At 51.6% G+C, this 41190-nt stretch carries 36 protein-coding genes, 1 tRNA gene and 1 pseudogene (1 of these 38 cut by a window edge); 14 read left to right on the top strand and 24 right to left on the bottom strand.

The window, feature by feature from the left end:
• The first annotated feature begins 73 nt into the window (after positions 1-73).
• The 3 genes from ACFL9S_RS08235 (at position 74) to ACFL9S_RS08225 (ending at position 3427) form a co-directional block, all read left to right on the top strand.
• Positions 74-1351 carry a PAAR domain-containing protein gene (locus ACFL9S_RS08235; RefSeq protein ID WP_405261345.1) on the top strand — a complete coding sequence of 426 codons (1278 nt, stop codon included), beginning with the start codon at positions 74-76 and terminating at the stop codon, positions 1349-1351.
• On the top strand, positions 1348-1782 hold the full coding sequence (locus ACFL9S_RS08230; RefSeq protein ID WP_405261344.1) for a DUF1240 domain-containing protein: 435 nt from the start codon (positions 1348-1350) through the stop codon (positions 1780-1782). The genes ACFL9S_RS08235 and ACFL9S_RS08230 overlap by 4 nt, the downstream gene beginning before the upstream one ends.
• Before the next feature lie 346 nt (positions 1783-2128).
• The gene (locus ACFL9S_RS08225) at positions 2129-3427 is read left to right on the top strand and encodes an NtaA/DmoA family FMN-dependent monooxygenase (protein ID WP_405261343.1); all 1299 of its coding nucleotides are present in this window, start codon (positions 2129-2131) and stop codon (positions 3425-3427) included.
• 27 nt (positions 3428-3454) lie between these two features.
• Here the strand turns inward: ACFL9S_RS08225 and ACFL9S_RS08220 are convergent, their stop codons facing one another.
• The 7 genes from ACFL9S_RS08220 to ACFL9S_RS08190 all read right to left on the bottom strand — a co-directional run bounded on the left by ACFL9S_RS08220 (position 3455) and on the right by ACFL9S_RS08190 (position 8934).
• Positions 3455-4054, bottom strand: coding sequence for a hypothetical protein (locus ACFL9S_RS08220; protein ID WP_405261341.1), 600 nt, complete (start codon positions 4052-4054; stop codon positions 3455-3457).
• A gap of 16 nt (positions 4055-4070) precedes the next feature.
• On the bottom strand, positions 4071-4367 hold the full coding sequence (locus ACFL9S_RS08215; RefSeq protein ID WP_405261340.1) for a hypothetical protein: 297 nt from the start codon (positions 4365-4367) through the stop codon (positions 4071-4073).
• Between the two features lie 375 nt (positions 4368-4742).
• On the bottom strand, positions 4743-6185 hold the full coding sequence (gene pyk / locus ACFL9S_RS08210) for a pyruvate kinase (RefSeq protein WP_405261339.1): 1443 nt from the start codon (positions 6183-6185) through the stop codon (positions 4743-4745).
• Between the two features lie 65 nt (positions 6186-6250).
• Positions 6251-7402, bottom strand: coding sequence for a glycerate kinase (locus tag ACFL9S_RS08205; protein WP_405261361.1), 1152 nt, complete (start codon positions 7400-7402; stop codon positions 6251-6253).
• Between the two features lie 119 nt (positions 7403-7521).
• Positions 7522-8223, bottom strand: a complete 702-nt coding sequence (locus ACFL9S_RS08200; RefSeq protein WP_405261338.1) for an ArsR/SmtB family transcription factor — start codon at positions 8221-8223, stop codon at positions 7522-7524.
• A 2-nt stretch (positions 8224-8225) separates the two neighbouring features.
• Entirely contained in the window at positions 8226-8618 is a 393-nt protein-coding gene (locus tag ACFL9S_RS08195) for an amino acid-binding protein (protein WP_405261337.1), read from the bottom strand.
• Positions 8611-8934 carry an antibiotic biosynthesis monooxygenase family protein gene (locus ACFL9S_RS08190; protein WP_405261336.1) on the bottom strand — a complete coding sequence of 108 codons (324 nt, stop codon included), beginning with the start codon at positions 8932-8934 and terminating at the stop codon, positions 8611-8613. The genes ACFL9S_RS08195 and ACFL9S_RS08190 overlap by 8 nt, the downstream gene beginning before the upstream one ends.
• Before the next feature lie 579 nt (positions 8935-9513).
• Between ACFL9S_RS08190 and ACFL9S_RS08185 the strand changes: the two genes are divergently transcribed.
• Entirely contained in the window at positions 9514-9897 is a 384-nt protein-coding gene (locus tag ACFL9S_RS08185) for a hypothetical protein (RefSeq protein ID WP_405261335.1), read from the top strand.
• On the opposite strand, the gene ACFL9S_RS08180 is transcribed toward ACFL9S_RS08185, so the two are convergent.
• The 5 genes from ACFL9S_RS08180 to ACFL9S_RS08160 all read right to left on the bottom strand — a co-directional run bounded on the left by ACFL9S_RS08180 (position 9887) and on the right by ACFL9S_RS08160 (position 15767).
• A complete protein-coding gene (locus tag ACFL9S_RS08180) occupies positions 9887-10063 on the bottom strand; it encodes a DUF6402 family protein (RefSeq protein ID WP_405261334.1) in 177 nt (58 codons plus the stop codon). The two genes, ACFL9S_RS08185 and ACFL9S_RS08180, sit on opposite strands and share 11 nt — an antisense overlap.
• 513 nt (positions 10064-10576) lie before the next feature.
• On the bottom strand, positions 10577-11365 hold the full coding sequence (locus ACFL9S_RS08175) for an inositol monophosphatase family protein (protein ID WP_405261333.1): 789 nt from the start codon (positions 11363-11365) through the stop codon (positions 10577-10579).
• Positions 11366-11387: 22 nt separating this feature from the next.
• A complete protein-coding gene (locus ACFL9S_RS08170) occupies positions 11388-12449 on the bottom strand; it encodes an ABC transporter ATP-binding protein (RefSeq protein ID WP_405261332.1) in 1062 nt (353 codons plus the stop codon).
• The gene (locus tag ACFL9S_RS08165; RefSeq protein ID WP_405261360.1) at positions 12446-14677 is read right to left on the bottom strand and encodes an ABC transporter permease; all 2232 of its coding nucleotides are present in this window, start codon (positions 14675-14677) and stop codon (positions 12446-12448) included. The genes ACFL9S_RS08170 and ACFL9S_RS08165 overlap by 4 nt, the downstream gene beginning before the upstream one ends.
• Before the next feature lie 61 nt (positions 14678-14738).
• Positions 14739-15767 carry an ABC transporter substrate-binding protein gene (locus ACFL9S_RS08160; protein ID WP_405261331.1) on the bottom strand — a complete coding sequence of 343 codons (1029 nt, stop codon included), beginning with the start codon at positions 15765-15767 and terminating at the stop codon, positions 14739-14741.
• Positions 15768-15999: 232 nt separating this feature from the next.
• Between ACFL9S_RS08160 and ACFL9S_RS08155 the strand changes: the two genes are divergently transcribed.
• Both ACFL9S_RS08155 and ACFL9S_RS08150 read left to right on the top strand, forming a co-directional pair.
• The gene (locus ACFL9S_RS08155; RefSeq protein ID WP_405261359.1) at positions 16000-17040 is read left to right on the top strand and encodes a LacI family DNA-binding transcriptional regulator; all 1041 of its coding nucleotides are present in this window, start codon (positions 16000-16002) and stop codon (positions 17038-17040) included.
• A gap of 108 nt (positions 17041-17148) precedes the next feature.
• Positions 17149-18162, top strand: a complete 1014-nt coding sequence (locus tag ACFL9S_RS08150; RefSeq protein WP_405261358.1) for an NAD(P)-dependent alcohol dehydrogenase — start codon at positions 17149-17151, stop codon at positions 18160-18162.
• 69 nt (positions 18163-18231) lie between these two features.
• On the opposite strand, the gene ACFL9S_RS08145 is transcribed toward ACFL9S_RS08150, so the two are convergent.
• The gene (locus ACFL9S_RS08145; RefSeq protein ID WP_405261330.1) at positions 18232-18903 is read right to left on the bottom strand and encodes a DsbA family protein; all 672 of its coding nucleotides are present in this window, start codon (positions 18901-18903) and stop codon (positions 18232-18234) included.
• A gap of 183 nt (positions 18904-19086) precedes the next feature.
• On the opposite strand from ACFL9S_RS08145, the pseudogene ACFL9S_RS08140 reads away from it, so the two are divergent.
• Positions 19087-19353 (top strand): annotated as a pseudogene (locus ACFL9S_RS08140) (IS1 family transposase); the annotation flags it as partial.
• Positions 19354-19497: 144 nt separating this feature from the next.
• Here ACFL9S_RS08140 and ACFL9S_RS08135 read toward each other — a convergent pair.
• From ACFL9S_RS08135 to ACFL9S_RS08115, 5 genes are read right to left on the bottom strand one after another with little or no spacing between them, the layout of a single operon-like run.
• Complete coding sequence (locus ACFL9S_RS08135) at positions 19498-20703, bottom strand: MFS transporter (protein WP_405261329.1); 1206 nt, start codon at positions 20701-20703, stop codon at positions 19498-19500.
• On the bottom strand, positions 20700-21389 hold the full coding sequence (locus ACFL9S_RS08130; RefSeq protein WP_405261328.1) for a DJ-1/PfpI family protein: 690 nt from the start codon (positions 21387-21389) through the stop codon (positions 20700-20702). Before ACFL9S_RS08130 ends, ACFL9S_RS08135 begins: the two co-directional genes overlap by 4 nt.
• Before the next feature lie 12 nt (positions 21390-21401).
• The gene (locus ACFL9S_RS08125; RefSeq protein ID WP_405261327.1) at positions 21402-22151 is read right to left on the bottom strand and encodes a class I SAM-dependent methyltransferase; all 750 of its coding nucleotides are present in this window, start codon (positions 22149-22151) and stop codon (positions 21402-21404) included.
• Between the two features lie 16 nt (positions 22152-22167).
• Complete coding sequence (locus tag ACFL9S_RS08120) at positions 22168-23499, bottom strand: hypothetical protein (protein WP_405261326.1); 1332 nt, start codon at positions 23497-23499, stop codon at positions 22168-22170.
• On the bottom strand, positions 23492-24943 hold the full coding sequence (locus tag ACFL9S_RS08115) for an L-tyrosine/L-tryptophan isonitrile synthase family protein (protein WP_405261325.1): 1452 nt from the start codon (positions 24941-24943) through the stop codon (positions 23492-23494). Before ACFL9S_RS08115 ends, ACFL9S_RS08120 begins: the two co-directional genes overlap by 8 nt.
• Before the next feature lie 167 nt (positions 24944-25110).
• Between ACFL9S_RS08115 and ACFL9S_RS08110 the strand changes: the two genes are divergently transcribed.
• The gene (locus ACFL9S_RS08110) at positions 25111-26103 is read left to right on the top strand and encodes a GlxA family transcriptional regulator (RefSeq protein WP_405261324.1); all 993 of its coding nucleotides are present in this window, start codon (positions 25111-25113) and stop codon (positions 26101-26103) included.
• Positions 26104-26251: 148 nt separating this feature from the next.
• Here ACFL9S_RS08110 and metC read toward each other — a convergent pair whose 3' ends face one another.
• From metC to ACFL9S_RS08080, 6 genes are all read right to left on the bottom strand, one after another.
• Positions 26252-27430 carry a cystathionine beta-lyase gene (gene metC / locus ACFL9S_RS08105; protein WP_405261323.1) on the bottom strand — a complete coding sequence of 393 codons (1179 nt, stop codon included), beginning with the start codon at positions 27428-27430 and terminating at the stop codon, positions 26252-26254.
• A gap of 41 nt (positions 27431-27471) precedes the next feature.
• Positions 27472-28674, bottom strand: a complete 1203-nt coding sequence (locus ACFL9S_RS08100; RefSeq protein WP_405261322.1) for a Bcr/CflA family efflux MFS transporter — start codon at positions 28672-28674, stop codon at positions 27472-27474.
• Positions 28671-30191 (bottom strand): hypothetical protein, encoded by a 1521-nt coding sequence (locus ACFL9S_RS08095; protein WP_405261321.1) that lies wholly within the window; start codon positions 30189-30191, stop codon positions 28671-28673. The genes ACFL9S_RS08100 and ACFL9S_RS08095 overlap by 4 nt, the downstream gene beginning before the upstream one ends.
• Before the next feature lie 37 nt (positions 30192-30228).
• Positions 30229-31932 carry a carbamoyltransferase C-terminal domain-containing protein gene (locus tag ACFL9S_RS08090; protein ID WP_405261320.1) on the bottom strand — a complete coding sequence of 568 codons (1704 nt, stop codon included), beginning with the start codon at positions 31930-31932 and terminating at the stop codon, positions 30229-30231.
• Between the two features lie 17 nt (positions 31933-31949).
• Positions 31950-32768 (bottom strand): class I SAM-dependent methyltransferase, encoded by an 819-nt coding sequence (locus ACFL9S_RS08085; RefSeq protein WP_405261319.1) that lies wholly within the window; start codon positions 32766-32768, stop codon positions 31950-31952.
• Between the two features lie 679 nt (positions 32769-33447).
• Positions 33448-33523: transfer RNA gene (locus ACFL9S_RS08080), tRNA-Asn, on the bottom strand.
• 511 nt (positions 33524-34034) lie between these two features.
• Here ACFL9S_RS08080 and ACFL9S_RS08075 point away from each other — a divergent pair.
• From ACFL9S_RS08075 to ACFL9S_RS08050, 6 genes are all read left to right on the top strand, one after another.
• Complete coding sequence (locus tag ACFL9S_RS08075) at positions 34035-34958, top strand: sugar ABC transporter substrate-binding protein (RefSeq protein ID WP_405261318.1); 924 nt, start codon at positions 34035-34037, stop codon at positions 34956-34958.
• A 33-nt stretch (positions 34959-34991) separates the two neighbouring features.
• The gene (locus ACFL9S_RS08070) at positions 34992-36476 is read left to right on the top strand and encodes a sugar ABC transporter ATP-binding protein (protein ID WP_405261317.1); all 1485 of its coding nucleotides are present in this window, start codon (positions 34992-34994) and stop codon (positions 36474-36476) included.
• Positions 36477-36495: 19 nt separating this feature from the next.
• A complete protein-coding gene (locus tag ACFL9S_RS08065; RefSeq protein WP_405261316.1) occupies positions 36496-37527 on the top strand; it encodes an ABC transporter permease in 1032 nt (343 codons plus the stop codon).
• A 314-nt stretch (positions 37528-37841) separates the two neighbouring features.
• On the top strand, positions 37842-38759 hold the full coding sequence (gene nac, locus ACFL9S_RS08060) for a nitrogen assimilation transcriptional regulator NAC (protein WP_405261315.1): 918 nt from the start codon (positions 37842-37844) through the stop codon (positions 38757-38759).
• 158 nt (positions 38760-38917) lie between these two features.
• Positions 38918-39874, top strand: coding sequence for an HTH-type transcriptional regulator Cbl (cbl, locus tag ACFL9S_RS08055; protein ID WP_405261314.1), 957 nt, complete (start codon positions 38918-38920; stop codon positions 39872-39874).
• A gap of 104 nt (positions 39875-39978) precedes the next feature.
• Positions 39979-41190: the 5' portion of an MFS transporter gene (locus ACFL9S_RS08050; protein WP_405261313.1), read on the top strand. Its footprint extends 15 nt past the window's final position; 1212 of the gene's 1227 nt are visible here — the first part of the coding sequence; it begins with the start codon at positions 39979-39981; the stop codon falls past the right edge of the window.

Here is a 41190-nt window from a genome sequence, read left to right as displayed (position 1 = left end):
CAGGCAGAAGAAGGCCCGCTGATCCGGCGGGGACGGGCGTGTAAGGTTAACGTCTGGCATAAGGAATTAAGCCATGGCTAAAGGTTATTATCTGGTGCAGGGAGACAAAACGACCTGCGGCGGGCGCATTATTGAAGGTGCAACGGATCACACGCTGTTCAGCAAAGCCGTGGCCCGGGAAAGGGATAAGGTCACCTGCGGTCAGCATCCCGGTATATTTATGATTGCCGGGGGTATTCGGAATGACACTATTCACGGGCGCATGATGGCGGGAACGCTGGACAGTACCAGTTCCTGTCCCTGCAGGGCGCGCTTTGTGCCGTCGATGATGCAGGATACCTATGAGAAAGGGGGGCTCGCGGAGAGCATCTCTGAAAGAGAAGCCTTATCTGCGGATCTACCAGCCACACCCGTTTTATCATCATATATAACTGGCCAGCAGCAGTCATCAAACTACAGGTCAGGTTATCCTGCAATAATAAATACCTATGATTTGCCTGATGAACAACTCAGAGGCATGTTCCGGCACCATAATCAGGATATTATGTTGCTGACACTCTCTGAAGTCTTTGAGGTGCTGGCGTCATGGGGGATGTGGAAATCGGGCTGGGTCAGTCTGACAGAGAGTGCGCCCGGGAATATAGTCGTTAACTACGGGGTAAATATCAAAGATGTTGTGACGACATCAATGCTTATCACTCAGTTGGGTTCTTTTGGTATAAAGGTTACAGCCTATATAAACCATAAGGGAACGGAGCTTATTAAAGTAAGTGGCTATCCGGGGGTTAGAAAGATAATTAACGCTCCTGTTTTTATGGCAAAAAACCCTAAGATGATTGATCTGGGGTTAGGTAAGTATGGTTCTGCAGGGGTGACGAAAAATATCATTGCAGGTGCGAGATTAACATTTATTGTTGCCGCCGCATACAGAACGATAGATTTTATACTGAATGACGAGACTTCCCTGGCTAAGTTTATCGGTTCACTGGCTACTGATGTTGTAAAACTGGGCTTGGCATCTGTTATAGCCGGTGGGGCTGGGATTGCAGCCGGTGCGATGTTTTCTTTGGTTATTGCTCCAACCGTTGCCATTGTTATCGTAGGTTTTGGAACTGCGATGATATTAAACTGGATTGATAATAAATTTGGTGTAACGGATAAAGTGATTGCTCAAATTGAAGCGGCGCAGCAGGAGGTGATGATGAAAGCCAGAAAGATTGAAAAAGGCGTCTGGGACCTGGGCTCGATGTTCGCGGATAACTTACTTGAAAAGGGAAAGGAAGTCATTGAGAATGAGATAATGAAATATCTCAGAGATAGTTTGGAAAACATTACGCCAAGGATATTATGATGGCTGCATTTTCAATGAAAGGGCGGTTTTTGTTATTGCTGTGGAGCATTGTGATGATTGCAATGTCTTCTGGCGGGAGTTATATTGGCTACCTGTCAGTAGAGGAATACTTGTCTTTTCCTGAAGAGGTTTTTTATTCAAATGGTCTCGTGTCATTGATTCTCTCATTTGTCATTATGGCGCCTTTTAATGTGTCTGGAATATATGTATTTATCAAAGGGGAGCGAATGCATGCCCGGCACCAGATTTTTCTTTTTAAAATAATGATATTTGCCATTATTGCCTCTGTGTTGTGTGGTTTCTTATTTAAAACGTATTATATTTCAGAACTGAAATCTAAGGGGTACTTTCGTTGTGCTGGAGTGCCATCAGGGTGGATGCCGGGAATGGCTGTAAAATATTCAAGTTCACCTGTTTTATGTCATCAGTAAAAGTGAAATGATAATTAACTAATGAATAAACCACTCACCTTTCATTTTAAGGTGAGTATGGTGGAAAAATTCATCTGTTTCTTTTGCACTAGAAACACAGTTTTCAGGTCTTAGTCATGGCGACTTAATCCTACTTCAGCGGTTGCCGGGTTACGACCCAGCTAACGCTGAATTCGCTCAGTCCCTTCCGGACGGTGGGTTATGAGCCACATCGTGCGCTGCTTTGTCAGCCTGATGCACTGTCTTAGCTGAATTTCACCCAACCACATTCGTTTTTCTTAGTGGCGTAAAAATTTCAGCCCTTTATTTTTTAAGCCTCTGACCTGGCTGAAATAAGGGACTTCAAGTGACCATTCAACACCGCAGACGACTGAAAACACTGGTGGGCGCGAGCAGCGTGATCTACGCCGCCAACGACACCGACCGCGCTTTTGGCATTCAGCGTGCCGTCGCACTGGCGCAAACGGCTGAGCGCGAAAAAATCACCGGGTTGTTTACCGCCGATCTGCTGCAAAGTGATCCCTCCGGGCTGGCCGGGATCACTGGCAGCCAGGACCCGATTGTCACGCTGGCGGCGTTAAGCCAGGTGACCCGCCAGATAGGCTTGATTGCCACCGTCACCACCACCTTCCAGCATCCGTACAATCTGGCGCGTCTGATCGGTACGCTCGACCATATCAGCGGCGGGCGTGCGGGCTGGAATGCGGTGACGTCATCGGTCGGTGAGGAGAACTTTGGCGGGGGCGAGCTGCCTTCTCCGGCTGCGCGTTATGCTCGCGCCACCGAATTTATTGAAGTGATTAATGCGCTGTTCGATGCCAACGACCCGGCGGCGGTGCAGCGCAAGAGCAGTGGTAGCGTCAGCATTGATCCCAGTCAGCTGCACCCGATCAATTACCACGGTGATTTCTTCCGCGTGGCGGGGCCACTGAATGTGCCCCCGTCGCCACAGCGTCGCCCGGTACAGTTTCAGGCCGGGCAGTCGGAGGAGGGGATCAGCCTCGGCGCCCGTTATGCCGAAGTGATTTACACCTCGCAGCCCACGCTGGATGCAGCCAGTGCGTTTGTGGCCGACGTCCGGCGGCGTGCGCTGTTGGCAGGCCGTGAACAGCCGCCGCTGATCATGAACTCTTTCCACTCGGTTATGGGTGAAAATCCCGCCGATGTGGCACGCCGCCTGGAAGAGAAGCATCAGCGTATTGACTATCAGCGTGGACGACTGAAGGTGGCGGATATGCTCGGCGGGGAGGTTGATTTGCAGGATCTGGATCTCGACCGGACCATCCCGGAAGCTCTGTTGCCGGATACCCGTCAGGTGAACCGACGTCGTGGACGTGCGGAGATTTTTACCCGCTTTGCCCGTCAGGGGCTGACGCTGCGCCAGCTGATTATTGAAGCCGAAGAGACCGGGCACTGGTTTGTCGCCGGAACCCCGGAATCCCTGGCTGATGCTATTGAGCAGCGCTACAACGCAGGTGTACTGGATGTGATTTCGCTACACGGGCTGGGGCAGCCAGACCAGGAAGATTTGCTGATTAATGGCCTGCTGCCGGAGCTGCGCAAACGTCATCTGTTGGATGAGGATTACCGGGGTGAGGATTTCCGCACCAGCCTTGAACTGCCCGCACGACTGCCGGGCAGGTGATACAGGTGTCACAGGGGCCGCGATGAATCAGGCTATCGCGGCGGCCATATTGCGTAACTCCGGCAGGCCGCTGAGATCCTGCTCCAGTACCAGGTCCTGATGAATTTTCAGGATCACCGCTTTCACCACATCAGAGGTTTTTTTCATCCCCTGCTGGTGCATCAGCTGGTTGAGTTCCGCCTGTTGCTTTTGCGTGATTTTCATCGAGAGACGTCTTGAGGCTTTGGCATCCGCTATTTCGCTGCTCAGCAGTGTTTTCAGCTCCTGCTGCGGGTAACGGCCGCTGGTCAGTGCATGCAGATACCAGAGGATCAAGGCCTTGTTGAAGTTTTCACTGAGGGTCGTATCAATTTTCTGCGTGGCGACATACAGAATATCCAGGTAGTGTACCGGCACTCTGATCTCCAGTGGCGAGCTGGACTGTTCAAAGGCCTCCTTGATACGTGCGGTGGACTGCGCCGGGATGGCGGCCACTTCATCGCAGCGGTCACAAACAGCGGCGAGAATATTTTTCACCGTGCCACGCTTATCGCTAAATGCGACATCACGTACCCGATAGGTGGCAGACGTTTTACCGCAGTTATGGCACAGCAGCGTCCGTGTTTCGCCTTCTTTGACAATTCTCATGGTCACCTCTTCCTTGTTACAGATGCACGCTGATAAAAATCATATCAGGTTCCATAAAATAAAATTTAACGTACCACCAGCCGCCGCATTTCCAACTGCGACAGATATGAACATCCACGTCAGCGGCCCGATGATGCGGGCTGCAATGATATCCCGACCCACTGGTTTTCCTGATCAGTTCAGCAACCCAGACTTTATCAACCACGCCCGTCGCAAACAGGTTTTTGACGTCCAGATCCCGTCGGACTTCATGGTCATACGCGTCTTGCCTGAGGCAGTTGATTGCCTGCTTCTTCACTTCTGTGAATGTCATATTACCTCCGTGTATTGTGTACGTTTAACTTCGTACTTTCAAGTGTCAGATACCATAAATCTGCCTGGATTTTAAACGCAGCGATGACAGAAAGGATGAAGTCTTAGGGGGAATGCCACGAGAAATATCAACGTTAAGAGCAGGCTCGTAAAAACCGGTCGCTTAAATCGTGCTTACAGACCTCAAAAAACGATCTCTGAGACCGTGATAATCCGTCACAACCTTCGCTGGTGTTTTTGTGAATATAGAGTGCTTTTACCGGGGTGCTGGCATGCAGATTATGGCGAAACCAGGCACGCAGCGTGTGATGAATACGCGCCGCGCAGTCGGGTTCTGCGCAGCGCTGCGGCGCGAAGGCCGCAAAGAGAAGGGAACTTAGTCGACGATCGAGATGCGGCAGGTGTTGGCGCTGCCAATCTGGCCGACGCTGTCCCCCTGGGTGACAATCACCAGATCGCCTGAGGCCAGATAACCCTTTTCACGCAGAATGGCGATAGCATCCTGCGCCGACTGCACGCCTTCCGCATGGCCGTTAAACAGCACCGGCGTGACGCCACGGTATAAAGTGGTCAGGTTCAGCGTGGACTGATGGCGGGAGAGGGCGAAGATCGGCAGACGCGAGGTAATGCGTGACATCATACGTGCCGTGCGCCCGGATTCGGTCATGGCGATCACCGCTTTCACTCCGGTCAGATGGTTTGCCGCGTACATGGCAGACATCGCCGTCATCTCTTCGATATTGCTGAACTCCACGTCCAGGCGGTGTTTAGACGTGTTGGTTCCCGGTACGCGTTCCGCGCCCAGGCAGATCTTATGCATGGAGGTGATGGCTTCAACCGGGAAGCTTCCCGCCGCAGTTTCAGCAGACAGCATCACGGCATCGGTGCCGTCGAGCACGGCGTTAGCGACGTCCATCACCTCTGCGCGGGTCGGCATCGGGTTGGTGATCATCGACTCCATCATCTGGGTGGCGGTAATCACAACACGGTTAAGCTGGCGTGAACGCGCAATCAGGCGTTTTTGCACGCCGACCAGCGCCGCATCACCAATCTCTACGCCGAGGTCGCCACGCGCGACCATGATCACATCGGAGGCGAGGATCATATCGTCCATGCTTTCCGGCGTTGCCACCACTTCGGCACGCTCTACTTTTGCCACAATCAGCGCCTTACAGCCCGCCTCACGCGCCAGACGGCGGGTGAAACGCAGGTCTTCACCGCTGCGTGGGAAAGAGACGGCAAGGTAGTCGACGTTCATTTTGGCAGCGGTGAGAATATCGGCTTTATCTTTCTCGGTCAGTGCATCAGCAGAGAGACCACCGCCCAGCTTATTCACCCCTTTATTGTTCGACAGCACGCCGCCTACGGTAATTACGGTAGTGATCGTCGCGCCCGTCACGCGCAGCACGCGCAGTTGAATGCGGCCATCGTCCAGCAGCAAAATATCGCCGGGAACCACATCATCTGGCAGGGATTTATAGTCGATACCTACGCGCTGGTTGTCGCCCTGACCTTTGTCCAGCAGGGCATCGAGGATAAATTCATCGCCGACCGTCAGCAGGGCTTTACCCTCTTTAAAGGTCGAAACACGGATTTTCGGCCCCTGGAGGTCGCCTAAAATCGCCACCTGACGACCGAGTCGGCTGGCGACATCGCGCACGCGTTGGGCGCGAGCGATATGATCTTCGGCCGTACCATGAGAAAAGTTCAGCCTGACGACGTTAGCGCCTGCTTTAATAATCTTTTCGAGGTTATTATCCCGGTCTGTAGCCGGGCCTAACGTGGCAACAATTTTGGTGCGTCTCAATACTTCAGACATGATCACGTCCTTGGTTAAATGTCACCCTTGGTTATCCTGGCGCATTGGCACCAGTGAATCGGGTATTAATGAGAAACTGCCGCTGTTTTCTTAATCAGTCGGCCAATATTTTCGCAGGTGCGTTCCATATTTGTTGTCCCTTCCAGCAACAGCGATTCTATTGCCGCCGCGTGCGGGATAATGCCAAAAATCGCATCAATGCCAGCGTCATAAAGCGCGCCGACATCATCGCCAATACTGCCAGCAACTGCAATGACCGGAACATGATGTTGTCTGGCGGTCTGTGCTACGCCATAAGGCGTTTTACCAAAACGCGTCTGGAAGTCGATGCGGCCTTCCCCGGTAAAGCAGTAATCGGCCCCGGCCAACTGCGCGCTCAGACCACTGTACTCAACCACGATTTCAATTCCTTTACGCAACGTGCAGTGGGTGAAGGCCATCAGCCCCGCCCCCAGCCCGCCTGCGGCTCCGGCCCCTGGCGCTGATGCCACGTCGTGGCCGAGTTGCTGTGAGATGACGGTGGCATAGTGTGCGAGGTGGCGGTCCAGGGTGGCAACCATCTCCGGGGTTGCCCCTTTTTGTGGGCCAAATACCGCCGATGCGCCCTGTGGACCACACAGCGGGTTGCTGACATCACAGGCCACCTGAATATCTACCTCTGCCAGGCGGCTGTCCAGCCCGGAAATATCAATGCGGTGCAAATTCCCCAGCGCGCCACCACCGGGTGCTAAACGTTCACCCTGTTTATCAAAGAAACGTACGCCCAGCGCCTCGGCCATTCCGGCCCCACCGTCGTTGGTGGCGCTGCCGCCGATGCCAAGAATGATCTTCCTGATGCCTTTATCCAGGCAGGCGCGGATCAGTTCTCCGGTACCCCATGTGGTGGTCAGCAACGGGTTTTTAGTGTGCTGGTTAACGTAATGGATGCCGCTGGCCGAGGCCATTTCAATCACTGCAATGTCGCCGCTGCCCATAATGCCGTAGCAGCCCTCTACCGGCGTGCCAAGCGGGCCGGTCACCGGTAGCGTGAACAACTCACCGCCGGTGGCATCGATCAGCGACTGGGTGGTGCCTTCGCCGCCGTCCGCCATTGGCACGTGAATATAGCGGGCATCAGGAAATACGCGCTTCAGCCCGGTTTCCATTGCGATGCAAACCTGCTTCGCCGTCATGCTCTCTTTAAAGGAGTCAGGTGCTAATACAAAGGTCTTTTTCATCATGGGGTGCCTTATGTCATGGTGGCCAGGATCATCCCGGTGGGGGCATTTCTTATAATAGACAAAAGGGTACAGCTATAGGGGCAAGAGGGGTTAATCACAGGTTGATGGTGGCGGAATTACAGGGTCAGTTTGAAATGTCTGTTCAGCAGCATTCTGCCTTTCGCGGTGATCGTGACCATCCGGTAACCCGGCGTACGGACAAACCATGCCTGCGCTTCGCCGTGGTGGAAAAAAGCGGCACCGATATAGCCACCAAGATGAAATCGTCGCTCACTCCAGTCCAGACAGGCACAGCAGTGCTTTCGTCGGGTGGAGGCATCGGGTTTGACCCCCAGTTCAGCCAGGTGCCGTTTGCCGGCATCAGTCAGCACAGCGCCATCTGCTGTTATCCAGTGCGCTTGCCGCATCGCGTCATAGATCTGTACCGCCACTTCTCCCGCCAGATGATCGTAGCAGGTCCGGGCGTAACGCATATCGGCGGGCGTGCTCGGTTCTGGTGCCTTAACACGCCGCCATGACACCCCCATCATCGTTTCGATCAGCTGCGCAATATCGCCACCTGCCAGCCGGTAATAACGGTGCCGCCCCTGGGACAGGCAGGAAATCAGACGGCTTTGCACCAGACGTGCCAGATGGGCACTGGCGGTGGAAGAGGCGACGCCCGCCACGGCACTGAGTTCTGTCGCCGTCCAGGCGCGCCCGTCCATTAAGGCACAGAGGATTTTGACCCGGGAAGTATCGGCCAGGGCCGCCGCAATGGCGACCATGGAAATCTCCAGCACATCCTCATTGTCGGTGGTTATCGTCTGTTTTTGCATCGTTACTCAGGCACCACGGCCCATTGTTCAGTGACGCGTTCGGCGGCACGGGGGTTGTCTGTGAGCAGAATCAACTGATTAGCATGGTCGCTGTACTGCGTCAGGATAGATATTCCGGCATCGGCCAGCGCTGCGGCGATTTCACCCAATTCACCCGGACGCGCCTGCTTCAGCTTGCGGATCAGCGGCTGGCAGACATTCTGTACCTGAAAACCTCCTGTCTCAAGTACCTCCCGCGCGCGATGACCGTCCTCTACCAGAAAATGAGCGTGGCTTTCATTGCCCACACTGAAAACACCGCCACCCTCCAGACCTATGCCGTTACGCCCCAGCAGACCCGCCATCGCGGCCAGTGCTCCGGGCGTATTGGGTAACAGGATATGGATATCAAACATGGTGTTGTCCTTTATTTTCTGAGGTGTATTCCCGCATCACCTGAGCAATACGGATGCGGTAAAACGAAAAGATGGACTCACGTCCTTCCTGCTGTGCCGCCTGATGAAAGACATTTTTCTTCCATGCCAGGACGGCATTTTCATCCTGCCACCAGGAGAGGGACAGCATTTTTCCTTCGTCAGCGAGGCTGCGAAAACGCTCAATGGCAATGAAACCTGGAATATCAGCCAGCAGAGGTTTCAGGTCAGTGGCCAGCTGCAGGTAACGTGGCTGTTGTTCAGGGTGTATTTCAGCTTCAAACAGTACAGCGATCATCGTTTCGCTCTCTTACGGGGTGAGCGATCACTTTACTGCGTTGAAAAAGGAACACTTCGGTGGGTAACGAAATATGGATGGACGTGACGCAGCGTTTTAGCCGCAGCGTATACTCGGGGAGTGTTCAGCAGGGGATGCGAATCATGGTTTTTTAACGTTTCTATGCCCTGAGTTTTTGTCTTTTTTACGCCAGAAGAGTGCATTGCTCACTTTTTCACCAATATAATAAATCCCTGGTGAAACCATCACACAGCAAGCGGCAATCAGTGAATAAATGTATCTGTTTTCTGATGTTGAGAAAAAATGGCGTCAATCACTGATGCATTAGAAAAAATTCAGCCAGCAACCCCGTTTTTATGAGAATGAGGTGGATATTGATTGAAATCCAAAAATTGGTGCAGACTGGAAAAGCGCCCCGTCAGAATGATGGTAGATTGATTTCGGAAGAAACTGAACGATTAATTTGAAGTAAATCCCAAGCCGTAGTTAGTTTTAATCGGGAGTTACAGCATACATTTTCCAATCTAAATGATATGCTCAACCACTATGGATATAACAGTTTATACAGGAGGTAATGTTATGTTTTTTGACTCTTTTATCGCAATTTTTTTTGGCTGCATGTTCGCAATTACGCTAAGTGAAGTAACGCGATTTTTTTTCAGGATAAAACGATGGGGTCATGCTCAAATGCTCGTGATCTCTCCGTTGCTATTAGCAATGCCAGTCTTGTTCTATGGAGTGATGGATTCCTATGATGGTACTTTGAGCGGACTGGGGAGTATTACCCCTTTAACAGGGGCCATCTATGGAACAGGAATGTTTCTGATTGGCTGGTTGTTCAGTGTTATTGCAAATATAGGGGACAAGAAAAGATTCTTTTGCTGCCTTTTCCTTTACCTGTCCACCGCAACATTTATGGTCTATCGCTCGCTAATGGTCGTCGCACGACCTGTTATTGGTTAAGCACTTCGCCCCACGGTAACAGGTGAGTGGATTTTATTTTTACCCAATTTACATCTGAGAACATGACAAAATCCCCACCTAATCCCGTCGTTTCTCTGAAGGCAAGAAAATCTGAATTACGCACATCAGCGACTTTAAGCACATTCTTACCGCTGTATACGTTCATACCATTTATGGCCGCAGCGGCTGACCCGCCTCAGCGCATCATGTCATAAGCCTCTCAATGGAAGTCTGGTAAATGATTCCTTATTTTTTATTAGCTTAGTGGTGGGCCTGGATGAAGAGGGAATATCCATTTCTAACACTCCTTTGAGTTCCATTCAATTATCACTGATGTAAGGTGTTTATAATGTTATGAAGAAGGGATGGTAAAATAACGTGGTAATTCCAACGCAAAACAGAAGTTTCACTACAGGATGAAATTCATTGGTAGTGGGTTTAATAATAATTCTGATCATGAAGCTCTGTTTTGTTATGGGAGGTAATTCTGTAAATTATATCGTTACAATGAAGTTATTTTAGCATTGTGAAATATAGTCTGGTATTAGTATAAATTCCATTTTAAAACCAATGTGATGAATGTCTTGTTTTTATTTTAGTTTTTTGGTCTGTTAGGTTTTAGCGTTATTAGAATAGATAAAAGCAGCGCTATCGCGGTGATAGCGCTGCGGGGAAAAGATTAAAGCTGTGCAATCCTCAGCAGATCGTCTTTGGCACCAGGTGCAACGGCCAGCACCGGGGCACCGCGCAGCAGGCGTTCGCCTTCGGTATTAAACGCATGGACCCAGCCACCGGCCTCAACCACCAGGCAGTAACCCGCCAGACAGTCCCAGGCGTGCATATAAGGTTCGTAATAGCCGACCAGACGCCCTGCGGCGACATAGGCCAGCATCATCGCCCCTGAACCGTTGCGGAAGAAGTTGCCGCCTGCGGCGGTGATCCCGGCGGCAATTTCCCCCACGCGCGCCGGGGTGACATAGCTGTTGGCACCAAAACCGGTAACGTGGTTCTGCATGGTGCGTGCCGGGTCAACCTGCAACGGTTTACCATTCAGCGTTGCGCCCTGGCCGCGTGCGGACACAAAGCACTCCTGCTGGCACGGTGCCATAATCACGCCAATCACCGGCTGCCCTTGGTGGATCACGGCAATCGATACGCACCAGTTCGGCATGCCGTTAACAAACGGGCTGGTGCCGTCTATCGGGTCCACCACCCAGGTGAAACCCGAGCTGCCTGCCTGCAAACCGAACTCTTCACCGAGAAAACCGTCATCCGGGAAGGCCTGAGCAATCTGCCCGTTGATCAGCAGCTCGACTTCACGGTCGGCAATCGACACCACGTCCTGCGCATCGCGCTTGGTTTCAATCACCAGCGTCTCGCGGCGATTAAAATAATCCAGCGCTTTGGCTCCGGCCTTGCGTGCTACCTGCTCCGCCAGTGCCAGTCGGCGGGAAATATCTTCACTCATGTTCAGTCCTTATTAATGGGGATCACTGGGCAATCAGCGCCAGTCCCTGAGGTTTGAAATCCACGAATACGCGGCTGCCCGGTGACAGCTGGCTTTCCATCTGCACATCGACAATAAACAGCGCACCCAGCGCCGTTTGCACTTCATATTCGATGTGGTCGCCCAGCCAGGTGCTGTGGGTGACTTCACCGTTCAGCGCGCCTGCCGATTCAGTGCGCAGCGTAATAAACTGCGGGCGCACCGCCAGCTGTGCAGCACCGGGGCGGGCGTGAGCGCCGGGGACGCGATACTCGTGGTTACCCAGCGCGATCACCGCCTCGCTGTTCTCCACCCTGCGGATATCGCAGGGCAGGATATTGGCCTCGCCCATAAAGTCGGCGATAAACACCGAAGCAGGGGATTGATACAGCTCCTGCGGCGCACCCTGCTGGGCAATATGCCCTTCTTTCATGACAATAATCTTATCGGAGACGGCCAGCGCCTCTTCCTGATCGTGAGTGACGTACACGGCGGTAAAGCCCAGCCGCTGTTGCAGATCGCGGATTTCAGTACGTACACGGCGGCGCAGACGTTCATCAAGGTTGGAGAGCGGCTCATCCAGTAACAGCACCTGCGGCTCCAGCACCAGCGCACGCGCGACGGCAATACGCTGCTGCTGCCCGCCGGACAGCTCCGCCGGGAGGCGCTGGCCCATACTCTCCAGGCCGACCAGCTTCAGCCCTTCGCGGGCGCGATCCTGCGCCTCTTTCTTCGATAACCCACCGGAGAGCAGGCCGTACATTACGTTATCCAGGGCGTTCATATGCGGGAACAGCGCGTAGGACTGAAACACCATCGCCACATCACGTTCGTTAGCGGGCAGATGGGTCACATCCTTACCGCCAATCAGAATACGCCCGGAGGTCGGGTGCTCCAGCCCCGCCAGCAGGCGCAGGGTGGTGGTTTTACCACAGCCGCTGGGGCCGAGCAGCGTCACCAGCGTGCCCGGTTCAACGGTCAGCGACAGGTTGGGCAGGGCGTTGAAATCGGCAAACTGTTTGGTGACGTTTTCAAACACCACCGAGCCGGAACGAATGGTCGTCATACGGCACTCTCCTGATGTAAGGCCGGTGGCGTGGCCACCGGAGCTGTAGCAATGCGGGTGGCGCGGCGCAGGCGGCGTTCACCGACCAGCAGCTGGAAGGTGAGGATCACCGCCAGCATCACCACAATAAGGACGGAGGAGTAAGCGATGGCGACGCCGTATTCTCCGTTTTCGACCAGGCCGACGATATATGAGGTGGCCATGTTGTACTGCGCGCTGACCAGGAAAATCACAGCGCTGATGGAGGTGATGGCACGCACAAAGGCGTAAACCAGTGCGGCGCTGATCGCCGGTTTCAGCAGCGGCAGGATCACTTTGCGCAGCGTGCGGAAACTGCTGGCACCTAATGTCAGCGACGCTTCATCCAGGCTGCGGTCCAGCTGGCTCATGGCGGCAATCCCGCCGCGTACGCCAACCGGCATATTGCGGAAGACAAAGCAGGCGACGAGGATCAGCGCCGTTCCGGTGATCTCCAGCGGCGGCAGGTTGTACGCCATGATATAGCTGACACCAATGACGGTGCCGGGAATGGCGAAACTGAGCATCAGCATAAATTCAAAGGTCGAACGCCCTGCAAATTTCTGCCGTACGATCAGCCAGGCGGTCAGCAGGCCGACAATGGCGGTCAGCGGTGCGGCAATCAGCGCAATTTCCATCGTGGTCCAGAATGAATTCCACGCCACGCCGGTCCACACCATCTGTCCCTCGTTCCAGTGGAAGCCGAACGCGCGGGCGTAGTGGGCCAGCGTCAGGCTGCTGTCCAGGCCCCACGACTGCACAAAGCCACCAATCAGGATCATGCCGTAGATCACCAGCGTGAACAGGCCCCACGGGATCACCAGTGCGTAAACGCCATAACGCAGGCCACGCGGCAGCCCGCAGTGCTGGCCGGAATCGCCTTTGCCGGTCACGGTGGCGAAGTTTTTACCCGACAGCCACAGACGCTGGAGGATAAAGGCGCTGAGCGTGAAGCACAGCAGGATAATTGCCAGTACCGCTGCCCGGCTCGGGTCGTTTTGCGCCCCGACCACCGAGAAGAAGATCTCGGTCGACAGCACGCCGTGGCTGCCACCCAGCACCATCGGGTTGCCGAAGTCCGCCATACTTTCGATAAAGCTGATCAGGAAGGCATTCGCCAGCCCCGGTGCCATCAGCGGCAGCGAGACGTAGCGGAAAGTGCGCCAGCGGTTAGCGCGCAGCGTTTGCGAGGCTTCTTCCAGCGACGGGCTGACGCCCTCGACCACGCCAATCAGCACCAGGAAGGCAATCGGCGTGAAAGAGAGCACCTGAGCGATCCAGATCCCGGTCAGGCCGTACAGCCAGCGACCTGGCTCAATGCCAAACACCGACGCGAGCAGTTCGGTGACCACGCCTGCACGACCAAACAGCAGCATCAACGCCAGGCCAATCACAAACGGTGGGGTGATGATTGGCAGCACGGTCAGCATGCGCAGCGCTTTTTTAAACGGCAGCGGCGTGCGTGTTGCCGCCAGTGCGAATGCCAGACCCAGCAGGGTGGAGCCGGATGCGGTCATCAGCGCCAGCCACAGGGTGCGCCATGCCGTACCGCAACCGCCGCTGCCGTTCAGGCAGCCGAGGCTCCAGATAGCCGGGTCCTGAATATTGGCGATCATGCCATCCGGTTTGAAGGAGCCGTCCACATCCTGTACGGAGGCGACAAACATACTGAGCACCGGGTACAGCACAAAGGTGGTCACCAGGGCGACCAGCAGCACAATCGCCGCCACCACGAAGGCATCGCCGCGCAGTACGCCACGCTCGGCCAGAGCAAAGGAGAACACAAGCAGGAAGGTGGTCAGCAGCAGGATCGCGCCAGCACCAAAAGCAGGCTGGCCGTCGCTGAGTGCGCCAAACAGTTGCTCACTCCACTGCCAGTTCCAGCCGGTGTAACCAATCGCATGGCCTTCAAACAACAGGAACAGGACGCCAGCAGTACTGGCCCCCATCAACAGCCAGGAGCGGCGGTTGCCCACGGGCAGCAAGCGCGCCAGGGCGCAGATCAGCAGCATTAACACGGCGATGGTCAGCCAGGGTCGCTGGAACTGAGCAATCTGCCACAGTGCCGGGGCTGTCTCGCGATCCTGCCAGAGTGTTGTCAGCCAGCCGAAGTCGAAAAATCCGGCTTCCAGGCTGTACCAGGGCAGCAGCAGTATGGCAAGTGCGCCCAGCACGAAAGCCCCGTCCAGGCGGCGGTTTTGAGCATTCATCATAACCTCGATCGTTTATGACCAGGCCTCCCGCACGGGCGGGAGGGGAAGGGCGGAGGAGTTACTGGGCGCTGGCGCCGATCTCTTTATCCCAGCGGCTGAGCAGGGCTTTGCGTTTCGCCGAGTCACCGTAGGTTTTAAAGTCGTAATCGATCAGTTTGATATTCTCGAAGCGGGGTGCGTATTCAGATATCGCCGCATTTTTATTTGACGGAAGCTGGAAGGATTTGGCGTCTTTCATATGGGACTGCGCATCAGCACTGAGCGCCCAGTCGTACCACACTTTTGCGGCGGCGAGGTTACGTGCGCCTTTCACAATTGACATCGATCCGATTTCATAGCCGGTGCCTTCGCACGGGGCGACGGCTTTCACCGGGAAGCCATCCACCTGCATCGCCACCGCATCATGCATAAACACAATGCCGATGGTGGTTTCACCGCGTGCCGCTGCCTTCACCGGGGCAGAGCCGGATTTGGTGTACTGGGAGATATTGGCGTTGAGTTTTTTCAGGTAATCGAAGGCTTTCTCTTCCCCCATGATCTGCACCAGTGTGGCGAGCGTGTTATAGGCGGTGCCCGAGGAGTTCGGGTTCGCCATCTGAATTTCACCCTTCCATGACGGGTCGAGCAGATCGGCCCAGCAGGCCGGGGCTTTCAGTTTTTTCTGTTCTACCAGTTTGGTGTTGTAACCCCAGCCCAGCGCCCCGGCATAGACGCCGACGGTGCGGAACTGCGCGCTCTCCGCCTGCTTACGCGCCCAGTCCTGCTGCTGGTCGAGCAGGGGGGATTTGTAGGCCTGGGTCAGCCCTTCGTCGGCGGCCTGCATATGCGGATCGCCTGTTCCCGCCCACCAGATATCGGTACGCGGGTTGCGGGCCTCGGTGCGGATACGGGCATAGGCTTCGCCCGCAGAGAGGCGCACCATACTGACTTTGATTTCCGGGTGTTGTTTCTCAAACAGGTTGGTCATTTGCTCACAAACAACCACATCAGCGGAACAGATCATATTCAGCTTTTCAGCGGCCTGAGCCGGAAGGGCTGAGAGCGCAGAGCCAGCAGCGATGACTGCCATCAGAGTGACGCGATGCATGGTGTTCTCCTTCGGTGTAGGGTAGGCGATACGTTGTCGCCAGGTTGTGTCGTGCATAAGTTTTTGCACGTGTGTGCAATTAATTAATGCACAAAAATTATGCTGTCAATTGCGCTGGTGCGCATTTCAGTTGCTGTGTCACAAAAATGAAACAATATCGTTACAAAAATAATTGCACAGGCGTGCAAAGTGCGACAGACTCATTCCCAACACAAAGCGGGCGGGTGTGATGATGGCGATGGAAAAGGCAGTGGTCAGTGCGAAAGATGTGGCAGAGATGGCGGGCGTGTCGCGTTCGGCGGTGTCGCGTACCTTCACGCCGGGGGCCAGCGTCTCTGCGGCCACGCGAAAAAGGGTGATGCAGGCGGCGGAAGAACTGGGCTATCACGTCAATCACCTCGCGCGCGGGCTGGTGCGTAACCGCAGCGGCCTCGTCTGCCTGATTGTCTCTGAACTGGCGACACCGTACCGCGCCAGCCTCGTGCGGCTGGTCACGCAGCATCTGCAGGAAGCCGGGAAAATTGCCATGCTGATCAACACCGATCGCTCGGATGACAGCGTGTCCCAGGCGCTGCAACAGGCGATCAACTATCGTGCTGATGCCTCTTTTGTGCTCTCCGGGATGCCGGAAAGCGCCATTGCGCGCCAGTGCCATAAGCACGGTCAGCGGCTGGTGCTGATTAACCGTAACGACGTGATGCCGGGATCGTTGAGTATCAATCTGGATAACGAAGATGCTGCCAGCCGGGTGGTAATGGCGTTTGCCCGCGCGGGTTGCCAGCATGTGGCTTTTGCTAACTCTCTGGCTGGAACGCCGAGCCTGATGGCACGTGAACGCGGCTTTCTTCAGGCGGCCGAAGCGGCCGGGCTAAAAGTCAGCGTGGAGCGCTTCGGCACCACCTCCTATGAGAGCGGGCAGATTCTGGCGCACCGTCTGCTGACCCGCCGCGACCGCCCCGACGCGGTATTCTGCGTCACCGATCTGCTGGCCTGCGGCTTTATGGATGAAGCGCGGCACCGATTTTCCCTGCGCATTCCGGAAGATCTCTGCGTGGCAGGTTACGATGATATTCCCCAGGCGGCATGGTCTTCGTATCACCTCACCACGTTCACCCAGCCGGTTGATCGCTTTGCCCGTGACGCTGTTGAGTGGCTGGTGAAGGAGGAGCAGCGCGAAGACAGCCAGCCTGCGGCACTGGACGAGGAGATGCCCGGCGAAACACGGATGTACCATGCTGATTTTATCTGGCGCGGGACGATACGGGGAGGGTGAGGTTTGCGCGATAGCGCGTAGTGCGTATAACCCGTCACTGAATCTGGTGTATACAGGGTTCATGTAATACATGGCATACGCCAGATAGAGTGAAATCAGGAGACGATGATGAAAGCAGTTGCGGTCAATAATCCGTTTAATCTGGACAGCGTTCAGCTCACCGAGGTGAAAGATCCTGGTCAACCCGGCAAAGGGGAAATCAGGGTCGCCATTAAAGCCAGCTCACTCAACTTCCATGACCTGATGGTGGCAACCGGCGCGATGCCGGTTGAGGAGGGTCGCATCCTGCTGTCTGACGGTGCCGGTGTCATTGAAGCTGTGGGTGAGGGCGTTACCGCGTTCCGCGTGGGGGATAGCGTGGTATCCACCTTCTTCCCTGCCTGGACGGCAGGCGAGGCGACTCCGGCGGTGGGGAGTTTTTCTCAAACGCCAGGCGATGGCATCGACGGCATGGCCAGTGAGTTTGTGGTGCGTGCAGAAAGCGCCTTTACCCATGCACCTGCGGGCTGGTCCCATCAGGAAGCGGCTACCATTACCACCTCCGGCCTGACCGCATGGCGGGCGCTGGTGGTCAACGGTCGCCTGAAGGCAGGTGAAACGGTGCTGGTTCAGGGCACGGGCGGCGTGTCGATTGCAGCGCTGCAACTGGCAAAAGCGATGGGCGCCAGAGTGATTGCCACCTCCTCTTCCGATGAAAAACTGGAGGCGGTGCGCAAACTGGGCGCCGATGACACCATCAACTACCGTACCACCCCGGAATGGGGCGATAAAGTGCTGGAACTGACCCACGGACTGGGCGTTGACCATATTGTTGAGGTGGGCGGCCCTGCGACGATTAACGAGTCTCTGAAGGCGGTGAAAGTCGGTGGACATATTGCCGTCATCGGCGTGCTGTCTGGTACTGAGGCTGCATTGTCTATCTTCAGCGTGCTGGCGAAACAGGTGCGTATTGAGGGGCTGATCGTTGGCAGCCGTCAGCATCAGATTGATTACGTGAAGGCGCTGGAACTGATGTCGCAGAAACCAGTGATCGACAAGGTCTTCAGCTATGACCGTTTAAGTGAGGCGTTTAAACACCTGCAAAGTGGCGCTCATTTCGGCAAGGTTTGCGTTAGCTGGTAGCTTTTTCCTGCAAAAGCAAAAAGCCCGCTCAGGGAAACCAGAGCGGGCTTTTGTGTTTAAAAAGGGATGTTATTTCAGTAATGCCTGTACAACGTTAGCGAAAGCATCAGCATAGGCATCTGGCGTTGCTGCTGAGATGCCGCCGTTGTTTATCTTATATTTTCCATCGACATAGAATGTGGGTGTGCTCTGAACACCAAAGGCAATCATTGCCGCCTGTTGTTTGGCAATCAGTCCTTTCACCATCAGACTGTTTCGTGACGACTCATACGTATTGGCATCAATGCCTGCTTTCGCAAAGATTGCTTTAATATCGTCAATACTATTCAGTTTTCTCCCCTGAGTGGCTTCAAATAACGGTACTTCAACGTCATGTGTTTTTCCCGTTAACATGGCAATCGCCCAGGCTTCGGTCAGTTCATTGCCCAGTTGCCCCATTGCGCTAACATGATATTTAGTCACGGATTCACCCGCAGGTATCACGCGATTAATAGCGTCGGTGACAGGGTAATCTTTAACGAACTTATAACAAGGACCACAATAGAATGAAAAGAACTCAACAACTTTCGGCTGTGAAACAACGGCATCTTTGAGCGTAATATACTCCTTGCCTTCCGTGGGAATCACTGCCGGTGGAGCGGCCATTGCTGGTTCTTTATCTGAATGTATTGAAGGCGTTGCCTGAGCCGTGAAGGATGAAGTTAGTGCCAGGACCAGGGCGAATGTGAGGGGGGTATTCATTCTCATTTTCTCGGTTTCTTCCGTGAATAAAAAATAGGGGCCGTACTTTAGCATGGAATTAGTTGGAAATAGTTAGCTGTATTTAATTTTATGTTTAAAGATGTTTGGAATTGTTCTTGGGTTTTTTTTGGCAAATTATTGGTTGTAATGTTGATGTTTGCGATATTTTTCACTATCAAGGGTTTCGATTACAGGAGTAAGAAAATGCTTCGCAAGTTAATGGGGGAGCTGTCAGGTTTTAATGTGACCTTTTGGTGTACAGATAATTTCAGTGCTTATGATGCGTTACCGAATGTAAAATACAGGTAAGCTCTACATGCATGAATTGAGCGTGAAAACCTGAATCTCGGCAACAGATTGAAACGACTGAACGGCAAGAGAGTGGCGTACTCAAAATCGAACAGAAAACATGACAGCATCATTGATGCGTTTATCGAGCGAGAACATTAGGTGCTGTAATGCTATTCACCATATTGAATACATGATCCACTTTTAGTGCGTATCGGCTACATAGAATAATTCCTTCATTAAGAATAATCCCGAATTGTGCTTTCTGGCTGAAACTCTGTTATTTGAGTTGTGCTAATTATATTCTTATTGAGTGTTTTTTTTCCTGACATTAACTCTATGGATGATAATCCACCATACGCAAGACACGATGCCTATTAACAAAAAAGGGAGCATGATGATATTGAGTCCATTCCATCCCAGATATTCCAAAGCGGCAGCGGCGGCTAGTGATGCCACCGATGAAAAGAAATAGCGTAGCGTTTCACTTGCTGTCTGGGCCTCCCGTCGTTTGTGTAAATCATCCCCATGAGACAGGAGAATAGAATTGGTGACGAAGCTGATATTCCATCCGACCCCGAGCAAGGTAAGTGCCCAGTAGTATGACAAAAGATAATGTGCGCAGTATACCCCTACCACAACCGCCAACAACGTCATCACGATCCCAATGACCATGCTGGTACTGGCACCAAGTTTGCGATAGATGAAGCCCGCGATTAAGGAGGGGGCATACATCCCTACTAAATGCCATTGCATAACAGCGGCACTGTCTGACATCGTCCAGCCAGCTTGCACAATGGCTAAGGGCGCAGCACTCATGAGCAACATCATAATGCTTGTAATCAATACGCCATTCACAGTTGCCGCCAGGTAAGTGGGCTGTTTAAGCGCTCTGAACGCACGAGTTGGAGCTACAAGGACTCGGTTTGACGTTGTGGGGAGAGCATCTGTTTTGTAGCAGACGCACAACAGGATAGCAGAGAGCAGCGTGAACAATCCGACGGACACATAGGCGCCAGCGTAGAATGAACCAGGCCACAGAGCTGCACTCCAGACAGCCAGAACCGGGCCAAAGAAAGCGGCAATGACGCCTCCGGCAAGAACAATAGACACCGCATGTTGTTTGGACTCGGGCGGCACCAGGTCACCGGCAGCCAGACGATAAAACTGAGCAGAGGCCTGGAAGGCACCAACCAGCAGACATCCCAGACAGAGGCCCCAGAAATTATGCATCCAGACGGATATTGTTGAGATTAAAGCGCCAATCAAACCGGAGATACAACCTGTGATGAGAGCAGTTCTTCGACCATAGGTCCGTATCAGCAAGCCCAGTAGTGGCATGGCCAGCGCCCCCCCCACCGTTAATAGAGCAAAGGGAACGGTGGCAAGTCCGGGATGAGAAGTCAATGATTGCCCTGCGAGGCTTGTGATGGTCAGATCCACCGAGATGCCCGCGGTGAAAAATACCTGGCACAATGCCAGCACCCAAACGTCCTTCGGAAGATATTTCATTGCCCCTCCAGCCGAGAGGCCGCATTAAGAGTTGCCTCAAGGCGTCGCATCTGTTTTTGATGAGCGCGTTGAGTTAACCGGGCAAGCCGGGTCGGAACCGCCACTTCATTAAATATATAGGGCGGGGCCGGGTCATACTCGATCCCAAGTTGGACGTCCTGTGCGGTTTCTGACCCAAAGAGAGCTTCCAGAACGTGCAGGGCGAAGTCGATACCGGCGGATACACCTGCGCCAGTGATACGGTCACGGTCGCACACGACACGCTCCCGGACGGGGATGGCGCCCAGCAACGCCAGTTGTGCTAAAGACATCCAGTGGCTGGTTGCATGGTAACCCTTGAGCAATCCTGCGGCCCCCAGGACCAAAGAACCAGTGCAAACCGATGTGACGAGAGAGGCATGGATTGCTTGTTCCCTGATGAAGGTGAGTGTTTCGTCATCTTCCATCAGCTCGATTTGGCCGAAACCGCCGGGAATACAGATCACATCCAGCGGCGGTGTTGTGTGAAAAGTGCGAGTTGGGTTGATGGACCATCCCGATCCCGTAACGACCGGCTGGAGTGTTTTCCAGATCAAATGGACATCGCAGCGCCTACTGGCTGCGAAGACTTCTGCAGGTCCTGTGAGGTCCAACTGAGTGACCTCAGGAAATAATAACATGCCGATTTGTCGGTTTTCCGTCGTCATGGATAGCTCCTGTCAAATGAGTCTGCCCGTATAGAGATGCGTGGATAGATCGAAGAGGACCTGCCCATCTTGCTGATGCTTGTCGAAAATGTTTCTGGCCTGTTGAATGAAACGCTCATATTCAGGAGTGGCTGAAGGTGGGGCATAGGAAAGTGACAGCAGATTGCCAATCATTTCATTTTCAGTGACAGGGATGATATTAGCGGACTGGTGATAGTCGTATTTCCCTTGAAAGAACGCTTGTACTCGATCATTAAGGTTAGACCAGTGATTTTTCATAGATCTGTAAGCCGGGGCAAAGTCATTCAGTAATGCCCTATAGTCGCGCATGAAAGCAGTATCCGAGAAGTTACGAGAGTTCCAGACGATTGCAGTTATACATGCGCGAGTTCCAACACGTTGGAACTCGGTTCGCGTTACCTGAGGATCAACCCAATGAAATGCCTGGGCTATTGTAATCAGGTCTGCAGAATGCTCAGAAATCCCGGAATTTTCGGCTGTGCCATTCACTACGGTAAACGTGGCTGAGGCATTCGCTTTTACCAACTCGGTGCGCATGGCTGCATTTGGCTCGACTGCGGTGACGCTATACCCGCTCTGCTGTAATCCGAGTGAAAATATACCGGTACCAGCGGCGATATCGACCGCAAAAGCCGGAGTTGGTACCAATGAATGCAGTTTGTGGAATATTTCATTTGGATAGGATGGACGATAAGCCGCATAAGCGTTTGCTACATCTGAGAAGAGTAATGTTGTATCCATTTTTTGCTCCTGTACCTCAAGAAAGTTCAACATCATCAAATAGATGAAGGTGTAATAGCTTGTGGATTACGTCTGTTTTAAATAATGATGTAACCCCTAGAGGGGCATCGGAAAGCTCAGGAATACAGAATAAAGCGGTGGCGGCTTCAATGAGATATAGCGAATCGAAAAGGATGTTTTCGCCAGCTCCCAGAGATCCTGTTAAGTGCTGCGGCAGCGTCTTACCATATCGGCGGCCGAGCAACTGGAAGCAAGGAATATCCGGACGTTCGGGTTTTTCTATCACGGTGAGTAGAACAGGTTGGTCACTATGGCCGCTTTCTCTGGGATTCCTTAGAGTGATATGTCCAAGACGAATATATAAATCCGCTGAATTCCGGGCAACTTCACTAAACCAGTTGCTGGTGGCGTGCAACAATTCTCTTGGGAAGGGTGAATTTATCATACTGAGGTCAATCGTCGGATTAGCGGTGAGAGCAATCACCGAACGAAGAAAGTCGGTTTTTAACGAATACGATTGTGTTTTTAGCGCTTCGGTAAGAGATGATGGAAGATACATGTCATGCGCACTTCCTTGTCCGAGAACGCCATACCAATCGATAGCGAAAAGAGCAAAACGGAAATCTTCTTCCGTCATTGGGTGGGTGATAATAGGGTTTTCATCGGCTTCGAGCCTTGCTTTGATTTCTTCGTTTGACCAGTAACTCTGTATGGTATCGAATTCAATTTCAGCCTCCGGTGACAACCACCTGGCGATCTCCTCCCTTTTCTTGTTATAAGCTGAATCCATTTCCGGACGAATGAACAGGGCTAAACGGAAACGTTGTCCACCTGTGATAATTCGAAGCTTAACCTTACGACCTGTTAAGAACTCGATGGCTTTAAAGGTGGCAATAAGCCTGGCTATCGCCAAAATCTCAGCGATATCCGCGTTAGCACCCAATGTCCTAAGCTGTCCTGCGTCACGTTTGGCCTGTCCCCAGCCAAGTTCAAATACTAAGGTCTTATCACTGGATAACGATGCCATTAGTTTGCAATGTAAAGTTGCAGTGTCCAGGCTGCCACTGTTAGAAATAAAATGTGCATTACGAAAGAGCTCTGTAACTAAGGCGGCATGTCGTCCGCCAGCAGATTTCACATCTTTATAAATATGCGAACCAGATAATGCATCCAGACTGCGAGTAGCCGCCTTCGAAAACCGTTTGGCTGCGGTCAAGATTTGACTTTGGAGACGCTGACGGAACAATCCAGCCACGTCGTTGGATAAATTATAGATATCCATCTCCCTGACAGGATTAAGCCGCTGTGTTGTTTGCAATTTTCTCCATAAGATAGGAGCGCTAGGCATCAGTATAACTCCCTGATAAAAGTTGATAGATGTTCTCGACATTCTCAGGCACATAACAAAAAGGTTGTTCTGAGTCGATCATTTTTCTAATGGTATAAGGAACGTTGTTGTTGGTTGGGTATGTACTTGATGTGGTTTCTAGTAGGATCGGTATTTCTTTTGCCGCTTCTCTTTCGATTCGATACTCACAGGTTATTTTTGCCCCGGATCTTGTCGCGATGATTCCACCAACGGAGTGTTGTGATGTCATTGTAGGAAATTTAGAGTTCGTGGGGCGAATTTGAATCTCATCAGGCTTTCCATGGATAGTTAGCTTTATTCCATGGGGCTGTAATTTATTCCATATGTCAATATTATGGTCTGTAAGTGATATGGCCATGTATTTCAGAGCCGCATCCCAAGCTTCAAGGATGAGTGATGCCATTAATTCACGATTAGATGTTTTTAGAGAAGTGGGACTCTGGATAGCTTCATACAGATCCGACATAAATTTGACGAAGATATTCTGAGCCAAGTCGCTTCGGCCGATGATTCGATTGCCCAGATCGTCACTTTTATAAAAAACACTACTTGCGATGGATAAAAATACATAACGTAATTTAGAACCAAGGGGTGCCTGAGCTTCGATAGAATGAAAGCTTCTATATAGGGAGTTGGGGTTAAATAGATGTCTGGTTTGTTTTACGAGTCTGTGATACGTGTTGAAATATATTTCATCACGAATACTGGATTGAATTACCCCTAGCTTTTTAGCAACAGCATCTTCGTAGTTTATTACGCTTACATACTTGTCTATACCGATTTTTTCGGTCCAAAAACGAAGGGTTTTTTGATAGTCAGATATTATATTTCCTGGCGTTCCACAGGCGCGTTGATATTTGAACCCATCAGAGAAAACGCTAATGTTAATATCATAATCATGAACCCAGGACAGTAGCTTGGCGAGTTCCGCACATCGAATAATAGAGTGGATATCACCAATGTCAGGAAGCCTCCCCCTGTTTTTAATTGGAGAAACAGGTTTTCGAGAAAATAGAGGTATTCCGAGGAGTAGCGGTTGGCGGTTTTTGTTTAATTTTTTTATTTTATGGAATACTTCTTCTCTTCCAGTATTCCTTGCAATGACCTTTACCAGTTTGGGGTCGAAGAGAATCTCTGTTGCGATCTCTGCTGGGCCCGCATTTCTCATATCATACAGTGAGGCATTACGGTTGGCCCTAACGGCCGCGGCAGTGAGACGATGTGCGATGTTTTGTTCCATCGAATTTATCAATGCTGGAACTATTTTTTCGAATACAAAACCTGTGGGGATTTTCAGTGATTTTTTTCTAAATTCACTTTCGGTATAAAGTGAGTTTTTATTTTTATTGGAAGTCGTGAGAGCGCGATGGCCATTAGTAATGGGTGTTGTATTTTCTGATAAACTAAAATCTATCGCTTCCAAGATAACACTCCCTTAAGCTTGTAGATGGATGAATCAGGAAAATTTATTTTATTCCATTTGGTGATTTTTATTTATTAGTGTTGGTGATAAATCAGGTCAGAAATATGTTTAAATTTATTCATTTCACATTAACAACTTATGCATAAAAAATAACTCTGATGCACACTATGATCAATGACAAAATTCAGGGTTTTTCTGCCATGGCTCGTAAGATAGGCGTTATGATTTTTGATGAATTTCAATTGCTTGACATGGCTGGTCCTGTCTCGGCTTTAGAGATTTCCAATATGATTGTTCCTGGCAGCTATGAGGTTAGGGTAATTTCACAACCAGAAACTGAAGGATTAGTGAAGAGTTCATGCGGTCTTGCGGTGGCCGCAGTTTCATGGTTACCCATGGATTATGACACACTGGTTGTCGTGGGGGGGCAGGGAGCCACTGATATTTCAGAGCGAGCATCAGTTATCGACTATATTCGACGAGCCTCCAGGAAGGTACGTCGCCTGGCTAGTGTCTGTTCCGGTGCATTTATTCTGGCCAGCGCTGGCGTGTTGAATGGGCGGCGGGCTACCACACACTGGAATCGGGCGCTGGAGTTGGCCAGAAGCTACCCCAAAGTGAGAGTGGAGCCCGATCTTATTTATATTTGTGACGGGAATATATGGACATCCGCGGGGATCACTGCGGGGATAGATTTAACACTTTCCCTTATTGCAGAGGATCTGGGACGCGCTGTTGCCATACAGGTCGCTCAACAGCTTGTTGTCTATTTCCGGCGTCCTGGGGGATATTCGCAAAAATCCAGTTTGCTGGCTGTCGACCCATATGGTGGACCTTTTGCAGAGTTGCTGGGGTGGGTTCGGGAGCATATTTCTGAGGTGATCACTGTGGATATCTTGGCTTGTCGGGTTGCCATGAGTCCTCGAAACTTTTCAAGAGCGTTCCGGAAGAAAATGGGTGTTACGCCAGCGAAAGCAATTGAGCAGGTGCGTTTAGACGTTGCCCGGGAACGTGTGCAGCAAACTCGTGACAGTTTCGAACAGATAGCTGTTAACGTGGGTTTCAAATCGGCTGATAGAATGCGTGATGCATTTTTGCGGACATTTCACGAGGCTCCTCAGAGAGTTCGGAATAATGCGAATATTCACAGGGGCGCATGAACAAATACAGTGTCAACAGGGCGGCAAGGTAGGTGAGTTCATGGCCCTAATTATCACCTTCAATGCGTTCAAGCAGTTCCGGCAGACGACAGAATTGTCCACGGGAACAGGGCCACTCCACACTGCTGTGTATCAACGTTCAATGCCGTCAGGCAATACGCGCAAACCCAGCGTCCAGATCCGCAATCAACTCTTCAACATTTTCCAGACCAATATGTATCCGCACCAGAGTACCGGTGAAAGCGATCTTACCCGCCGGGCGGATATCATTGAACTCTTCAGGCTGACTAGCCAGAATTAAGGATTCAAAGCCGCCCCATGAGTAGGCCATGTGGAATAACGATAAGTTATCCAGAAAACTTGCCAGGTCCTCATCGGTGAGACGTTTTTTCAGCACGAAGGAGAATAAACCCGAGCACCCGAGAAAATCGCGTACAAAATATTCATGCCCGGGGCACTGTGGTAAGGCAGGGTGATTCACTTGTGCCACTTCCGAACGCGCCTCAAGCCAATGGGCAATCGCGATGCTGCTGATCTCGTGTTGTTTCAGCCTGACCGCCAGCGTCCTTAATCCACGCGACGCCATATAAGCCGTATCGGCATCCAGCATTTGCCCCATCAGGTAGGCGCTTTCACGCAACCGATCCCAACAACGGGCATTCGCCACTGCGGTCCCGAGCATCGCGTCCGAATGACCGATGATGTATTTGGTTCCTGACTGAATCGAGATATCAACACCATAGTCCAGAGCGCGGAACAATACGCCCGCCGCCCAGGTATTATCGATCATAATGATGATTTCAGGATTAACGGCGCGAATGGCTTTTACCAATCCGGGTACATCCTGTACCTCCATCGTGACGGAACTTGGGGACTCCAGAAACACCACTCGTGTCGTTGGCTTGATTAAATCGACAATCCCGGCACCAATAAGCGGATCGTAATAGGTCGTTGATACGCCAAATTGACTCAGTACTTTATTGCAAAAATCTTGCGTCGGTGCGTATGCTGCACCGGTCATGAGGATGTGATCCCCGGTAGCAACGAAAGCGAGGATCGCGTTTGACACTGCCGCAGCGCCGCACGGATAAAGCGAGCAACCCACGCCACCTTCAAGGTCCGCCATTGCCTGCTGGAAAGAAAAATGCGTCAATGTGCCGTAGCGCCCATAGAACAATTCGCCATTCGCCCGGTTTGCCGTAGCAAATTGCTTATCTTTCACGCTATCGAACACCAGTGAAGAAGCCCGCTGGATCACAGCGTTTACCGAACCCTGGGTATAACGTTTTTCACGGCCAGCGGTGACTAATTGTGTTTCGAGTTTCATCGTGTTTCCCTTTCATTCGATTAGGCACGTTGCCATACCGTTCATACAGATTGTGCTTTCGCGGTATTCACTTTGGCCCGATACAGTAAAACTATTATTGCGGCAGCCAACAGAACATAGGCCACAATCATCGACGACCATTGCGGGCTCCAGGTTGCGATAACCCACCAGGAAACCAGCGAGGAGAATGACATCTGTATTGCTGCCAGGAGCGCGGAAGCGCGTCCTGCCATTTGGGTAAATGGTGTAAGTGCAACAGCGGCTCCGGTACCAATCAGTACAGCAAACCCCATACTGCCTATCGTCGCGGCTGCGATATAAGCCCAAACCGAAATACCCATCACATAGACTGTGATCATAAATCCGATCCCAGCGAGTAACAGTAATAGGGCACCGCCAAGCAAGAGAACGTTCTCTTTTACTCGTCCTAAGAGCCTGGCTGTCAGCAGACTGCCGACGGTGATCGCCAGGGCGTTAATGGCAAAATAGTAACCGAAACGATCAACAGGAATATGCAGCGTTTCAATTAAAACGGCGGGAGAGCTGGAAAAGAAAATTAACTGTGTGGCAAAGCCAAAAGTACCGCAAAAACATCCCAGCTGAAATTGAGAATGGCGCAGGACATCCAGATAGCCAGTCATTGCAGATACTGCAGGCGCAGAGGTATCACTTCCTGTTGTCCCTTCAGGTAGGGGGCGCCAACTGGCCAGAACCCCACACACAAGTGCGAAAATTCCGAGGAGATAGAAACTGGATTTCCAACCGTAGTGAACGATCAGCGCCCCTCCAACAATGGGGGCCAGCACAGGAACCAGGCTGATCATGCCATTCAGAATACTGAAAACTTTGCCGACCATTGCTCCATGAAAGCGCAGAGGGACGCTGGCAAAAACCGCAACCGCCATCGCTCCCGCACCGCATCCTTGCATCAGCCTCAGCAAGATAAGCAGTGAAATACTGTCAGCGAAATAAACGCCCAGTGCCCCCAAAGCATAAATGCTACAGCCACACAGCAGAACCCGCTGCGATCCCCACCGGTCGACCACCGGCCCAAAAAATAGCTGACTGAGACTTAAGCACAACACAAACCCACTGATCAGCCACTGCGTCATGCCGGCATCACTACCGAGTTCGAGGGCTGCCATCGGTACACCGGGCAGGAAGATATCCAGTCCTAATGGCGCGGCAATGACCAGCGGAAACAGGCAAAGGATGTGTGCTAAAACGTTTTTTTGATGTGTCATAAATGGGCATATTCCTCGGGAACAGAAAGCGTTTTTGCTTTGGCAAAACGGCGACGAATGAGCGGATTCAGCTGGTAATAACCATGGCAGATGGATTGGTAAATAGCTGAAGTGAGGGTCGCGCCCACTTCGTGTTTGCTGAAGTCCGACACGCGTTCCTCAGCGGCGATCTCGCCCCTCATTCCGGCAACAAACTCAAAAAAAGCTTTCGCTTTCGATTTGCCTTTTAAACCTTTTCGCCCACCTTCCATTGCAATCAGATCATCAATGTTAACGATCTCAATGTGTTTACCGCCCAACATCTTGTGGTTGCGGAAAATATAGATCTCAAGGTGCTCTTTTGTACCTATCTGGTGCGTATTATCTTCCCTGAAGACGCCGGGTTCATCGGATTTATAAGAATGAAAGTGAATAGACTGGAACGGTCCCTGCTGAAAGATATGAGATTCATGAGAAACACGGCCATTGCCTTTATAAAGATCTCGCCCAGCCGCAGTGACCCAGTTGCGCTGAGAATAGCCATTGTGGCACAGATTGATGGATGCCAGCGTGAGCGTTCTGTCACCCTGCTTAAAACGAATGCTGCTACTACAATCCACCTCACCGAAGTTATCAAATAAGAGACTCAACTGTTTTTCATCATAAAAGTTACTTTCATCGAACTCGTGACTTCCAAATAAAGACCGGTAATCATCCAGGGTGAATTGACTGAGAATGTCATTCGGTCTTATCGCCGTTGAGAATACCTCGATATTATCAAACGTTTTTCCCTCCCCAAACCCGGACTCCAGCACGAAAGGAACGATATCAAAGTAGTGATAGCCGCTGTGGGAGCATTTACCGTAGCCCTGGTTATAAGGGTGATAATGCTGCTCTGCTATTTCTGTCGGCATGCGCCACTGGCCATCAGAATGGAAGCTTTGTACATTCGTAACAGGGCAGTGTGTCATGATAAAACATTCAGAAATGCGTTTTTTAATAAAATTGAAAGAAGTCTGATAGCGACGTTGCGCCATCAACGAGAAAACCAGTAACGGATTAGCTCGCTTTTTTTTCTGATAAAGCGCATTGAGTGAATGATAGTCTTCGACAATTTTTAACGATTTAGAAATTGAAGTGGAGATACCTTCATAGGTTGAGATGGGTTTATCCATGAGTATGGATAAACCCGCTTCCAACGCCCATGTCGCATATTGCAGATGCGCTAACGGTTCGGTGGCGATAATCACGCCATTAATTCCGTATTGTGCAACAATATGATTGAGTGTTTGTTCAACCTCAGTACTGAGTGTCTGCTCACTATTATCAATATCATTGATGAAGAACAGGGCTGGCTGAAGTGCTTTGCCAGAAAGATAGGATTCAATCTCTCTTCTTGAAGAAATAAAATCAATAGCCGCGCATAAATTTAATGTTGGGTCATCGATGGCATCAGCTGCGAGCGGATAGTATATTCTTTTAGCATGTGGGCCAAAGCCTATCAGCAGAAGATTAACTACTTTATTACTGGTTAACATATGTTATCACTTACGGCATTCATGCCTGTTTGTTTTTTCAGCCAGCTTTTTTTTCGAGAAGAACATCACCGATAAAAAGTGCATCCATTCCAATCGCTTTTTTAAAGCAGTTGATTGCATCCATCGGACTTTCCACGATGGGCATTCCTGCCAGATTAAAACTGGTATTTAGCACAATCGGAACGCCGGTTAGCTTACCTAATTCCTTAATCAGGTTATAAAATTTAGTATTCGAATCAGCAGAAACAGTCTGTAATCTGGCAGTACCGTCAACATGAATACAGGCAGGCATATCCATCCTGGCCTGAGGCTTTACCGGCGCAACTTTCATCATATAAGGCACGGGTGACAGCATCTCAAAATAGGTGTCAGCCGCTTCCTCTAATACCACGGGGGCATAGGGCCTGAACCACTCGCGCAATTTGATCTGACTATTCAGGATTTCTTTCGTCCAGCTATTGGACGGTGAGGCCAGGATGCTGCGGTTGCCCAAGGCTCTTGGGCCGTATTCGCTGCGATCCTGAAACCAGCCAATAACCTTTCCATTTGCAATCATTCTCGCCGCCTGTTTTTCAGGATCGTTAATCTGCTGAATGCTAAACTCCTTTTCACAGGTCAAAATGCTACCCATTATTTCATCGTGGGAATAAATTGGCCCCAGATAGGGTGAGGAATGGAACTTCGGCACCAGGCGATCCCTCTGCCAGAAATAGTGGGCTGCTGCGCCAAGTGCCAATCCGGCGTCTCCGGGAGAAGGCGGAACGTAAACGGTGATACCCAACGCTTTTTCCAGCTTATGATTCATCACGGAATTCATCGCCACGCCGCCAGTGACGCAGAGCGTATTCACCTGGTATTTATCAATTAAGCCTTTCACCCGATGGATAATTGATTTTTCTAACTGATCCTGTGCCCAGGCCGCAAGGTGCATATCGAAAGGACGAATCACCTCAGAACTCAATCGCCGATCAGGGATCTCTACCCCTTGCTTTCTGAACCAGCCCTGGATGTCCTTGGTACAATCATCGCTATAGCTCTCATCTTTGAGGGCTGATACCACCCCGCAGGATTTTTCGCTAAAAGCGGAACAATGTTCAAACACGGTGGGGTCTCCAAATGAAGCCAGCCCCATTGTTTTTCCTGACTCACGGTAACTGTTGAACCCAAGGTAACAGGTGACATCACCATAAAATCGACCATATCCCTGATCGCATGGCTGCGTATTATCCTGAGCAACCAACCGCATATCACCATGTTCATACAGGTAATAACTAATTTGTTCCGCTGCGTTATTTTCCAATACTGCCGGATCGGTTCTTTCACCGATAATATTGCCAGTATGGTCTGCAACGACAACCAGTGCCCGCTGGCAGTCAGTCTGGCTTATAGCACTCAGCGCGTGTGCTGCATGGTGGGACTGTACGATATGGAGGTTTTCAAAACCTGGAAAGAGTGCGTCAATTTCTTGTTTGAGTTTATCATCTAGCTCGCCAGAAGAGGTCATCGGTTGGCCGAAACTGACGACGGAAATCGCTGTAATATCATTCAGAGTAAGCTTGTTTTTTTCCAACACCTCTTTCACCGCACAGCTAACGTGGCCATCATATTTTTTCTTTGAAACACGCTCTTCAGCTATGGCGGTTATAATATTATCTCTTGTCGCCAATACGACGTTACCATCATAAGTTACCGTACCATCGGCTAACATAGGAATGTTAACTGCTAATATTATCTCTTGCATAGAAGTTCCTTTGCCTATTATTTTTTTAACCATAATAAGAACATAAGAGGAATGGGTGGTGTTTCATTGTTGAAACACCACCATCCATTTTCATCCAGTTCAAGTTGAGAGAATGCCTTGTAGAAACTCATGTTGAATTCTTTAAATTCGATGATTCTCATGTTTTGTGTGATTAAGCTTGTTATAATTTCAGAGAGGGAATGAAACCAGACGTATTGCTCCTGGTTCTCTATCTGATTGTCACTATTTGCATAAGAATATTTATAATTGGCTTTGACAGGCTCCCCCTCCCGCATATCGGCGCTAAGATTATCTATGTTGAGGGCCGTATTATCCTGGTGCGGATTGCTGAACATGCGGGCAATAGGGTGCTCATCAATAATCAGGAAATCACCGCCTGGTTTGAGATGTGTGGCAATAGTTTTCGCCCAACGATCAAGGTGTTCAAGCCAGACAAGAATGCCATATGATGTGAATACTATATCGAATGTCCCTGGCTCCAAATAGGTGAGGTCATAAACACTGGAGCAGTGGAAGGTAGTCCTCAGTCCAAAACGTTGTTTGATGGTATTGGCGGCGTCAATTGCTGCAGAAGAATAATCGATGGCAGTAACTTCAGCTCCCATCATTTCCAGCGCAAAGCTGTCTAACCCAATATGACACTGAAGATGAAGAATACGCTTTCCGGTTACATTGCCGAGTGCAGCAAGTTCAACGGTTTTTAGTTTATATTCATTAGGGTTATAATTAGCGAGATCATAATCAGATATACCTGAGTGAATACGTGCCAACTCATCCCAGAACAAGATGTTCTTTTCTTCGTAATTAGTCGCCAAGCTGAAAATCTCCTTTATTTTATAAAAAGAGTATTTTGAAACTATAGGTTAATTCATGTCAAAAAATTAACGCACAAAGTACTTACTGTCAATTTAAATTATTAAATTTTCTTAAGTGAGTATTATTCATATTTTTTAGCATAATTCTGTAGGTATTAATTACAGAAACAAATTTTTTTCATTACGCCAATTTCAGTCACAACCCTTACTCGAATTCGAGTGAAGGCGTCATTCTATTGCACAAGCATATAATAAACTCAGTAAAGTAAATAAAGCGCCGGTAAATTATTTTTACCTGAAAAAAGAGAGGGCTTCGCGCGATCAGCGTGGCGCATAATGGTTATACTGGATTCTGTTCCTTTCGGATCGCCTACGATTTGGCCGTGCTATTCAGACGGTCCTGATCTAAATGGCCGGCTTATAAATAGACCAAAAAAAATGTCGTGCAGCCCTGAACCCATTCTGACAGGGAGGCAGGATTAAATCGGTTCAACGCGGTGACATTGCCATTGACCATGCTGTACCCAAGCTGGATCGCTTAACAGGGAGCGGCCCACAGCGATGAGAAAACACTCTGCGCGCGCCATGCTTGCAGGAGCTGATTCTTTTTGTCAGAGATTCAATAACCCCAAAACACAAAAAGCCCGCTCAGGTTTCCCTGAGCGGGCTTCTTTAAATTTGGCTCCTCTGACTGGACTCGAACCAGTGACATACGGATTAACAGTCCGCCGTTCTACCGACTGAACTACAGAGGAATCGTGTGAACGGGGCGCATGTTAACGGCGTGTCTGCTAAATGTCAAAGGCCTATTCTACTCAATCGGTGCGTTTGCTGGCAAAAGCAGCGTTCTGATGCTTTTTTATCATTATCGGACAATCTCCATTCTCTGCGCCAGATCTCACTTTGTTGCGATTAGCTGGCCGATGTTAGAGGTGTGTCAAATTTTTGTTATTTGCTGATTTTAAAACATGCGTTTCGATGCTTTCATAGTGAAAGTTTCAATTGACGTTATTTTGAAACAAAAAAACTGCTCTGCGGTAACGCAGGTGGGGATGAAGGAAAAAGAAACAGTGGGTCGTATGTAATGTGTTGTTGTTAAGAGTAAAAGTAGGTTCCGATACACAGTAATAAGAAAGATAGTTTTACCCGAGATAGTCACCCCCTACACTTTAATAAAGCCGTCGGTGAGGTTGGTTGAATGTAAAAGAAATTTTTCATTCGCAGAATCTTAAACCTTCGCATGCTAACGATAATAAGGGCTTGGACATGAACGTGAAAAAAACAATTTTAGCGTCACTGTTAGTCTGCATGTTACCGGTCTCCAGCTTTGCCAAAGACCTGCAGGTTGGCGTCTCTATGGCACTGTTTGATGACAACTTTTTAACGATTGTTCGTAACTCCATTACTAATGAGATGAAAACGGAAAACGTTAAAGGCCAGATTGAAGATGCCAAAGGCGACGTCGCACAGCAGCTGCAACAGGTTCAAAACTTTATTGGCCAGGGCGTAGACGCCATCATCGTTAACCCGGTAGATACCAACGCGGTGAAACCGATTGTCGACCTGACGACCAAAGCGGGCATTCCGCTGGTGTTTGTTAACCGTAAACCGGCGACCACGCTGACAGGCAAAATGGCGTTCGTGGGTTCTGACTCCGAACTGGCTGGCCGCTTGCAGATGGAAGCACTGGCAAAACGCATGGATTACAAAGGTAACGTCGCCATCCTGCTGGGTGACCTGGCAAACGAAGCAACGCGTGAGCGCACCAAAGGCGTGAAAGCGATTGTGGCGAAATACCCTGGCCTGAAAGTGGTTCAGGAACAAACCGCGAAGTTTACCCGTAACGATGCTGTTGACGTCACCAGTAACTGGCTGACCGCCGGTGATGACATCCAGGCCATCGCCTCTAATAACGATGAAATGGCCATCGGTGCCCTTCAGGCGTTAGGTAAGAACGAGCAGAAAATCCTGGTGGCTGGCGTTGATGGTACCCCGGATGCATTGCAGATGATCAAAAACGGCAAGATGGTTGCCAGCGTATTCCAGGATGCCAAAGGACAGGGTGCAGGCGCAGTTCAGACCGCAGTGAAACTGGTGAAAGGTGAGCAGGTTCAGAAGATTGTGGATATCCCGTTCCAGCTGATCACCAAAGATAACTATGAAAACTTCACCAGCAAGAATCTGAAATAACTTTCGCTGAACTCGTAGTACGGAGGTAGTTAAATGACCGCATATGCGCTTGAAGCCGAAGGCATCAGCAAATTTTTCCCGGGTGTGAAGGCGTTAAGTAACGTCTCATTCCGTATCAAGCCGGGAACGGTGCATGCTCTGATGGGTGAGAATGGTGCGGGTAAATCCACTTTAATGAAGTGCCTCATCGGGATTTATCGTCCCGATGAGGGGCAGATCCGTATTAAAGGGCAACCTGTGCAATTTACCGACACGCTGGATGCGCTGCGTTCGGGAATTTCCATGATTCACCAGGAGCTTAATCTGGTACCGCATATGACGGTCGCCGAGAATATCTGGCTGGGTCGCGAGCCGATGAAATTCGGCTTCGTTGACCACGGTAAGCTCAACCGTTTGACCAAAGATTTGCTGGTTAAGCTGAATATTCGTCTGCGTCCCGATCAGATGGTGGGCGATCTCAGTATTGCCTCCCAGCAGATGGTGGAGATCGCCAAAGCGGTTTCCTGGAACTCCGACATCGTGATTATGGATGAACCGACCTCGGCACTGACGGAAACCGAAGTGGCGCATCTGTTCACCATCATTCGCGACCTGCGTGAGCAGGGCAAAGCCATCATCTATATCAGCCATAAAATGGATGAAATTTTTGCCATTACCGATGAAGTCAGTGTATTCCGTGACGGCACCTGGGTGGCGAGCAATGAAACGTCGAGCTACACGCGCCAGTCGCTGATCACCCAGATGGTAGGGCGTGAGCTGACCCAGCTGTTCCCAAAAACAGACAGCAATATTGGCGAAGATGTTCTGACGGTACGCAGCCTGACGCGTAAGGATGTGTTCCACGATGTGAGCTTTAGCGTACGTCGTGGGGAGATCCTTGGGGTGGCGGGTCTGGTGGGTGCCGGACGCAGTGAGGTGATGGAAAGTCTGTTTGGTATGACATCCATCGACAGCGGAGAGATCCTGATTGATGGCGTGCCAACCACGATTGATTCGCCGGCCAGTGCAATTGATAAAGGGCTGGCGTTCCTGACCGAAGACCGTAAAAAGTCAGGCCTGTTCCTGGTGCTGTCGGTGATGGAAAACATGAGTATCGTCAAAATGACTGACTACAGCGCCAAAGGCGGCTTTGTCAATCATGCCAATATGGCGAAAGACTGTCTGGAACAGATCAAGCGTCTGAATATCAAGACGCCAACGATGGACCAGATCATTAACAACCTGAGTGGCGGTAATCAGCAGAAGGTATTGATTGCCCGCTGGCTGCTGGCACAACCGAAGATCCTTATTCTTGACGAACCCACCCGTGGTATCGACGTCGGCGCAAAAGCGGAAATCTACCGTCTAATCAGCGAACTGGCGAGCCGTGGTGTTGCCATCATTATGGTGTCCTCTGAACTGCCGGAAATTATTGGCATGAGTGACCGCGTGATGGTGATGCACGGAGGACGTATTACCGGCATTCTCAATAAAGAAGAAGCCGACCAGGAAACCATATTGTCGTTGGCGTCCGAGTAAGGGCGTGAGGTAAACAAACATGAGTGATGTGAAAATGACAACGCAACAGTCAGTTGAGACACCGTCGTTCTTTAGCAATCTGAAAGGCAAACTGCCTAAAGATACCGGTATTTTTGTGGTGATGGTCGGCATCGCGCTGATATTTGAAGCCTTCGGTTGGTACGTTCGCGATCAGTCATTCCTGATGAACCCGAACCGCCTGGTGCTGATTGTTCTACAGGTCGCGATTATCGGTATTATTGCGGTGGGGGTGACTCAGGTCATTATTACCACGGGGATTGACCTGTCGTCCGGTTCGGTGATTGCGCTTACGGCGGTGGTTGCCGCCAGCCTGGCACAAACCTCTGAAAGTCTGTCACCGATGTTCCCATCGCTGGTGGATATGCCTGCCGCGCTGCCGATTAGCGCCGGAATAGGGGTCGGCCTGCTGTGCGGTATCGTCAACGGCGTGTTGATCACCAAAACCGGTATTCCACCGTTTATCGCCACGCTGGGGATGATGGTATCGGCGCGTGGTCTGGCACAGTATTACACTCAGGGTAACCCAATCAGCTTCCTGTCCGATGGCTTTACGTCGATTGGTCAGGGTGCGATGCCGGTGATTATCTTCCTGGTGGTGGCGGTGATCTTCCATATCGCGCTGAAACATACCCGCTACGGTAAGTATGTTTACGCCATCGGCGGCAACATGGTGTCGGCGAAAGTCTCCGGTATCAACGTTAATAAATACCTGATCATCGTTTACACCATCGCCGGCGGCCTGTCTGGCCTGGCGGGTGTGGTACTGGCGGCGCGCGTCAGCAGCGGCCAGTCAAGTATGGGCCTGAGCTACGAGCTGGATGCGATTGCCGCTGCGGTTATCGGCGGTTCCAGCCTGATGGGTGGCGTCGGGCGCATTACCGGCACGCTGATCGGTGCGGTGATCCTCGGCCTGATTAAGAGCGGCTTCACCTTCGTGGGTGTTGATGCCTACATTCAGGACATTATCAAAGGGATGATTATTGTCGCCGCGGTATCAATTGATATGTACCGTAACCGTAGCAAGCGTTAATACGGGCGAAACCGGGCGGACCCGAATTCAGGTCCGCCTCTTCCATTCAACACCTGCACACCCTCAACGCATTTCCTGCACCATCCGCGTGCAACCCCGGAAACCGATCTGACCTGCCACACCTCCCGCACACGCATCATTCCGGCTCCCGTAATCAGATTCTCTTATTTTACCGCCTGTTAGCCAGTATTGGAGATGCCTTGCCACCATGAGGAACATTCTGGCACGGCCCTTGCAATTATCCTCGGGTCAGAATGAAAACTTATTACAGACGCCAGCACCACTGGCATTCGGGGTTACGTGACGGAGGCAAAATGAACCTAAGACGACTGAAGTATTTCGTAAAAATCGTCGATATCGGCAGCCTGACTCAGGCGGCAGAAGTCCTGCATATTGCACAGCCTGCTCTCAGCCAGCAGGTCGCAACACTGGAAAACGAACTTGACCAGCAGTTGCTGATCCGCACCAAACGTGGCGTAACGCCGACCGACGCGGGCAAGATCCTCTATGCTCACGCCCGTACTATCCTGCGTCAGTGTGAACAGGCACAGACGGCGGTGATCAACGCCGGGCAGGCACTGGCAGGTCAGGTTTCCATCGGCCTGGCGCCGGGGACCGCCGCCTCTTCACTGACCATGCCTTTGCTGCAAACCGTGCGCGAACAATTCCCGGATGTGCTGGTGTATCTGCATGAGAACAGCGGCGCGTCATTAAACGAAAAAGTGATGAGTGGGCAACTGGATATGGCGGTGTTGTATGACCGTTCTCCGGCCGCTGGCATCACCAGCATTCCACTGATGAAAGAAGAACTGTATCTGGTGGGCGCCAGCGCCTGCCCTGGGCAGACTATCGATCTGACCGATGTTGCAGAGATGAACCTGTTCCTGCCGCGTGATTACAGCGCCGTACGCAAACGAGTGGACGAGGCTTTCTCTCTGCGTCGCCTCAGCGCACGCATCATCGGTGAAATTGAATCGATCACCACGCTGACCGCCGCCGTCTCCAGCGGTATGGGCGCGACCGTGCTGCCAGAGTCTGCCGCGCGTGCGCTGGTAAGCTCAACCCATGCCTGGATGGCACGCATCACCAGCCCTGCGCTAAACCTGCCGCTGTCGTTAAACGTCTCTGCTACGCTGCCGATGTCACCTTCCGCGCAGGCGGTCAAAAACATTCTGCTGTCGTTGCTGAATAATCCAGTGACAGAAGATCGCGAACTGATGCTGGTCAGTTAACTTCCTTCGTGCCGGGCGCGCCATCGCGCGCCTCACTTCCCGTCTCGCCGTCTCCCTTATCGCTAAAAAGCATATAAAACCTCTTTTTATTATTTGTTGCTATCAATGTGCATCCTTAACATGAAGGAAACCAACAAATAACAGAGGGAGGCGCGCGCGTGAATTTTCAGCAACTTAAAATCATTAAGGAAGCAGCACGCTGCGAGTTTAATCTTACCGAAGTGGCGAATGCGCTGTTTACCTCCCAGTCTGGCGTCAGCCGCCATATACGGGATTTGGAAGATGAACTTGGGGTCGAGATTTTTATCCGCCGGGGTAAACGCCTGCTGGGGATGACCGAACCGGGCAAAGCGCTGCTGACCATTGCAGAACGTATTCTTGATGAGGCAGGCAAAGTGCGTCGCCTCGCCGATGTGTTTACCAACGAATCCAGCGGCGTGCTGACGATTGCCACCACGCATACTCAGGCACGCTACAGCCTGCCGAAAGTGATTAAAGCCTTCCGCTCACTCTATCCGAATGTGCGTCTGGAGTTGAATCAGGGCTCACCGCAGGAGATTGTCTCTATGCTGGTGGCGGGTGAGGCTGATATCGGCATCGCCAGTGAGCAGGTGGTCAACAACCCGGCGCTGGCCGCCTTCCCGTGGTTTAGCTGGCACCATGCGCTGCTGGTGCCGAAAGGGCACGAGCTGGAGCAACAGCAGCCAGTGACGCTGGCGGCGCTGAGCCGTTATCCGCTGATCACCTATCGTCAGGGGATCACCGGGCGTTCGAAAGTCGACCGGGCGTTCCATGCCGCCAGTCTGAAGCCGGATATCGTGCTGAGCGCGCAGGATTCGGACGTGGTAAAAACCTACGTTGAGCTGGGCCTCGGTGTCGGCGTGCTGGCCGATCAGGCCTGCCAGCTGGATGAACACTCGAAGCTGGCCCGCCTGGAAGCGCGTCATCTGTTCGAGTCCAACACCGTCTGGCTGGGGCTGAAACGCGGCCAGCTGCAACGTAATTTTGTCTGGCAGTTCCTGGAACTCTGTAATGCGAATCTGTCGCTGGAAGAGATCAAACGCCAGGCGCTGTCGCTCAATGAAGAAGAACCGGTGATCGACTTCCAGATCTGATTCTGACATGGCGTTAGGTGCAGCTATATACTGACATCACTGCGTCTTCCGCCTTATCGGCTGACGGCATAAGCTTCGGGTACATTCAACCGGGAGTTTATGCCATGACCTCATCTCTTCCCCGTTCTTCCTCCGGCCCGCTTTATGCGCTGGCCTTCAGTATGTTGATCTCCTCGATGGGCAGCAGTATTGCCAATGTCGGCCTGCCGACGCTGGCGGCGGCGTTTCATGCCTCTTTTGCGCAAATACAGTGGGTGGTGCTGGCGTATCTGCTGGCGGTAACGGCATCTGTACTGGCGATGGGCGGGCTGGGCGATCGTTTTGGCCGCCAGCGGCTGCTGAGCTACGGCGTGCTGCTGTTCAGCGTGGCATCGCTGGGCTGTGGCCTGGCAACCCACATTGGCTGGCTGATTGCGGCACGTATTCTGCAAGGGCTGGGCGGCGCGATGATGATGGCGAATACGCTGGCGCTGGCGATCCAGGTGTTACCCGCTGAACGTACCGGGCGCGCGATGGGGCTGCTGGGAACGGTTTCTGCCATCGGCACGGCGCTCGGCCCTGCGCTGGGTGGCCTGCTGATTGCCGCGTTCGGCTGGCAGGCGCTGTTTGTGATCAACCTGCCGCTTGGGCTGATCGCCTGGAGGATGATGCAGCATTATCTGCCGTCTTGCGACGCGCCGAATGCCACCGGGCCTCGTGGTTCGCTGCTGTCGCTGCTGTGTCAGGCGGCGCTGGTGCACGGTCTGCTGCTGAGTTTATTGGTTGCCACGGTAATGATGACCACCTTTGTTGTCGGGCCATTCTATCTGAGCCACGGATTGCAGCTCTCTCCCCGGCAGACCGGGCTGGTGATGGCGATGGGGCCACTGGTGGCCGCATTCAGCGGTGTACCTGCCGGGCGCCTGGTGGATCACCTGGGGGCACAGTCCACGACGTTAATCGGTTTAGCGGCAGTGGCGGGTGGCTGCCTGTTGCTGGCTTCGCTGCCGCCGGGTGCCGGTATTGCGGGGTATATAGCTGGGTTGATGCTGCTGACGGCGGGTTATGCACTGTTTCAGGCAGCGAATAATACCGCCTTACTGAAAGGGGCCGACCCGGCACGGCGTGGCCTGGTTTCCGGGTTGATGAATCTGGGGCGTAATCTGGGGTTTATTGCCGGTGCGGCGCTGATGGCGGCGGTGTATGCCGCGACGGTGCGCTACGGGGATTTTGCAGCGGATCTGGCGTCATCGCACGGGATGCGGGTGACGTTTGGGCTGGCTGGCGGGATGGTGGTGATCGCCTCGCTTTTCTTATGCGGGCGCGGCCTGCGTCGC

It is taken from the genome of Erwinia sp. AnSW2-5, assembly GCF_045107195.1.
Taxonomy (GTDB): Bacteria; Pseudomonadota; Gammaproteobacteria; order Enterobacterales; family Enterobacteriaceae; genus Erwinia.
This window is presented reverse-complemented; position numbering and strand designations above follow the sequence as displayed.

What these genes read in the sequence shown, in the direction of transcription:
- ACFL9S_RS08235 (WP_405261345.1), top strand. Translation starts at nt 74, where the DNA reads ATGGCTAAAGGTTATTATCTGGTGCAGGGAGACAAAACGACCTGCGGC.
- ACFL9S_RS08230 (WP_405261344.1), top strand. Translation starts at nt 1,348, where the DNA reads ATGATGGCTGCATTTTCAATGAAAGGGCGGTTTTTGTTATTGCTGTGG.
- ACFL9S_RS08220 (WP_405261341.1), bottom strand. Translation starts at nt 4,054, where the DNA reads ATGAGAATTGTCAAAGAAGGCGAAACACGGACGCTGCTGTGCCATAAC.
- ACFL9S_RS08215 (WP_405261340.1), bottom strand. Translation starts at nt 4,367, where the DNA reads ATGACATTCACAGAAGTGAAGAAGCAGGCAATCAACTGCCTCAGGCAA.
- pyk (WP_405261339.1), bottom strand. Translation starts at nt 6,185, where the DNA reads ATGTCTGAAGTATTGAGACGCACCAAAATTGTTGCCACGTTAGGCCCG.
- ACFL9S_RS08205 (WP_405261361.1), bottom strand. Translation starts at nt 7,402, where the DNA reads ATGAAAAAGACCTTTGTATTAGCACCTGACTCCTTTAAAGAGAGCATG.
- ACFL9S_RS08200 (WP_405261338.1), bottom strand. Translation starts at nt 8,223, where the DNA reads ATGCAAAAACAGACGATAACCACCGACAATGAGGATGTGCTGGAGATT.
- ACFL9S_RS08195 (WP_405261337.1), bottom strand. Translation starts at nt 8,618, where the DNA reads ATGTTTGATATCCATATCCTGTTACCCAATACGCCCGGAGCACTGGCC.
- ACFL9S_RS08190 (WP_405261336.1), bottom strand. Translation starts at nt 8,934, where the DNA reads ATGATCGCTGTACTGTTTGAAGCTGAAATACACCCTGAACAACAGCCA.
- ACFL9S_RS08185 (WP_405261335.1), top strand. Translation starts at nt 9,514, where the DNA reads ATGTTTTTTGACTCTTTTATCGCAATTTTTTTTGGCTGCATGTTCGCA.
- ACFL9S_RS08180 (WP_405261334.1), bottom strand. Translation starts at nt 10,063, where the DNA reads ATGAACGTATACAGCGGTAAGAATGTGCTTAAAGTCGCTGATGTGCGT.
- ACFL9S_RS08175 (WP_405261333.1), bottom strand. Translation starts at nt 11,365, where the DNA reads ATGAGTGAAGATATTTCCCGCCGACTGGCACTGGCGGAGCAGGTAGCA.
- ACFL9S_RS08170 (WP_405261332.1), bottom strand. Translation starts at nt 12,449, where the DNA reads ATGACGACCATTCGTTCCGGCTCGGTGGTGTTTGAAAACGTCACCAAA.
- ACFL9S_RS08165 (WP_405261360.1), bottom strand. Translation starts at nt 14,677, where the DNA reads ATGAATGCTCAAAACCGCCGCCTGGACGGGGCTTTCGTGCTGGGCGCA.
- ACFL9S_RS08160 (WP_405261331.1), bottom strand. Translation starts at nt 15,767, where the DNA reads ATGCATCGCGTCACTCTGATGGCAGTCATCGCTGCTGGCTCTGCGCTC.
- ACFL9S_RS08155 (WP_405261359.1), top strand. Translation starts at nt 16,000, where the DNA reads ATGGCGATGGAAAAGGCAGTGGTCAGTGCGAAAGATGTGGCAGAGATG.
- ACFL9S_RS08150 (WP_405261358.1), top strand. Translation starts at nt 17,149, where the DNA reads ATGAAAGCAGTTGCGGTCAATAATCCGTTTAATCTGGACAGCGTTCAG.
- ACFL9S_RS08145 (WP_405261330.1), bottom strand. Translation starts at nt 18,903, where the DNA reads ATGAATACCCCCCTCACATTCGCCCTGGTCCTGGCACTAACTTCATCC.
- ACFL9S_RS08135 (WP_405261329.1), bottom strand. Translation starts at nt 20,703, where the DNA reads ATGAAATATCTTCCGAAGGACGTTTGGGTGCTGGCATTGTGCCAGGTA.
- ACFL9S_RS08130 (WP_405261328.1), bottom strand. Translation starts at nt 21,389, where the DNA reads ATGACGACGGAAAACCGACAAATCGGCATGTTATTATTTCCTGAGGTC.
- ACFL9S_RS08125 (WP_405261327.1), bottom strand. Translation starts at nt 22,151, where the DNA reads ATGGATACAACATTACTCTTCTCAGATGTAGCAAACGCTTATGCGGCT.
- ACFL9S_RS08120 (WP_405261326.1), bottom strand. Translation starts at nt 23,499, where the DNA reads ATGCCTAGCGCTCCTATCTTATGGAGAAAATTGCAAACAACACAGCGG.
- ACFL9S_RS08110 (WP_405261324.1), top strand. Translation starts at nt 25,111, where the DNA reads ATGATCAATGACAAAATTCAGGGTTTTTCTGCCATGGCTCGTAAGATA.
- metC (WP_405261323.1), bottom strand. Translation starts at nt 27,430, where the DNA reads ATGAAACTCGAAACACAATTAGTCACCGCTGGCCGTGAAAAACGTTAT.
- ACFL9S_RS08100 (WP_405261322.1), bottom strand. Translation starts at nt 28,674, where the DNA reads ATGACACATCAAAAAAACGTTTTAGCACACATCCTTTGCCTGTTTCCG.
- ACFL9S_RS08095 (WP_405261321.1), bottom strand. Translation starts at nt 30,191, where the DNA reads ATGTTAACCAGTAATAAAGTAGTTAATCTTCTGCTGATAGGCTTTGGC.
- ACFL9S_RS08090 (WP_405261320.1), bottom strand. Translation starts at nt 31,932, where the DNA reads ATGCAAGAGATAATATTAGCAGTTAACATTCCTATGTTAGCCGATGGT.
- ACFL9S_RS08075 (WP_405261318.1), top strand. Translation starts at nt 34,035, where the DNA reads ATGAACGTGAAAAAAACAATTTTAGCGTCACTGTTAGTCTGCATGTTA.
- ACFL9S_RS08070 (WP_405261317.1), top strand. Translation starts at nt 34,992, where the DNA reads ATGACCGCATATGCGCTTGAAGCCGAAGGCATCAGCAAATTTTTCCCG.
- ACFL9S_RS08065 (WP_405261316.1), top strand. Translation starts at nt 36,496, where the DNA reads ATGAGTGATGTGAAAATGACAACGCAACAGTCAGTTGAGACACCGTCG.
- nac (WP_405261315.1), top strand. Translation starts at nt 37,842, where the DNA reads ATGAACCTAAGACGACTGAAGTATTTCGTAAAAATCGTCGATATCGGC.